This window comes from Roseibium sp. RKSG952 (assembly GCF_009711355.1).
Window position 1 is genome coordinate 1 of record NZ_SMMF01000930.1, and the last position, 52,821, is coordinate 52,821.

Here is a 52,821-nt window from a genome sequence, read left to right on the forward strand (position 1 = left end):
CCGAAGCCGAAGCCGAAATGGCCGTGGAGCAGACTCGGGAAGAACCGATTGTTCAGTCGCAAGAAAAGCGCGGCGGGTTTGTTCCTGCCCTGATTGGCGGCGCGGTTGCTGCGGCTATCGGGTTTGCAGCGGGTAGTGCGGGAATATTCGGGTCGGGCCAATCTGATGCGATCACGGCCCTGGAATCGAAGATCAATGATCAATCCAGCCAGATAGAGGCTCTGACGAAATCTGTGTCCGATACTACAGAGATGGACACGAAGATCGCCGCGCTGACAGACCAGATTTCGCCAATTACTTCGGAACTGGATGCTGTAAAATCTGGTTTAGACAGTCTGACGAGCAAAGTTGATCCACTGACAACCCGTCTCAATGATCTGGAAAGCGGTGCGCTGACCCAAAGCGTGTCACCAGAAGCTTCTGCTGCTTTTGAGGCTGAGTTGAAAAAGCTTCAGGATTCTCTCGCTGCACAGCGCGCCGAGGTAGAAAAAATGGTCTCGGATGCGCAGGCGCTGGAGGCTAAAGCGGCCGCAGACGCCAAGGCTGCGACGAACACAGCCACACTGTCTCGTCTACAGGGACAGCTGGACGCCGGCTTGCGCTATGACGATCTGATTACCGAATTGCAGGCTGGCGGTGTAACCGTACCAGACGCTTTATCCGGTCCGGCAGACAAGGGTGTGGCCACGATTGCTGAGCTGAACGCATCATTTGCGCCTGCAGCCCGTGCTGCCCTGGCCGATGCGCGTGATGCAGACAAAAGCACCGGGTTTGTCGCGTTCCTTCAACGCCAGACAGGCGCGCGCTCAGTAACACCGCAGGAAGGTGACGATCCGGATGCAATCCTGTCGCGCGCTCAGGCTGCGTTGGCTGCCGGGGATTTGTCCAAGGCGCTGACCGAACTCAAATCGTTGCCAGAATCTGCGCAATCGGCGATGGCGGATTGGGAACAGGTGGCCCAAACCCGGCTGTCAGCGGTGGATGCCGCAAATGCGCTTGCCTCAAGCGTAAACTCGAACTGAAGGACCTGCCATGCTGTGGTCATTGTTTAAGATCCTTGTTTTTGTTGCGATTATCGGCCTGCTGGCCATGGGCGCAGGTTACCTTATGGAGACAAGCGGTGGTGTTCAGATCACTGTTGCAGGTACGGAATACACGCTTGGCCCCTTGCAGTCGGTCATCGCGCTGGGCGTTCTGGTGTTTGCAGTGTGGCTGTTCTTCAAATTGCTCGGCCTGTTGATTGCGACGCTCAAGTTCCTCAATGGGGATGAGACTGCATTGTCGCGCTATTTCGATCGCAGCCGTGAGCAGCGTGGGTACCAGGCTTTGTCCGATGGTTTGATGGCGCTTGCGTCGGGCGAAGGGCGTGTAGCCCTGACCAAGGCGAGCAAGGCTGAAAAGTTGCTCAACAAACCCGAACTGACCAACCTGCTGGTGGCACAGGCTGCGGAAATGACCGGCGATACCAAGAAAGCGTCAGACACCTACAAGAAGCTGGTCACAAATAACGCTACCCGTTTTGTCGGCGTGCGCGGCATCATGAAGCAAAAACTGGCTGAAGGTGATGATGAAACGGCCCGAAAGCTGGCTGAAAAGGCGCTGGAGCTGAAGCCCCGCCATCAAGAAACGCAGGATGTGCTGCTGAACCTGCAGACCAAGGCTCAGGATTGGGCCGGGGCTCGTTCGACACTGACCGCCAAGCTGAAATCGGGTCATCTGCCACGGGACGTCTATAAGCGTCGTGATGCGGTGCTGGCCTTGTCCGAAGCCAAGGACATTCTGGACGACACCGCAAGTGTCGAACAGCAGGAATATGCGATCGAGGCAAACCGGCTGTCACCTGATCTGGTACCAGCGGCAGCAATGGCTGCGCGGGCCTATATCGAAAAGGGCAAGCCACGGGCCGCGACCAAAATCCTGAAAAAAGCGTGGGAGGTGCAGCCGCATCCCGATCTGGCGCATGTCTTTGCCGAAATAGCGCCGGATGAAACGCCAGAAGAACGGATCAAACGCTTTACGGCGCTTACACGGATCCATCCCGAAAACATGGAAACGCGCCTTATTCTGGCCGAACTGAACATCGTCGCCGAAGACTTCCCCGAGGCGCGCCGTGCGCTGGGCGATGTGGTTGAAAAGCAGGCTGATGCCCGCGCCTATACGCTGATGGCCGCAATCGAGCGTGGTGAAGGCGCCAGCGATGCGATTGTTCAGGGATGGTTGGCCAAGGCACTGAATGCACCACGCGGGCCACAGTGGGTGTGCGACAATTGTCATGACATCCAGCCTGAATGGGCTCCGGTTTGCCAGAACTGCCATAGCTTTGACACGCTGAGCTGGCAAACACCTCAAACGCCTGAGATCGCGACGGCGACTGGCGTGCATATGCTGCCGCTGATTGTCGGAGCGCTCGAGGACAAGCCCGAGACTGTTGAAGTTGAGGAACTTGAAGAACCGCAGGCTGATGAGGTGATCGAAATGGATGCGGAACCGGTTCAGGCCGAGGCAGAGAAACCAGCCTGACAGGGTATCTTGAGTTTGAATGTATCACCCGGAGCAGGAAGTTTCAGTGTTCCGGGTTGAACATGCAAACAATCGGGCATTGATCCCTCGGTCTCAGGTAAGACCATCGCTTTCCATAAGCGCTTCCAGCCCGACACGATAGTTCGGGTACAGCAGCCTGACCCCGAGTTCGTTTTTGATCTTGTCGTTCCGGACGCGTTTGTTTTCATTGTAAAAGCTGCGCGCCATTGGCGTCAGTTCTGCCTCTTCAAAGGGAACCGCAGGTGGCAGTGGCAGGCCTTGCAGTTCGGCTGCATACCCAATCACGTCTTGTGGCGGTACGGGTTCATCATCGCAAACGTTGTAGATCGTACCGGGTTTGGGATGCAGCATGGACGCTTCCAGCACCTGGGCGATGTCGTCTACATGAATGCGGGAAAACACCTGACCCTGCTTGATGATCCGGCGCAGCCCACCGCGTTTCAATTTTGAGAACGGACCCCGCCCCGGGCCATAGATTCCGGCAAGTCGAAAGATGTGCAGTGGCAGGCTAGGAATGGCAGCCCATTCTTCCTCGGCTCGTAACCGCCAGCGACCGCGTTCGGCGGTGGGCGCGGGCGGGGTGCTTTCATCCACCCAAGCGCCTTCATGATCGCCGTAAATTGCGGTCGTGGACAAATATCCCACCCAGCTAAACTGATCAGCCCGCGCCGTGATTTCTTTGCGCAATTCGGCAAGCACCGGATCACCTGCGGCAGTCGGTGCGGTTGAAACCAGCAGATGCGTCACACCATCCAGCGATGGTCTCTCTCCCGGCCAAACTATTGGATTGGCCCCGGATTCACGAATAGAGTCGGCCTGATCGGCGTTGCGCGTGGTTCCGATGATCTGCCAGCCTTTTGGGGCCAGTCGACGGGACAAGACCCGGGCAGAGTACCCATGTCCGAATGAGAGAAGTGTATTGGTCATACTTCCCTTGATGATAGGGCGCGGTCCGGGATGCAAGCGCTGGATGGACGCACTTGATTCGAATCCCCTGTTGCGCCTTCATTGGGGTATGAGCAACAAGACACCCGACCTGCACGCGGCTTATGCGCTGAAAACATCCGAAGACAGCAAACGTCTCTATGCTGAATGGGCTGGCGACTATGATGAGGGGTTCGCCGCGCTTGAGGATTATCAACTGCATATCCATACCGCGCGGGCATTTGTCAGCGCCGGGGGACAAGGACCTGTTCTGGACGTAGGTGCCGGCACCGGGCTTTGCGGTGCGGTTCTGGCAGGACTTGGGGTTGGGCCAATTGATGCCACCGATATCAGTGCCGAGATGCTGGATGAAGCGATGCGCAAGGATATCTATCGTGACGCGATCGAAGCTGATCTGAACCACGGCATCCCGGTGCCACGAGACAGCTATTCGGGCATCGTGTCATCGGGGACTTTCACGCATGGCCATCTTGGTCCCGAAGCGCTGCCCGCCCTGCTTCGCATTGCGCGGCCGGGGGCACAGTTTGCCCTGTCGATCAATGCCCGACACTATGAAGCGCTGGGTTTTGCAGATGCGTTGCAGCAACTGCAAAAAGATCAGATTGAAAACCTGGTCCTGCCCACGGTGCGCATTTACGGGGATCTGGCCGCTGGCCCGAACAAGGACGACCTTGCGCTGATCGCCCTATTCGAGAAATCCTGATTAACGCCCTTTCCAAACCGGATCGCGCTTTTCCGCAAAGGCGCGGGCGCCTTCCAGATTGTCCTCTGATCCGTAGAGGACGTCGACCGTCTGCAATTGTCGTTTGGTGATCCGGTTCATCGAGTCCTGAAACTTTGAATCTTCTGCGTCGCGCACGATCTCCTTGATTGCGGCATAGACCAGCGGTGGGCCGCTCGCCAACAGGCGCGCCAGTTCCCATGCCCGGTCGAGCAGTTGATCTGCTGGAACGATTTCGTTGACCAAACCCCAGCGATGCGCCTCGTCTGCATCAAACCAGCGCCCGGTCAGCAACAGCTCCATCGCAATGTGATAGGGGATGCGCTTGGGCAGTTTCACGCTGGCTGCATCAGCCACAGTACCGGAACGTATTTCGGGTAGGGCAAAGCTGGCGTGGTCCGCGGCAACGATCATATCGGCGCTCAGCGCCAGCTCGAGGCCGCCGCCACAGGCAATCCCATTGACGGCTGCAATCACCGGTTTGTTCATGTCTCGCAGTTCCTGCAGGCCGCCGAAGCCGCCAACACCGTAATCTCCGTCAACTGCATCCCCGTCTGCAGCAGCCTTCAGATCCCAGCCGGGGCAAAAGAACTTTTCTCCGCCACCGGTCAGGATCGCCACCCGCAGATCGGGATCGTCGCGAAAGTCGCGAAAGACATCACCCATGATACGACTGGTCGCCAGATCGATGGCATTTGCCTTTGGCCGGTCCAGAGTCACTTCCAGTATGGCGCCGTCACGGCGGGTTTTGATCGGGTTCATGAGTTTGCCTTTCGGATCAGGGCATCAACCGCTACCGCCCCGTCGGCAGAGCAGATCAACGGATTCACTTCAACTTCGTCGACAGTTGCCGCATTGGCAATGACATAGCTTTGCACAGCCTCGACAGCATCCAGCGTTGCCTCGAAATTGGCGGCGGATTTGCCCCTGTACCCTGCCAACAGCGGTGCACAGGCCAATTGGCCCAGCGCTGTGCTGACCGCTTCGCGGGATGCCGGAATCAGCAACGATACCGTATCCCGCAATATCTCTGTCAGGATGCCCCCTGCACCCAATGTCAGAACATATCCATGTGCCGGATCGCGTGTTACACCAACCAGCAGCTCAGCCACGCCACCCGTGGCCATTTCCTCGATCAGAATCTCAGGCGTTCCGATATCCAGAGCGGTCGCATCGATTTCCTCTGCCTCGATACCAAGTCGTACGGCACCGTGCTCGGATTTATGCGCAAGGCCGACGCCCTTAACCGCAAACGGACCATTCAGACCATGCACAGCCTGGCCAGCATCTTGCGGGCAGGCGACAACACGTTTTGGCACTGGCATCCCAAACTCGGCCAAAGCATCCTTTGCTTCGGCCTCGGTCAGGATTTGATCGGCGTTGGCATCAGAGGGCAGCAGGACAGGGTCTGCGACCTCATGAGATCTGGGTGCTGCGGCCTCGGATGCGGCAAGCGCTTCGTGCAATCCTGCGAATGGCACGACACCACCATCACGGAGGCGTCGCGCAACATCTTCGGGCATCAATTCCGGTAGGGTAGCCGTTACAGCAAAGGGTCGCCCGGTTTCTGCGACGCAGTTGAGCGCTGCCTGCGTTGCACATTCCCAATCTGTTGCGTCTGTGTGCGGATAGTCGACCACCGCCATGGTCATGGCGATATCCGGCCCGACCAGGCATTTCCACGCGCGGGTCATCGCATCCGTGTCGCGCCAGATGTAGGTGTGATAGTCGAGCGGGTTCGCAAGCGCTACCATCGGCCCCAGTGCGTCACGCAGATTAGTGCGCTGAGTATCCGTCAGTGCGGGGAACCGCAGATCCCTGTCTTCGGCCATATCAGCGGCAAGACTTGCTTCACCGCCCGAGCAGCTGATCATGCCCAACCCGTTTCCATCCAGTTCACCGGTGATGTGCAGCAATTTCAGCGTTTCCAGAAAGCTGGGGATATCATTCAAACGGGCAATCCCCAATCGATCCAGGAAGGCCTGCGCCCCTGCATCGCCACCTGCCAAAGACGCGGTGTGGGAAATTGTTGCGGCCTGCGCATGTGAGGACCGCCCCATCTTTAACGCGATGATGCGAATCCCCCGATCGCGCGCTTTGGCTGCCAGTGCCTCCCACTTTCGCAAGTCACCAAAGCCCTCGATATGAACTCCGATTGCGGTGATCCGGTCATCATCCAGCAGGGCTGCGGCGATATCCGCCTGATGGGTCTGCGCCTGATTTCCGCAGGTCAGCATGAACGCCAACGGCAATGCACGACGCTGCATGGTCATGTTGATGGCAATGTTCGAGCTTTGGGTAAGGATCGCCACGCCACGCTCAACCGGTCGCATTCCATGCTGGTCCGGCCAGATAGCCACGTTATCCAGCGCATTGACAAAGCCATAGCAGTTCGGGCCGAAGATCGGCATATCGCCTGCTGCGGCCACCAGTTGTGCCTGCAGATCAGCCCCCTGATCATCTTCGGCCCGGGCCTCGGTAAAGCCCGATGCAAAGCAAACAGCCCCCCCGGCACCCAGTGTCGAGAGGACCTTTACGGTTTCGATCGTCGCGTGCCGATTGATACCGATGAATGCAACATCCGGAGCCTGAGGCAGATCCTCGATGGATTTGTAGACCGCCTCGCCTGCAACTTGGTCAGCCTTGGGATGGACGGGCCAGATTTGGCCTGAATATCCAAGTTTTCTAGCCTGACGAATAACTTCCGCACACCACGCGCCACCGCCGATAACGGCCAGCGACGCAGGTGTCAGCACACGTTTGAGTGCCTTCATCAGGTGTCCCTCATCAGCGTCGCCATTACGCACCCAATGCACGCAGCAGATCGCGGCTGATGATGTGGCGTTGGATTTCGCTGGTCCCGTCCCAGATGCGCTCAACCCGCGCGTCTCGCCAGAACCGCTCGAGTGGGTAGTCATCCATCAGGCCCATACCACCGTGGATCTGAATGGCGGCATCGGTGACGCGCGCCAGCATCTCAGAGGCATAGAGCTTGGCCGAAGCGATTTCGCGGTTGGCGGGCAGGCCTTTGTCCAGCCGGTCTGCTGCGGCCAGCGTCAAAAGGTCGGCCGCGTCGATTTCGGTGATCATGTCCGCAATCTGGAAAGACACGCCCTGAAATTTGCCGATTTTCTGGCCGAATTGCTCGCGCGTGGCAGAGTAATCCAGCGCATAGTCGAACGCGCGACGTGCGCGACCCACGGACATGGCAGCGACAGTGATGCGGGTTGCGTAGAGCCAGGTGTTCATGACGTCGAAGCCACCATCGACCTCACCCAGCACCTGACTGTCCGGCAGGCGGCAGTCGTCAAAATCCAACACCATGTTCTTGTAGCCGCGATGGCTGACAGACTTGTACCCGTCGCGGATGGTGAAACCCGGAGTTCCCCGATCAACCAGAAACGCCGTGATCCGCTTTTTCGGGCCTTTCGGTGTCTGGTCCTCTCCGGTTGCGATGAAGACGATGATGAAATCCGCATGCTCTGCGCCCGAGATGAAGTGCTTGGTGCCATTGACCACCCAGTCACCTCCGTCCCGGACGGCCGCACATTTCATGCCACGCACATCCGACCCGGCGCCGGGTTCAGTCATTGCCAGCGCGTCCATCTTTTCGCCCCGCACAGCCGGCATGAGGTAACGATCGACCTGCTCGCCCTCACAGGCCATCAGAATGTTCTGCGGGCGTCCGAAGAAATGGTTCAACGCCATGGACCCGCGGCCCAACTCGCGTTCAACCAAAGCGAACTCCAGATGGTTCAGCCCGGCACAGCCTACGCTTTCGGGGAAGTTACAAGCATAGAATCCCAACTCGATCGTCTTGCGTTTGATCTCGTCCGCGATTTCCTGAGGCACTTCACCAGTGCGTTCGACCAGTTCCTCATGCGGGTAGATTTCGTTTTCGACAAAGCTGCGAACGGTTGAGACGATCATCTCCTGTTCGTCGGACAATCCATATTGCATCGGGCGTCTCCAAATTCGGTGTTGCGCGTATCCTGACGTGGCTTGAAATTTGAAACATGCGAAAATAGACGTTAATCATGCAAAATTGGACTAAATCACCTTCTGCACCGCAGCAAATCGGAGTCCTCCTGTTCGACGGTTTCTCGAACCATTGCCTGGCCAATTCGGTCGAGCCTTTGCGGGCTGCAAACACATTGGCGGGGCGCAAATTGTATGATTGGCAGTTCCTCGCGTTGGATACCGGGCCGGTGACCTCGTCATCTGGGCTGCAGGTTGCGCCGCATGGGACCTTGCAGACCGCAAGCGGCGACATGCTGATGGTGATGCCATCCTATGGGTTTCGTGCGCATGGGGGTTGGCGTACCCTGTCGGGCCTGCGATCTGCTGACCAGCGTTTCAGGGTTCTGGCGGGCCTCGATACCGGTAGCTGGCTGCTGGCCCTGGCCGGGTTATTGGATGGACATCGCGCCACGATCCACTGGGAGGAGCTGACTGGGTTCACCGAAAGGTTCCCCGAGGTCGATGCGCGGCGCGAACGCTATGTCATCGACCGAAACCGCATCACTTGTTCCGGCGCGATGGCGGCCTTTGATTTGGTTCTGCATTTGATTGGGCGGGATCAGGGGCAGGCGCTTGCCCTGGAGGTCTCGCAACTGTTCATGACGCGCGATTCAGCGCGTTCTCATACCGGAGGCGCAGGCGCGACCAGCGGTTACGTCAACAAGGCGCTGGCCCTGATGCAGGAGAATCTTGAGACGCCTTTGCCCATTTCTGAAGTCGCCCATCGGGTAGGTCGTTCGCAAAAGGCCCTGTCGGTCCGGATGCAATCCGAATTGGGCGCGGGGCCAGCGCAGGTCTATCGCCGATTGCGCCTGAATCTGGCGCGCAAGCTGGTGGCCGAGACCGACTTGAGCATCGGAGAAATTGCCTTGCGCGCCGGGTACGAGGATCCCAGCGCGCTGACCCGGGCCTTCAGGACCGAGTTCGGAGTGACGCCGCGCGCCCTTCGCACAACCCGGTCCTGAATGCAGATATTCAGCCAAACATCCGCTTTTTCCGAGCGCGTGTTTCAGCCGTGGCTTCGGGTGATCCGTCATGGAAGGTGCCGAACCACCGGTCCCATGGCATCTCCTGATTGCCGTAGTTGCACTCGTAATACCGGTGATGCAGTTGGTGATAGAATGTACCCAGCGCTAACCGCTTTTTGTCCTTGATCAGCAAGTCTTCGTAGCCGGTATGGGTCATCGCTGCACCCGGTCCCTGAAAGACGATGTGGAAGTACAGGTGGATCGGATGGGACGGCACGATCCAGTGAATGCACAGCGACGAGAGATAAAAGAAATGCTCGACCGGGTGCATCGAGAATCCTGACCAAGGGCCGATATTGACGTTTCGGTGATGCAGGCTGTGGACCTTTTTATAGAGGAACGGCTGATGCAGCAGACGGTGCACCCAGTAAAAATGAAAGGCCGACCACATTGGCAGCAGGATCAGCCAAAGGATGAACCAGACCGGATTTTCAGCAAAGGTGATGGTCGGCGCATATCCGTTGGCCATCAACCACATGGTCACGGCCTGAAACCCGGTCAACTGCAGAACGCCCGACCCCAGAGACCAGAACATGTTGTCCAGCACCTGATCGCTGAAATCCCAAAGCTTGTTGTTCTTACCCTGTTCGCGGCGTTCGAACTTCAGCTTTTTACCCTGCGATTTGCGCATGTAGAAATACCAATGCAGACCGCCTGCGACGAGGAATATCATCGCGAAATTCACCACCCAGATCTGGAATATCCATCCAAATGCAAAGGTCTTTGCGGTCTCCAGCGAGGGATAGAAAAACGCCCACAGCGCGATTGCTGCCAGCACCATCAGGACGCGCTCACTCAGCGTTAGCCAGTTTTTGGCAAGCCATTTGCCCAGAAAAGCCGGTTCGGGGGGCCATCGGAAGATCGACGGATTCTCCAGCGGCAGTTCAGGGTGGTAGTTCCACTCACGACTCATGTCTTCCATCTGACGCGTGTCAGTCATGGCAGTGTCTTCCTTCTGCGAAGTGTTGTCTGAATTTTGGGGCGATATACCCGGTCAGGTGTACATCTGTTTCTTGAACGCCCGGGTTCGCACCGTCGCTTCGGCTGAGCCGTCGTGATAGGTGCCAAACCACTTGTCGAATGGGATTTCGGAGGTGCCGTAGTTGCACTCGAAATACCGGTGGTGAAGCTGGTGAAAGAAGTCTCCGGCGCGTGCAGCTTCGGTATCGCCTGCCTTCAGTTTTTCAAAACCGGAATGAGACAGGATCGGGCTAATCTGCTGAAAATAAGCGTGAAACAGCAGGTGCAGCGGGTTGGAAGCCACGATCAGATGTATGAAGTAGGTCGTGAAGTACAGCATGTTTTCAAACCAGTGGTTGGAAATACCGGACCATGGACCTGTATTGACGTTACGGTGGTGTACGGCGTGGACGTGCTTGTACAGCTTTGGATGATGTTCAAGACGGTGCACCCAATAGAAATGCAGGCCTGACCACATTGGAATGAAGAACATCCAGATCACAAACCACACCGGCGCCTCGGTCCAGGTGATCACAGGTGCCCAGCCATTGGCCATCGCCCAATAGATCACCCACTGATACACGGTTGCGACAGTCATCGCGCTGCCAAGGGTCCACCAGATGTTGTCCCAGACCTGATTGCGGAAGGTGAAGGTACCGTTTCCACGGGTCAGGTCACGCCGGTCGAACTTTTTGTACATGCCTTGCCCCTTGCGCATGTACAGCCACCAATGCAGGCCTCCGGCCACCAATATCTGGGGGACCATGTTCAGCAGCCAGACCCGAAACATCCAACCGGGGGCAAAACTCTGCATCGTTTCCAGTGGCGGCAGGAAGAAGACATAGGCTGCGATTGCAAGGGCCATGCACAGGGTCAGCGATGTCAGCTGCAGCCATGCGCCGCTGTACCATTGCAGTACCGCGGCAGGGCGCAGCGGCCAGCTGAACACAGGGTTCAAAGCTACCGGGCCATCAGGGCGATAGTTCCAGCGGGCGACTTCGGGGTCCTGAGCGGTGTCCGACATGGCGGGTACCCTTCAATACTGAAAAACACCGGATCTGGGGTCAGCTTGCGTAGTCTGACCCTTCGGCATCCAGAACGGCCTTAATCTCACGCAGGTGTGCTTCGGCTTGTCCGGGATAATCATCCAGCTCCTGCGCGGTTTTTTCCGCGATTTCGTCCGACAAAACACGCATCGGCTGTCCGGTCTGAAGCGCACGGATATAGGTTTCGGCTGCGCGTTCGAAATAGTAGAGCCTGTTAAAGGCATCTCCAACGTCGCTGCCGATGACCAGAACGCCATGGTTGCCCATGATCATGACCTTTTTCTTGGGATCGGACAGCATTGATGCACAACGCTCACCCTCGCTTTCAAAGGCCAGACCACCAAACTCTTCGTCCACGACGTAACGGTTGTAGAACGTGGCGGTGTTCTGATCGATCGGAGGCAGATTGCTGTCGGCCAGCGAGGCCAGAACGGTCGCAAAGATCGAATGCACATGCATGACACAACGCGCATGCGGGCAATGGCGGTGGATTGAGCCGTGCAGTCCCCAGGCCGTGGGATCGGGCGCGCCGGGCTGCTTCATGACATCGGGATCCTTCGCATCTAGAAACAGCAGATCAGAGGCCCGTATACGCGAAAAGTACATCTGATTGGGGTTCATCAGGAATTGCGTGCCATCGTCGTTCACAGCAAGGCTGAAGTGATTTGCAACGCCTTCGTGCATATTCAGCCGCTCAGTCCAGCGGAATGCGGCGGCCATATCTACACGCTCGGACCAGTGGTCGATATTCGGACGCAGGTTGGTGACGCTCATCTGGCAACTCCTGTGGCAGCGGGCTTGAGTTTCATGCTTTGTAGATCGTGCATCCGGCATCGAAATTTGACCAACGAAAAAAACGCAGCTATTCCATTAGCTGAACTAATGGCAAAGTTATGCGCATGCAGAAACCGCTTCCTCCACTGGGTTGGTTACGTACCTTTGAAGCGGCCGCGCGCCATCTGTCTTTCACGGGTGCGGCCCGTGATCTGAACATGACTCAGAGCGCGGTAAGCCAGCAGATCAAATCGCTTGAGGGATACCTTGGTCAGCCCTTGTTTTTAAGGCGCCCCCGCGCGTTGGAACTGACCGAGGCAGGTATCACTTATCTGCCTGTTGTACGCGACGCTTTCAGAACCCTGGTACGGGGTACACAGGCGGTAACCGGCGCTCGGCAAAATGCGGTTCAGGTGCAAAGTAACATCACCTTTGCCGTCAACTGGCTGGCACCGCGTTTGCCCGGTTTTCGGGCCCAGCACCCAGATGTACATCTCAATATTTTTACCGAGCTTTGGGAGCCGCAGGAGATGGCAGAAGGGGCGGCTGTCGAAATACGCTATTCCCTGCGCCCCTCAGACACCGTGCGTACGGAGTTATTGCGAACGGATCACTATTATCCCGTTTGTGCGCCAGACTACCCCGTTACACTGGAGAATCTGCATCAGCAGCCGTTGTTTGATTGCTCGAATCTGCTGTCGAATTGGGGAAATTGGGCGGAAGAGCAGGGGTTGGACTGGCCGAACCCGCAAATCACCTATTCCACCACATATATGGTCAGCCTGTCCGTTGCGATGGTTGGAGGTGGGTTGTGCCTGGCGCATGACACGATCGTTCGCGGTTTGATAAACGAAGGTCGACTGATCGCCCCGTTCGAGCATCGTGCTGTGATGCCCGAGGCCTACTACCTTTTGCTTTCGCCACAGGCCGAAGAGACACCGGGTGCGGTGACCTTTGCCAACTGGATCCGAAGCGAGATCGAAGCAGATTCTCTGATCTAACCAGTGAGTCCTTCCACCCATCGTCTTTGCCCTTTCGGGCGTTTCCTTTGGTTGGGCGTGGCAGCGCTGACGCGCTGTGTCAGGTCGGCCTTATTCGGTATCTTTCGGGCGGCTAGGCACCCAAGCATATCCGTTTTCGCAAAGGATATATGCCTCTCGCAGACCATGCGGTTTGTCTGTGGGGGGCTGTAGTACCGTGGCGCCAGCAAGATCTGCGCGGGTAACGGCATCGTCCGGATCTGTATCGTACAGGCGGATTTCGATACCTGCTCCGCGCGGCGGTGTTTCCGGCAGCAAGCTCAACAACGGATTGGAATGATAGGTTCCGTCAGAATGCAGTTGAAAGACCTGACCGGAATAGGTGACGATCGCAAAATCAGCCGTCACCTGATGGCTTTTCATTCCAAAAACAGTCTCTAAAAAGGTGCATTCTGCCTTCACGTCCCTGACCAGCAGGTTTAGCCCGATCCTGTTCAGGCCACGCCCGAAACTATCCGCATCTATCGTTTCATAGTCCATGTGAGCAGATTGAGCAGCAAGTACACCGCAAAGCAAGCTATTCAGGCACGTGATTTCCCTTGTCATCAATCAGGGTCGTTCCGTCCTCTTTAAGCCATGGTGCCTTTGGCCATGTGTCGAGTAGGTCAAGAACAGCGCCTGATGGTCTGCATAGCCGGACCCCATTTCGGCATGCCACGATTGGTCGATTGACCAGAACCGGATGTTCCAGCATGGCATCCAGCAATTGATCGTCTGTCACCTCATCATCCAGCAGACCCAGTTCCTCAGCAGGTGACTTAGTGGTCCGAAGCGCCTGACGGGGCGTGAGTCCGGCGGCGGCGAACAACGCCAGGAGTTGTGGCCGGGTCCAGCCGGTTTCCAAATATTCGATGACCACCGGATCGTATCCGGCGTCACGTATGATCTGCAGCACGTTACGGGACGTGCCACAGGCGGGGTTGTGGTGAATGACGATATCCATATGACCCTCTTATGCTGCCTTTCGTGACGGTTTCATGATACGCAAAGAGCAGGGGTTGAACCTTCCTGCGCATTAGGGAAAGTTGGGCCATGGAATACACACCTTTCCCAAGCTGGCCCGATGTCGCCCCTCGTTTGATTGCCGTTGCCGCCGGGCGCGAACCTGCGGACATGATTATTCGCGATGGTATCTGGGTCAATGTTCACAGCCGTGAGACCTTGCCCGGCCATTCTGTTGCCATTGCCGAAGGGCGTGTGGCCTTTGTCGGGCCTGATGCCTCGCACTGCGTTGGTCCTGAAACCCAAATCATCGAAGCGCGCGGGCGCTATCTAATCCCGGGCTTGTGTGACGCACACATGCATATCGAATCCGGAATGCTGACGCCCGCTGAATTTGCACGCGCGGTGATCCCGCATGGGACGACCTCGATGTTCACCGATCCCCATGAGATTGCCAATGTGCTGGGCCTGGATGGCGTACGCATGATGCATGATGAGGCGCTGTTGCAGCCGGTGAATATCTTCACTCAGATGCCGTCTTGTGCGCCTTCGGCCCCGGGGTTAGAGACGACGGGCTATGAAATCACGCCTGAAGATGTATCAGAGGCGATGAACTGGCCAGGAATTATCGGATTGGGGGAGATGATGAATTTCCCCGGCGTGATAAATGGCGATCCAAAGATGCTGGCCGAGATCGCAGCCACGCAGCGCGCAGGAAAAACGGTAGGCGGACATTACGCTTCCCCTGATTTAGGGTCTGATTTTGCAGCATATGTGGCTGGCGGTCCCGCTGATGATCATGAGGGTACGTGTGAGGCCGATGCCATTGCGCGTGTACGTCAGGGCATGCGTTCGATGATGCGGCTGGGTTCGGCCTGGTATGACGTGGAAAGCCAGATCACCGCCGTCACTGAAAAAGGTCTGGATCCGCGGAACTTTATCCTGTGCACGGATGATTGCCACTCGGGCACGTTGGTGAACGAAGGGCATATGAACCGCGTCGTGCGGCATGCCATCGCCTGTGGTTGCGATCCTTTGATTGCGCTGCAGATGGCCACGATCAACACGGCCTCTCATTTCGGGCTGGAGCGTGAAATCGGCTCGATCACACCCGGGCGCAGGGCAGACATCATCATCACGTCTGACCTGACCGATCTGCCGATTGAGACGGTTGTGGCACGAGGCCAGATTGTCGCTGAAAATGGCGCGATTACAGTCGACTGCCCCCATTACGACTGGCCTGACCGGGCGCGAAACACTGTACATCTGGGACACCAGCTCAGCGCTGGAGACTTTGAGATCGAAGCACCGGCCGGAGCGAATAGGGTTCAGGCCAACGTAATCGGTGTGGTGGAAAATCAGGCCCCGACCAAAGCGCTGAAAGCCGAACTGCCCATCATTGGTGGGCTGGTAGAAGGTGAAGGTGATGTCTGTCAGATTGCGCTGGTCGAACGGCATCGGGGTACCGGGGGTGTAACGAACGCTTTCGTTTCGGGCTTTGGCTATCAGGGCCGCATGGCGATGGCGTCAACCGTAGCCCATGACAGCCACCACATGATTGTCGTAGGTACTGACCGCGAGCAAATGGCGCTGGCCGCAAATCGGCTGGCCGAAGTGGGTGGTGGCATCACCATCTTCCGAGATGGCGAAGAACTGGCATTGGTCGAATTGCCGATTGCCGGTCTGATGTCCGACAATCCGGCGGCCGAGGTTGCCGCAAACGCAGAAAAGATGGTCGAGGCGATGGAGGCCTGCGGCTGTCAGCTTAACAACGCTTATATGCAGCACTCCCTGCTTGCTCTGGTCGTGATCCCGGAATTGAGGATTTCCGACCTGGGCCTCGTGGATGTGCGCACCTTTGAAAAGATAGACCTTCTGGAACCACTTGCATGACAACAATAATAGAACCAAAAGCACCCAAACCAGAACAATTCACCGATGCGTCGGCCGCTGTTGCCCGGCTTGAAGAACTGTACGAGCAGGCAACGACATTTTTATGCGACAAGTTCTCTGACTCTATGTCGGGTGATACGCCGACCGAGCGATTCAGAGCCTATTACCCGGAAATTCGCATCAGAACCGCGTCTTATGCCCATGTAGACAGTCGCCTGAGCTTTGGTCACGTTTCGGAGCCGGGGACACACGCGACTACGGTGACGCGGCCGGATTTGTTCCGTTCCTATCTGACACAACAGATCGCTTTGCTGATTAAGAACCACAATCAGCCGGTCACAATCGGCCTTTCGGATACGCCGATTCCGGTACATTTCGCAGTCGCAAACAATCCGGATCTGGTTGTACCGCATCAGGGTGCAGCGGGGTTCACGTTGCGGGATGTTTTCGACGTTCCGGATCTGACGACCACCAATGATGATATCGTCAACGGCGTCTATGAGCTGGAGAACGATGTCGGCCCTCTGGCGCTGTTTACCGCTCAGCGGATCGACTATTCGCTGGCGCGCCTCGCGCATTATACGGCCACGGATCCAAGCCATTTCCAGAACCATGTGTTGTTCACCAACTACCAGTTCTACGTCTCGGAATTCGAAAACTATGCGCGTGAACAGCTGGCCGATCCGGATAGCGGCTACACCAGCTTCGTGTCCACCGGAAATGTCGAGATCAGCGATCCGAAGGCTGCAATCGAACAACCGCTGAAACTGCCGCAGATGCCGACCTATCACTTGAAGCGCGAGGATGGGTCCGGCATCACGCTCGTCAATATTGGTGTTGGTCCATCAAACGCCAAAACGGCAACGGACCATATTGCGGTTCTGCGTCCGCACGCCTGGCTGATGGTTGGCCACTGCGCTGGGCTTCGAAATACGCAGGCTTTGGGCGATTTTGTACTGGCCCATGCCTATCTGCGCGAAGACAAGGTGCTGGACGATGATCTGCCGGTCTGGGTTCCGATCCCGCCACTGGCCGAAGTGCAGGTTGCACTTGAACAGGCCGTGGCCGAAGTGACCGAGCTTGAAGGTTATGAGCTCAAGCGGATCATGCGAACTGGCACTGTGGCCTCTGTCGATAACCGAAACTGGGAGCTTCGGGATCAGTCGGGACCCGTGCAACGGCTTAGCCAATCGCGCGCAATCGCGTTGGATATGGAAAGCGCCACCATCGCCGCAAATGGGTATCGTTTCAGGGTGCCTTACGGCACATTGTTGTGCGTGTCAGACAAGCCTTTGCATGGTGAACTAAAGCTTCCCGGAATGGCTTCGTCGTTCTATACCACGCAGGTCAGCCGCCATTTGGCGATCGGAATACGGGCCATGGAACACCTCCGCGGGATGCCTCTGGAGCGTCTGCACAGCCGGAAATTGCGTTCTTTCGACGAAACGGCCTTCCTCTGAAGCAAAAAAGCAACGAAATCCCCATATTTTTGGGGGTTTTGGCGCTACTATTCGTTGTGTTCACATACAATATCCCGTTACAGTTACGCGGTGAGGCCCAAGAGATCGGGCACGTTAAGGAGACCAAGAAATGGCAAAGCCTATGACTAAAACTCAGCTGGTTGCTGCTCTCGCTGAGGAAATGGGAACCGACAAGAAATCCGCAAACGCGGCACTTGAGGCCGTAACCGGCCTGATCACCCGCGAAGTTTCCGCCGGTGGTGCAGTGACCCTGCCCGGCGTCGGCAAAATCTACTGCCGTGAGCGCCCCGAGCGTCAGGTCCGCAACCCGGCCACTGGTGAAACCTTCACCAAAGAAGCCGACAAGGTTGTGAAAATGACCATCGCAAAAGCACTGAAGGACAGCGTGAACGGCTAATCCCAGCCTTCACAACTTCAATAGAAGGGTCGCGATTTCGCGGCCCTTTTTCTTTGACGAAACTCATCTACCCGGACTCAAGGCGCCGGTGGGCCGCTTAGAGATGGGTATGAACAACCTTAAGTGCGTGATTCAGCATCGCCCGATTGATCTCTTCGTCTGCCGGGGGCTTCGGATTCTGAGATGGTGAAAGCGAGGCTTTTCGCTCAGCCTCACCAACCGGTAAAACCCGCCCTTCCATAACTGTGCCCCAGACATTGATGTCGCGGATAGATGTCGGGTCTACGCTCAGGGGGTTTTCATCCAGAATAGTCAGGTTGGCCCGTTTGCCCGGTTCGATGCTCCCGATCTCATCACTCATCCTGAGGGCCTGAGCCGCCTCAATCGTAACCCCGCGAAGCGCCATCTCGGCCGGTACTCTCTGATCCGCGCCAGCGGTGCGACCGGAAGAAGTTATCCGATTGACCGCACACCACATCAGAAACAGGGGATCAGCAGGTGCCATTGGCATATCTGAATGCAGTGACCAGGGGATACCAGCGAGCGACAAGTCACCCAAGCGAACCATCGAATCCGCGCGTTGCGGGCCAAGACCAACTTTCGAGTACTGATCTGCTAGAGCCGTCACATAGTAGGGATTTCCGCTGACGATAGCGCCAAGCGCGCGAATCCGCTCGACCTGATCCGGGGCGCTGACCGCAAAATGCACCAGAACGGTGCGGTGATCATATCGAGGGTTGCGGCGCAGATTGGCCTCGAGCGTATCAAGAACCCGATCAAGCCCGGCGTCGCCATTGACGTGAATATGGATTTGATATCCTGCATCCCAGTAAACGCGGAATGCACGCTCAAACAAATCGCGGTCCATCATCCATTCACCGTCATGGCCATCAAGATAAGGATCACGTACCTGCATCAGCAGCGAATAAATTGCGCCATCAGCAAAAAGCTTTGCCTGCTTTGGCGCAAGACTTGTCATGCCACCATACCAAGAGGCCAGCTTTTCGGTTTCAGCAATGACTTGCGCATCATCCGAATAGGTCGCGACCATCGACTTTGCATCCACGATAAATGACCAGCGAAATGGCATATCCGGGTTCGAGAAAACTTCGTTAACGCCGTCCTGAACCGGTTTAGACAGAATCCCGCCTGGCTCATTGCCGAAGGTAATGCCTTTGGCGTGCATATAGTCGCGCGTGATTTCCAGACCGGAACGCAGGCGTTCGGGGGTTGCGACCATATTCGCGATGTTAGGCAAAACTCCGAATAGGCCCTGTTCCCAAAACCGCGCCTCTTCAAAATTGCTTTGCTCTTTTGCCGACGGGCTGAACGTTTCGAACTGGTCCTGGGTGACACCGCCGCGCTCCATTGCCGCCGAGTTCAGTACCATCTCGTGACATGAGCGCGCCCAAACAAGAATTGGACGTGTTTTGCTGATTGTGTCGAGATCGGCACGTGTTAATGGGCCATAGAAGGCGGGGTGATAACCCCAGCTGAGCAGAGGTTCATCCGGATCTGACTTCTCGGCTTCGGCCTTGGCCAGGCGTGTCATGAAGTCTTGCTTGTCTTTAACGCGAGGAACAGTTCCGCTCGGCAGGACCCAATCCTCGATTGCCAGGATTTCAGATGACATCGTAAGCGCGGCAAGTACCGGATGGTCATGCTGGGCGATAAAGCCGGGTACGATCACGTGATCGGTAAAGGTCGTATCGATTTCGTAGGGCTGGTCGCCCAAAACACGCTGCACATCTTCCAGCGTTCCGGCCCAGAGGATTCTGTCGCCAACCACTGCAACCGCCTCGGCGGTTGGCCGTGCATCATTGAGTGTGATGATTTCGCGGGCAGTGTAGATCGTCGCCTGAGGTGCCGAGACAATTGATCCACCAATATCCTGCAGTGACCCAGTTTCTGCCAAAGCATGTCTCAATGGTGTCAGCGCTGCAGCAGAAGCTAATCCAGTTCTCACAAATCGCCGGCGACCGATATCTTTCATAATCGAGTTTCCTCAGACAGTTGGGTGGCAATGGTATTCGATTTCAAAAGAGTAATTCCCATCACAATATCTGAATTTTGCACGGTGTCTTGCCCAAGGCATAAAAAACCCCGCAGAAAGTGCTGCGGGGTTTGATTTGTCCAAGGCAGAAGTTGCCTGTGGTGTTTTGGTCTCCGGCTTAGTGAACCGTTTCAACCTTGTGGAAATCCAGATCGCGCCCTTCGGGCATGGAGTCGATGCTCAGCACCTCTATGCGCTTGGAAATCAGGATGTAGACAACGCAGGCCAGATACAGGCCAACCACAACCGCGCCGATCCACTGAATTTGCAGCCACTGGCTCTGGAACAACAGGGTCAGGACAAACAGCAGGACAACGTTTCCTGCGACATATGCCGCCTTGCCGAACCGTTCGACTGTCATGTTCAGGTTGTCGGTGTACAGGCGGATAAGCGAGTCCAGCGAGTTGATCACAAAAGTCACGCCCACGATCACCATCGCGATGTTGGTGATACCTGCAGTGCTGATGCCGTTCAGGTGATAGTAGTAGAGAACGGTGAACCAGATCGCCAGCGGGATCGATGGGAAGATCAACAACGCGGCCAGCAGTTGCCATGTTTTCAGGCCACCGACAAAACGCGAGGTGAACTGGCCGATCATGATCGACCATGCAAACCACCAGAACAGATAGAAGGCATGATAGTCGGTCAGCGGCAGGACAAACTTATGCAGGTTTGCGAAGTACGCACCGATGTTGCTGCTGGTTTCTGCAAATCCGGTCAGACCCATACCAGCTGCAGCCCACATGCCCAGAATCAGAGCAAGGAACAGGAAGGTAGAACCCACCGACAGGATGCGCACGTATTTCAGATCTGTCGACGAATAGGCCGCCGCCAGAATGACCACGAACACGATGATGTAGAATGTGGTGACAACGGATTCACCGTCTCCGACCTCGGGCAGGTAGCCAGGCAGGTAGATCAGGAACAGGCTGGCGGTAAAGGCACAGGTGCCGATGATCACTACGTTGTTGATCAGCTTGACCAGCGGGATCTCAAAGAACTTCACACGTGGTTCGATGACGCAGAAGTAGAACGCGGTCAGGAAGTAGAACGCCCAGATCAAAAAGCCCCAGAAACCGAACTCGATCGCCAAGGGGTTGGCGAATGCGTAAGCCGGTTCTTCGGCATAGCCGCCAAACTCGGTTAGCGGGAACATGATCAGGCCAACGTCCAAGCCGGATGTGAACAGGATCGCAATGAATGTGAACAGATGGACAGGCGTTACACCAACGCAGCGTAGATTCCACCATTTCACGACGAAGAAAGCGACCAGGCCCAATGCCAACAGGACGCCAAAAGACAGGATGTATTCCAGAAGCACCGACAAACCTCCCTTGATGTGTCAGATCGGGCAGCGGATATCTTTAATTGGCCAGTCAATCAATAAAAACGCATGTAATGACTTTCTTGTATGGCGCATGTGTCTTTTTTGACGAAGTGATGACCTCGCGCTTGAAGCTTTTTGTAAAATCAGAAACAGTCCTGCCGATTTGAAAAGGGGATCGTGATGGACCTGCGCGCCATAGCCATGGGGCTGATATTTGCCTTCATCTGGTCATCCGCTTTTACATCGGCACGGATCATAGTTTCCGATGCCTCGCCTCTGTTTTCGTTGGCACTTCGATTTCTGATTTCCGGTGTGATCGGCGTCACGATTGCCAGGGCAATGGGGCAGAGCTGGAGGCTCACCAGATCTCAGTGGTACGCCACCTTCCTATTCGGAATTTGCCAGAATGCCCTTTATTTGGGTCTGAATTTTTATGCGATGCAAACGGTCGAGGCATCGGTCGCCGCCATTATAGCGTCGACTATGCCATTGCTGGTCGCTTTGGCAGGATGGCTGTTGTTTGGCGAAAAACTCCGTCCCTTGGGCGTCATCGGCCTGCTCGCCGGCTTTGCCGGTGTCGCCCTGATCATGAGCAGCCGGATCAGCGCTGGCATTGATATGTTCGGTGTCATGCTCTGCGGTTTGGGTGCTTTGGCGCTCACGCTGGCAACGCTGGCGGTTCGGGGTGCCACCTCAGGGGGCAACTTCATGATGGTTGTCGGACTGCAGATGCTTGTGGGTTCAGCTATTCTCTTCGTCGCTGCACCGCTGTTTGAAACCATCTATATTCATCTGACCGTGCCCTTTGCGCTGGCTTTCACCTATACAACCCTGTTCCCCGGCCTGCTGGCGACATTGATCTGGTTCTTGCTTTTGAACCGCATCGGTGCCACCCGGGCCGCGACATTCCATTTTCTAAATCCTGTGTTTGGCGTCGCCATTGCCGCCATCTTGTTGGGTGAAAGGCTTGGTGCGCTTGATGTGATCGGTGTGCTTGTGACGACAATTGGCATTCTGGCCGTGCAGTTGTCGCGCCAACCCGAGGTTAAAACTGCCTGATCCAACGCACGAGCGCGCGAGGCAACTGAAATATGGCTTTGATTTCCTCTATGATGTGCCCAAATAGTGCATCACGAAAGACAACACCGGAGGAGCCATGACTCGTTACACCAAAGACCCCGAGGCCATCGCCGCCCTCTCTCCCGAAGAGTTTCACGTGACCCAGCGCAGCGGTACCGAACGGCCGGGTACTGGAAAACACCTGAACAACAAAGAGCCGGGTATCTATGTCGATATCGTCTCGGGTGAGCCGCTGTTTGCCTCGACCCACAAGTACGAATCCGGCTGTGGCTGGCCCAGCTTTACCAAGCCAATCATCCACGCGCATGTCGAAGAACTCGAAGATCGCACCCTGGGCATGATCCGTACCGAGGTACGTTCGAAACACGGCGATAGCCATCTGGGCCATGTTTTTCCGGACGGTCCGCGCGAACATGGCGGGCTGCGCTATTGCATAAACTCTGCTGCGCTTCGGTTTATCCATCGTGACGATATGGAAACCGAAGGTTACGGCGAATTCCTGATCCATGTGGAGGAAATCCAATGACCGAACAACGCGCTGTTCTTGCCGGGGGCTGTTTCTGGGGCATGCAGGATCTGATCCGCAAGTTGCCCGGCGTTTCCCGCACTCGTGTCGGATACACTGGCGGAGACGTACCAAACGCAACCTATCGCAACCATGGTACCCACGCAGAAGGGATTGAGATCTGGTTTGATCCTACCAGGATCACCTATCGCGAGTTGCTGGAGTTCTTCTTTCAGATTCACGACCCGACCACAGTGAACCGCCAAGGCAACGACGTCGGGATGAGCTATCGCTCTGCCATCTACTACGTCGATGAGGCGCAGAAACAAGTCGCAGTGGACACAATCGCCGATGTGGATGCCAGCGGAATTTGGCCGGGTAAGGTCGTGACCGAGGTGGAACCTGTTGGTGACTTCTGGGAAGCCGAGCCCGAGCATCAGGACTACCTGGAGCGTATCCCAAACGGGTATACCTGCCACTTCCCGCGTCAGGACTGGGTGCTGCCAAAGCGCACCGACGCCGCAGAATAGTAAACCCGCCTCCTCCGTTCGCGGAGGAGGCTAGCCCACGGCAACCCTAGGTCGGCCGCTGGCCTCGACGGTCACAAGCGCCTCGACAAACACGTCCCCGCCTTCGACCTGCGCAGTGCGAATATCTCGATCTATAATCACCCGGATATCTTCTGCTCCGGCCTCGCGTACTGATTTCTCGGTTTCATCTCGTAGAATCGATTCCAACAGGCCCAGCGCCGCATCCGGTTCTGAGAAATCCTGTGGCCCATCCTCCAGATGAACGCGAAAGAGCCCTTCGGAAGGTGACGTTACCGTACCGGCACGCCGCAATGTAAGGCGACCAACCACTGCACCAATGGCATTGGCGACGCCAGCATGTTCTGGCAGGACCATCGCGCAATGCAGTCGCTCACCAACTGAAGGATAATAGCTGGGGGCCGAAGCGCCCAGCCCGACTACATCCACATTCAGCGCTGCATCCAGCGCCATCAGACCCCGGTGCCGAGACAATCCCCGCTGCGTCAGAACATGCCGCGCCAGATCCTGCGCAGGTAGGCCCAATCCATCGGTTTCTTCTGCGAAAGCAGTCTCTAACAAGGTCAAAGCTGTTTGTTCCGTCAGTTGATCAATGATCATCTGGGCTAGCGCTTCGGGGGATTTTGCCAACAGGTCACCTGACCCGACCCGCCTGCGCGCGATCAGCTCCAACGCTTTACAGGCAGCCTCGCCGTCCCAATCCGTAAGCCTGCCAAGTACATGGCTGGCATCTGATGGAGTAATGCCAGATACCTGCACAACGCCGCGGTCCACCAGACGGTTCAGCGCACCGTTTTCCATCCGGGTTCGCAGTAGTGAAGACAGGGGCAATACCGTGTCGCCAAGCCGATCCAGCAGAACCTCTTCGCGTTCACCAACACCATCCGCGCGGATACCCGGTACGCGGCGGGCAAAACGTGTGTCATGCTCTCCGACCGTCGTGGCCCGTAGTTGTTCATCCAGAACCGCATGGACGATTTCTGGCGCTTCTGCTGCGATCAGTGAAACTGGCAAGACACGTCTTGGTCCAAGAAACACACCGCCGCCCAGGCCTTCGGTCACGACATGCACCTGACTGTCCCCACCCAGACCATGGGTTCGCATTGCAACGGCCTCGACCATGGTTCGGAATCCACCAACTTGCGCACCGGCTGGATCGATCGCTGGCTTGCCATCTCGGATCAACGCCACATCCGTAGTCGTGCCGCCGATATCAGAAACCAAAGCGTTTTCGGCCCCGGTCAACCAGCGTGCACCCACGATCGAGGCAGCAGGTCCGCTGAGGATTGTTTCGATCGGTCGTTCGCGGGCCTGCTCTGCGCTCATCAAGGCACCATCACCACGCACGACCATCATCGGAGCGTGAATGTTCAGTTCGCGCAATCGGTCTTGAGCACGCCCGATCAACCGGTCAATCATTCCGATCAAACGGGCGTTCAGCACTGCTGTTACTGCCCGTTTCGGACCGTTCAGCTTGGCTGACAGCTGATGTGAGCAGGTGACTGGGGCGCCCGTCCTTTCGGTAATGATCTGCGCAGCCTTCAACTCATGTGCCGGGTTACGCGTGGCGAATTGTGCTGCGACCGCAAAGCCCGAAATGCCTTGGTGAGAGTCTAGAAATGCTTCAAGCGCTTGGATGTCCAGCGGTGCAACCTCGCCTCCGGCATGGCTGTGGCCGCCCGAAATCACCAGCGCAGGATCACCCTTCAGGGCATCCTTCAACCCATGCTTTTCCAGATCGCTTTCCCGAAAGCCGATATAGATCAAAGCGACACGGCCGCCTTGCCCTTCAACCAGCGCGTTGGTGGCAAGCGTTGTCGACAACGAGGCAAGAGAGATTTGATCCGGTGACACCTGCGCCTCGTCCAGAACGGCCGAGATTGCCTTGCCCACACCAATCGCCAGATCTGCGCGAGTGGTCAGGGATTTGGCCGAGGCGATGACCTCTTTCTCATCCCGGATCAACACCGCATCAGTATAGGTTCCGCCCGTATCGACACCCAAAGCCAAGGCCATCGGGTCCTCCTTATTGTTCGCTGGTGACGGGTGTAGCGAATTGAAACGACGCGTCCAGCCTGTTTGCGGCACTTATGACAATCGTTTCACCGCCCATCGCGCCGCATCGGCGACGGTGGCATCCGGATCATGAATCAATGCCTGTGCTGCAGACCGCAGCGATGCTGCGCCAGAGTTTCCGATGGCATAGAGGACATTGCGCACAAAGCGATCTCGACCAATCCGTTTAATCGGTGAGCCAGAGAATTTCTGACGGAAACCCGCATCGTCCAACGCAACAAGTTCAGCAAGCTTTGGTGCCTTGAGGTCCTCGCGCGCCGCATAGCGTATGTCGCTTGCTGCCACTGCAAACTTGTTCCAGGGGCAGGCTGCCAGGCAATCATCGCAGCCGTAGATGCGGTTGCCCAGTTTCTGCCGCAGCTCCTCGTCTACAGGCCCTTTGTGCTCAATCGTCAGGTACGAAATGCAGCGACGTGCATCCAGTTGATAGGGGGCGGGAAACGCATCGGTCGGACAGCTGTCCAGACAGGCTCGGCAGGATCCGCAATGGTCCACTTCGGATGGGTCAGCCGGTAGTTCAATGGTGGTAAAAACAGACCCTATGAAGGACCAATTACCCCAATCCCGACTGACCAGATTGGTGTGCTTGCCTTGCCATCCAAGCCCGGCTGCATGGCCCAGCGCCTTTTCGGGAACCGGCGCTGTATCGACAAATACCTTCACCTCTCCGCCGGCCTCGGCAATCAGCCAGCGTGCAAGGCGTTTCAGCCGTTTCTTGACGAGATCGTGGTAGTCCTTGTTCTGCGCGTAAACCGAGATTGCACCCCGGTCCGGGTGGTTCAGAACTTCGGTCGGATCATGATCGGGCGTGTAGCTTTCGGCCAGCATGATGACCGAGCGTGCCTCGGGCCACAAAGCGGACGGATCGCCCCGCCAATGGGTACGTTCTGCCATCCATCCCATCTGACCGTGATATCCGGCTTGCAGAAAGGCATCCAGCCGAGCCGGAACTTCGGGAATGTCCCACGGTCGGCAGACGCGACAGGATACAAACCCTTCGGAAAGAGCTTGCGATATCAACCGCTCTTTGAGTGTTTGAGTCATCGTTATTGAGCCGAGCCGTTCCCTGTGCCTTTGGGGTGCGATGCGTCCCACCCCTTGTTCTGGATATCAGAAATCCAGATCGGCGTAATGGGCTGGTGGCCGGAAACCCGGGACCTGATCCGCAAGGATCGAGCGGAAGGCCGGTCTGGATTTGATCTTTGCGTACCAATCCTTGACCACCTGACTGCGGTTCCAGTCCACGTCCGAGATGTAGTCCAAAGCTGACAAATGCGCAGCAGCGGCAAAATCAGCCAATGTCATCTGATCCCCCGCCAGCCAGCGGCGGTGATCCAGCAACCAGGTCATGTAGTCCAGGTGATACTTGATCGCCCGCGCACCTTCCTTGACGTTTTTACTGTCCGGATACCCCTGACCTGTCACCTTCTTGTTCACGCGCTCATAAAGAAGTTTCGAAGTCACTTCGTGGTGAAACTTGTCATCGAACCAGCCAACAATTCGCCGGACTTCGTAACGGGCCTCGGGCTTTTTGGGCATCAGAGGCGGTTCAGGGCGGGTTTCTTCGATGTATTCACAGATCGCAGCGCTTTCGGCCAACACCAATCCATCCAGCCGCAGCACTGGCACCTTGCCCGCTGGATTACGCCGAAGAAAATCCGGATCCTGCTCCCAATATCGTTCTTCGACCAGTTCGACTTCGATCTTCTTTTCCGCCAGCGACAGGCGGACCTTGCGACAGTAGGGGGACAGGGGAACGTGAAACAAACGCGCCATGGACTTCCAATCGAACCAGTGAATACTTCCAAGCTTTAGCCTTGGCAGGGTAGTGGTTTCAATCCTCGAAACAATCTGCGCGACCATCTGCGCGGATGGTAGCCGCCCCATCAAGGATCGAAGCCGCCCGGCGACGTGTCCGAACCGAAGGGTCTGTAACCGACCTGTTGCGGGGAGAGGGCAGGATTGCCGCCAGTCGGGCAGCCTGTACCGGCGACAGCTTGGCGGCGCTGACACCGTAGTAACGTTGTGCCGCCGCTTCGACCCCAAAGACCCCTTGTCCGGTCTCAGCGACGTTCAGGTAGACCTCAAGAATCCTCTGCTTGCTCCAGAAGATCTCGACAACAGGTGTCATCGACGTTTCCAGCGCCTTGCGGACCCAGCTGCGGCCCTGCCAAAGGAAGACGTTTTTGACCACCTGCTGGGTGATGGTTGATGCGCCACGTGATCCGCCATCCTCAAGCGCATCGCGGATCGCTTCGACATCAAATCCCCAATGAAGGCAGAAATTCGCGTCTTCTGCAGCCACGGCTGAGCGCGCCATAATGGGCGAAATCTCTTCAATCGGAACCCATTCCCGGTCAACACGTCCCAACCGGCGCCATTCAGACCAGATTGTGTGGGTGACCGGTGGGTTCACAACCGAATAAATCAGAACAAGGGCTACAAAGAACGCAGCCAACCCCAAGGCACCCCGTATCGCCCATCGCCTGATCCGGGCGAAGAGTGAGGGCTGATTTTTGGCTTTGGTTGCCTTGTTTTTCTTACCGCCTGATTTGCGGACTGCTTGCTTTGCCATACCTCGCTATACGCTGCGCAACCGTTATTTGAAACGGTCTATATCGCGATGAGCCGACCATCGCGCGGGCGAACCACCGGGCGCACGGTCTTCTGAGCATGCAGCTCGCGGCTGGTAAGCTCAGGAAACAATGCCAGAATTTCAGCCTGTGTCTCGCGTTCGGATTGCGAGACTGCATGTCCGGGATAGTAGCTTTCGCTTTTTGCACCGTTTGCTGTCACAATTTCATGCTGACCGAACAAAAGGTGGATGTAATCTATTTCTCCACCTTCGACCCGCGTTACGGTATCGCCGTTAACCAGAGAATGTGCTGCGATCAGAACCTCTGTATGTCCAAACAGATATGGTGCCCGCCAGTCAGCAATCAGCATCCGATGTTGGGGTGACACCAGGGTCTCGCGATCCAACTCCAAAACACCGGCCTCAAATCGGATCGGCGCAGTGTCCCCGGTGGCGGCCACCGTGGTACGACCAACCCAGAGCAAGGGTTGTGGACCATTGTCCATAGTATTTACCAGATCACCCGGCTTCAGATCTTCAACTGCGCGTGGTCCATCAGGCGTTTCGATCATGGTGCCCGGTGTAAAACATGGTGGACCAAGCTGGCCGGGTACATTCAACGGTCCTTGCGTATTTACGAATGTAGTTGAAACAAGCGTCCCTTCTTCAAGGACCTTGCCGTCGGTTGGGGTAAATACCCGAGTCCCGTCAGCCAGGTAGAACGTGATGCCGGTATATGTCACCGGGCCAGTTCCGGGGACGTTTATAACAACTGTATCGCCGGGCCACGAAGAGGTTACATCCTGACCGTTTACTGTGTCGCCGCCAGGAGCCTCAATCTCACCATCGTCGTTTTGATCGACAAGATTGTAGTTCTCAACGGTCAGCAAAGTTCCTGCGGGGGGCGGGTTCGCCGGGTCCATTGCAAAGAACTGATCAAAGTAAGTTGTTGGCATCGAACTGCTCCACTACGCGTACCAAACCAAGCCTCAGTATTGTGTCAATTCCTGAAGAAACTTTGACCAATGCTAGGCGTTTTTTCTGCAAATACGCAATGAATCAGGTGAAATTGTTGCCAAACAGCAAAACCCCGCATGTCGCAAGCGACACGCGGGGCTCTGATTTTCAACTGTTCGTAAACCTATTCTGCCGGAACCGCCGTCGCCTCCAGGCTAAGTGGGTGAGCCAGCTTGTTCAGCATCTCTTTGGGGCAAACCTGCAGGAAGTTGGTCTTTTCGACCTCCCAATGCTGCAGAATATCAATGGCCTTGCGGCTGTTGGTTTCTGCGACATGACGCTCGATCAAAGATTTCAGCTGATCTTCCCAGTGATCAACGGTGACCGGGCAGGTGACCAGTGTCTCCAGGTTCATCAGCAGCTCTGCCTTGCCTTCCGGGTCGTAAAGGTAGGCCATGCCCCCCGTCATACCCGCACCAAAGTTCGCGCCGATATCACCAAGGATCACCGCAACGCCACCAGTCATGTATTCACACCCGTTCGAGCCACAGCCTTCGATCACCACCTTGGCGCCCGAGTTTCTGACGGCGAAACGTTCACCCGCACGGCCAGCGGCGAACAAGTGACCATCGGTGGCACCATACAGCACCGTATTGCCGATGATGGTGTTGTCATCCGCCTTGAGCGGGCTGACTTGCGGCGGTCGCACCACAATGGTGCCACCGGAGAGGCCCTTGCCGACGTAGTCATTGGCATCGCCCGACACCTCCAGCTTCAGGCCCGGAGCTGCAAAGGCCCCAAGCGACTGACCGGCCGAACCCTGCAGTTTCACGTGCAGATGATCGTCCTGGAAGGTGTTCCGCATACCAAAATTCTGCACGATGTGGCTGGAAACGCGAGTACCCACGGTGCGATGCGTGTTTTGGATCGCATAGGACAGCTGCATCTTTTCGCCGTCTTTCAGGAACCGTGCCGCGTCGCGAACAATCTCGGCATCCAGAGTATCCGGTACTGCATTCCGATCCTTGTCGCGGTTGTAGACGATGTTATGCGCACCATCGACCGTGATCAGCAGAGGGTTGAGGTCCAGATCGTCCAGATGCGCCGAACCACGGCTGACCTGCGCAAGCAGATCCGCGCGACCGATGATCTCGTCCACCGAACGCGCACCGAGGCTGGCCAGAACCTCCCGCACTTCCTGTGCGTAGAAGGTGATCAGGTTTACAACCTTGTCTGCGTTGCCGGTGAATTTGGCACGCAGGGATTCATCCTGCGTACACACGCCAACCGGACAGGTGTTGGACTGGCACTGACGCACCATGATGCAGCCCATGGCGATCAGAGCGGCGGTTCCGATGCCGTATTCCTCGGCTCCCATCATCGCAGCCATGACGATGTCTCGACCTGTGCGAAGCCCACCATCGGTCCGCAGCGTGATGCGGTCCCGCAGGTTGTTCATTGCCAGAACTTGATGCGCTTCGGTCAGGCCCATTTCCCACGGCAGGCCAGCGTACTTGATGCTGGTTGCGGGCGATGCACCAGTGCCGCCGTTGTGGCCCGAGATCAGGATCACGTCCGCCTTGGCTTTTGCCACACCGGCAGCAATCGTGCCAACACCCGAAGACGCCACCAGTTTGACCGTCACCTTGCAGCGCGGGTTGATCTGCTTCAGGTCGTAGATCAGCTGCGCCAGGTCTTCGATCGAGTAGATGTCGTGGTGCGGCGGCGGCGAAATCAGCGTCACGCCCTTGGTCGAATGCCGCAGACGCGCGATCAGGTCGGTCACCTTCATGCCCGGCAGCTGACCACCCTCACCAGGCTTCGCGCCTTGGGCGACCTTGATCTCAAGCTCTTCACACTGGTTCAGATACTCGGCGGTCACACCGAACCGGCCCGAGGCCACTTGTTTGATCTTGGCCGACGGGTTGTCGCCATTGGGCTCCGGTACGAAATGCGCCGGATCTTCGCCACCCTCGCCCGAGTCGGACTTGGCCCCAATCCGGTTCATCGCCACGTTCAGCGTCTTGTGCGCCTCAGGCGACAGCGCGCCCAAGCTCATGCCCGGCGTCACGAACCGTTTGCGGATTGAGGTGATCGATTCGACCTCTTCAATCGGAACCGGCTTACCCAGAGGTTTGAAGTCCATCAGGTCGCGCAGGTGGATCGGCGGGTTCGACTGCATCTTGGCCGAATATTGTTTCCACAGCTCGTATGAGGCGCGGTTACAGGCCATTTGCATCATGTGCATCGAGGTTGCTTCCCACGCGTGGGTCTCACCCGATTTACGCGCTTTGTAGAAACCACCGATGGGCAGAACATCCAGACCACTGTCCCACGCTTTGGCATGGATTTCTTCGACTTTGGTCTGAATGCCCGTGACACCGATGCCGGAAATCCGGCTGGTCATACCCGGGAAGTACTCGGCCACCATCGCGCGGCTGAGACCAACGGCTTCGAAATTCAGACCTCCGCGATAAGATGAGATCACCGAAATACCCATCTTGGCCATGATCTTCAGCAGGCCCTGGTCGATGGCTTCGCGATAGCGCGCAACGTTTTCAGTCAGGGTGCCGTCCAGCAGACCACGATCAATGCGGTCGGCCAGCGAATCTTCGGCCAAATAGGCGTTCACAACAGTCGCGCCACAGCCGATCAGAACCGCAAAGTAATGCGGATCGACACATTCAGCCGAGCGAACGTTCAGCGAGCAGAAAGTCCGCAGGCCCTGACGGGTCAGATGCGAGTGCACTGCACTGGTGGCAAGGATCATCGGCATCGCCACACGACCTTCACCAGAGTTCATGTCGGATAGAACCAGGTGCCCGGCGCCCGAACGAACCGCTTCCTCAGCTTCGGCTCTAACACGGGCCAAAGCAGCGCTCAGCGCACCCTGACCGGGCTCAAAGCTACAATCAATCTCAGCCAGCGGAGCATTGAGGTGCCCAACCAGTTCATCCCATTGCGCGTTGCCGACAAAGGGGCTTTCCAGAACAATGATCTCGGTCTGGCTGCTGTCCTCGTCCAATACGTTCTTCAGGTTCCCGAACCGTGTCTTCAGCGACATGACGCGGTATTCGCGCAAACTGTCGATCGGTGGGTTGGTGACCTGGCTAAAGTTCTGGCGGAAGAAATGACTGAGCGGGCGGTACTGCTTGGACAGAACTGCCGAGGGCGTATCGTCGCCCATGGATGCCAGCGCCTCTTTACCGTCTTCGGCCATGGGCGCCAGAATTTGCTCCAGCTCCTCGACCGAATAGCCTGCTGCGATCTGGCGCTTGCGCAGGTCTTCACCCGAGAACATCGGCTTTTCGGTCACACCTGCCAACGCTTCGTCCAAATCGTTGATCTTTCCGACCCACTCGCCAAACGGCAGTGCAGCGGCCAGCTTGTTCTTGATCTGCGTGTCGCGGAACAGTTTGCCCTTCTTCATGTCGACGGCCAGCATCTGGCCCGGGCCAAGCGCACCCTTTTCAGTCACGGTTGCCTCGTCAATCGGCACCATGCCGGCCTCAGATCCCGCAATCACAAGACCGTCGCCTGTCACCACATAACGCATGGGGCGCAGACCATTACGGTCCAGACCGGCACAAACCCAGCGACCGTCAGTCATTGCCAGTGCAGCCGGACCGTCCCACGGTTCCATCACCGAGTTGCAGTAGGAATACATGTCGCGCCACGCTTGCGGCAGTTCCACGGCCTGCTTGGACCAGCTTTCCGGAACCAGCATGGTTTTCGCCATGGGCGCTGAGCGGCCGGCGCGCACAAGAACTTCGAAAACCGAGTCTAATGCGGCTGAATCCGACGATCCACCGGCGATGATCGGTTTGATATCTTCGGCATAGTCGCCAAAGGTGGCTGATGCCATGCGGATCTCATGGCTTTTCATCCAGTTGACGTTGCCCTTCAGCGTGTTGATCTCGCCGTTATGGGCCAGCATGCGGAAAGGTTGTGCCAGCCACCATTGGGGGAAGGTGTTGGTCGAGTAGCGCTGGTGATAGATGGCAAACGCTGATTCAAAGCGTTCGTCCATCAGATCGGGGTAGAAGACCGCGACCTGCTCGGCCAGCATCATGCCCTTATAGATGATTGATCGGCAGCTGAGCGAGGCCAGGTACAAGCCCGAGATACCCGCAGCCATTGCCGCCTTTTCGATGCGACGACGGATCACATAAAGCTCACGCTCAAACGTATCCTCGTCCACACCTTTCGAGTTCGAGATCAGAATTTGCTCGATCTCTGGTCGGGTGGCGTTAGCTTTTTCACCCAGACAGGTCACATCAACCGGCACATGACGCCAGCCATAGATGTAATAGCCCATACGCAGAACTTCGGTTTCCACGATGGTTCGGCAGCTTTCCTGCGCACCAAAATCAGTGCGGGGCAGGAAGACCTGACCAACAGCAATCAGTTCGTCCAGTTTCGGTTCATGGCCGGTACGACGGATCTGATCATAGAAGAACGGAACCGGAATCTGCACGTGGATGCCAGCGCCATCGCCGGTCTTGCCATCCGCGTCCACCGCGCCACGGTGCCAGATCGCCTTGAGGGCATCGATGCCCGCATCCACGACCTTGCGGCTTTTCTTTCCGTCAATGGAAACAACAAGACCAACACCACAGGAAGAATGCTCTTCTTCCTCGGAATAGAGACCATTTTCGGCCATCCATTTGCGCTTGGTTTCTTCGTTTTTGACCCAGTTTTCGTCATATACGCTCATGGTCAGGCTCCTTCCGTGGTCGGCCCGTACAGCGCAAATACTTGCGCTTCGGTCAGCAGTTCATGTTCACCCTGAAAGGCGAACGCATCCGGTTTGCGGTCGATAAAGATCTCGCGCGTCATCTTGAATCCTTCAGCATCGTCAAAAATGCCGATCGGTATCTCGTAATTACCATTGAGAGGGCCATCAGCGGTCACCCGGTACCAAAGCCCCGTGCCGCATTTGCTGCACCAGGCCCGTTCCGCCCAGCCCGAGCTTTGCAGAGTCGCGATGTTGTCCTCACCCTGCCAGCTCAGGTTTTTTTCGGCGATGGTAACCCCCAGAAACGCTGACCCAAGCCACCGCTGGCACATCTTGCAGTGGCAGGTGCCGAATTCCTGAGGCACGTTCTGTGCCGTGAACCGGACCTCACCGCACATGCATTGACCTGCGCGCGCGCTCATGCGTTGCTCTCCGCTTCAGGGGCATAGGCAGCGATCACTTCGGCTTCGGTCATCTGACGGCGTTCACCTTCAAAAGTGTAACCTTCCGGCTTCTTGTCTATGTAAAGCTCCAGCTTGATCTCGCTGTCCGCGGCATTGTCGAACAGCCCGGCAGCCATCTGGGTTTGCCCATGCATTTCGCCCGGCAGGGTTATGCGGTACCAGAGCGCGGATCCGCATTCTTCGCAAAAGGCACGTTCCGCCCAGTCCGACGATGTGTATGTCCGAACCGGTCCCAGCGCGGCATAGCCCGGCTCGGCCGGAAAGCTGACGAATGCGCTGCTGCTCCAGCGACGGCACATGTCGCAATGGCATGCACCCAGCGCATCGCGCGCAGGGGTGGCGGTTACGGTAACCGCGCCGCACATACACTGGCCTTGCAATTCGGGCATGACATCCCTCCTGTCGCTGGGCTCATGGCTGTGTCGCCATGCTGGGTTGAAGATTATTCAGCTGCTACGGCAGCCTTGCTGTTGAACCGGTCGATGATTGCATCTGCGCAATCGCGCCCGTCACGGATCGCCCACACCACCAGAGAGGCACCGCGTACGATGTCACCGATTGCATAGACGCCGTCCATCTCGGTCTCACCGGTTTGGAACGCGGCTTTGACGGTGCCCCAGCGAGTGACAGGCAGGTCGGGCTGACCGAACAACGCAGGCAGGTCTTCGGGTTCGAAACCCAGTGCCTTGATCACCAGATCGGCCTCTTCGACATAATCCGCACCTTCGATCACTTCGGGTGCCTGGCGACCCGACGCGTCGGGCTGACCGAGGCGCATCTTCTGCACCATCACACCGGACACTTTGTCATCACCGGTAAAGCCCTTGGGTGCGCTGAGCCACTCAAACACAACGCCTTCTTCCTCGGCATTCTGAGTTTCACGCTGCGATCCAGGCATGTTGGCCTTGTCACGGCGGTACAGACATTTGACCGAGGTAGCACCCTGACGGATCGAGGTCCGTACACAGTCCATCGCAGTGTCGCCACCACCGATGACAACCACCTTTTTGCCTTCGGCATTCAGGCGGCCATTGTCGAAATCCTCAACCGCGTCACCAAAGCTTTTGCGGTTCGAAGCGGTCAGGAAGTCGATGGCTTTTTCGATTCCGGCCAGACCGCTGCCTGGCATGGTCAGATCGCGGGATTTGTATACGCCGGTTGCGATGATAACCGCGTCGTGCTTGGCGCGGATTTCCTCGAACTTCGCAGCATCCACATCGCAGTTCAACACGAACTCAACTCCGCCGTCAGCGAGCAAATCGTTCCGGCGCTGCACGATGTCTTTCTCAAGCTTGAAACCGGGGATGCCATACATCAGCAGACCGCCCGCGCGGTCATAGCGGTCATAGACCGTTACCTGAATTCCTGCACGGCGCAGCATGTCAGCTGCCGCCAGACCGCCGGGTCCTCCACCAATGATGCCGACGCTTTCAGATCGCTCGCTATTGGGAGCTGCGGGTTGAACCCAGCCCTTATCCCACGCGGTATCGGTAATGTACTTCTCGATCGTTCCGATGGTGACCGTGCCATGGCCTGACTGTTCGATCACGCAATTGCCTTCACACAAGCGGTCCTGCGGGCAGATGCGGCCGCAGATTTCGGGGAAGGTATTGGTGGCCTGGCTTGTCTGATAGGCCTCTTCCAAACGCCCGGTTGCTGTCAGATTCAGCCAATCCGGGATGTTGTTGTGCAGCGGGCAGTGCGACTGACAGTATGGCACACCACACTGGCTGCACCGGCTGGCCTGCTCAGCAGCTTTTTCAGCTGCGAACTCTGCATAGATCTCGTCAAAGTCTTCTTTGCGGTCATTAGCGGCACGCTTTTCCGGCATGACGCGGTCGATCTGCACAAATTTCAGCATCGGTTGCTTGGCCACGGGTCAGACTCCATGAATTGGCTTGGTCGGAACTCTTTACGGGATGGTATTTCAGATGAAAAGTCAATTGTGCTGACCTATTTTGGAAAAAAATGAACTCAAAACCCAAATCCGCGAAATTTATTGCAATTTTTAGTTCCGATACGGACCTATTTGTTCACTTTCTTTTCCAACACCACAGTAATACCCATTGAACGCAAACAACGCGTGATGGCAGCACGGGCAGAGCAGATGAGTCTTCTTCAGTTGATTCTAGTGGCGGTAATTCAGGGTATCACCGAATTCCTGCCGATATCATCTTCCGGGCATCTGATCCTGCTGCCCAGTCTGACAGGTATGGATGATCAGGGGTTGGCGATCGATGTGGCCGTGCATGTCGGAACGTTGGGAGCAGTGATCCTGTATTTCTGGGCTGACGTGAAGCAGGCCTTGGCGGGTCTGCCGCGTGCCCTGACCGGGCATATTGATACACCGCAGTCTCGTCTGGCTTTTGGGTTGATCATTGCCACCATCCCAACCGTCATCGTGGGGGCGATTCTGCATCTGACAGGCCTCAGCAGCGCAATGCGTTCTGTGGCTGTGATCGGTTGGACAATGTTGGGTTTTGGTCTGTTGCTGTACTGGATGGACCAAAAAGGTGCTCAAACCAAACTTGCCGCCGACTGGGGTGTCAGAGACGCATTGATCATGGGGTTATGGCAGGTGCTGGCCTTGATCCCGGGTACATCCCGTTCAGGCATCACGATAACCGGTGCAAGACAGCTGGGGTATTCAAGAGAAGACGGTGCACGGATCGCGATGCTGATGTCGATCCCGACAATCATCGCATCCGGGGTCCTGTTGTCGGTGGATGTAATCCAGCAGGCTGATGCTCAGCTTGCCAGAGATGGTGCAATCGCAGCTGTGTTCGCCTTTTTCTCGGCATTGCTGGCGCTTAGCCTGATGATGCGCCTGCTGCGCAGCATCAGCTTTACGCCATACGTGATCTACCGCGTCATTTTGGGTGTAGTGCTGTTGTTCGTCGCCTACAGCTGATCAGTCCGCAGGTTCTTAGCCGAGTTCTGAATGTCATCATACTGACCCGAGGGGCGGAATTTCCACAGGTATTCGGGCAGGATCGATTCCAGGGCCGCGGGTTCAATGCCCAAATCCGCAAAGGTCTTGGCACTATCTGACACAACATTGTCCCGGCGCAGGTTTTTAACCTGATCACGGGTCAGGATATGGTTCGGAAACAGCTGGAAGCTTACGAATTTGATGATGTCCAGAACGCCCGCCATGATCCGCGCTGCCAAGAAGGGCATACCGATAATGATCCGGCGTCGATGAATGACCTCAAGCATCTGCTGCATCAAAGCGCGGAAGCTTTTGACCTCGGGGCCGCCAAGCTCGTAAACGCCGGGTTGCGCATGACACAGAACGCCCCGAACGGCAGCCTGCGCAACATCGTCGACATAAACCGGCTGAAAGCGCGTATCGGCACCAACCAAAGGCAGGAATGGCGACATACGTGTCATCCCGGCGAACCGGTTGAAGAACTGATCTTCGGTACCAAAAATGACCGAGGGGCGCAGAATGACGGCATCCGGCATATGCGCCAGAACGCCCGCTTCGCCATGAGCTTTGGTCCGGGAATATTGGCTGTCTGATTCTGAATCTGCCCCGATGGCAGAGATATGAACCATACGTGTGATTCCCTGCTCGGCTGCAAGGCGCGCGATCCGTTCGGCGCCCTCGGCCTGCACTGCGCTGAATTCATTTTTGCCAAGCTCATTGAGGACACCAACGCAGTTGACCACCGCATCTGCGCCATGCATCGCCATGGCAACCGAAGCATCGTTGCGGATGTTGCATAGGATCGGCTCGACCTGGCCTACGACACCGTAGGTTTTGACAAACATCGCCTCATTGGGACGCCGTACGGCAACCCGAACACGCCAGCCTTCGCTTGCCAGTCGCCGAGTGATGTAGCGACCGACAAAACCCGATCCACCGTAAATCGTAACCATTTTGGTCATGGGCTGGCTCCTGAAACATGGCTGCGAAAGTATCTAGCGCTCGAAGGCACCTCAAACAAGGCGCAATAACGCCGCGATGTTATGAAAAACGGGGGCTTAGCAATGCTGTTTCAGGCAGTGTCGAAGACGCTGTAAAAAATCTTTCAAAAAACTATCCGAATCCTGTTGACGCTCCCGGCGACTAGGCTTAAACGCCCCCTCACGACACCTGCCCAGGTGGCGGAATTGGTAGACGCGCTAGCTTCAGGTGCTAGTGTCCGTATGGACGTGGAGGTTCGAGTCCTCTCCTGGGCACCAATTCTTCTGGGAAAATTGGTTGTGAACTCGCAGGCATAAAGCTTGGTGAATCATGCCTGACGCGTGAAGGCGCATTCCAACAAGTCTGAAAGAAGAGGGACCGGAAACGATCCCTCGTCCCAAGGCTCAGTCCAGCGCCATACCTTCTGGCCAGCTAAGCTCAAGATTCAGTTTGATAATCTCGGTCTGGCCGGGTTCCATCCGAGTTTCCCAGGCCAAGATGCCCCGCTCGTCGCCGACGTTTTCCTCATTCGGGTCTGGTTCCGCAGTCCATACGATCTGCAGATCGTCCTGTTCTGAGTAAGGCATCCGGTCGATGATCCGTATAGGCCAGGTTTGATCTGTCCGGTTGGCAATGCGAATTTCTGCCGTTTCAACCCGCTGGTTCGAGCGTGAAATTATACCGGCATCACCGCTGCTGCGGTCCAGAACAATGCTGGAAACGGATAGACCAAAGATAGGCCCAAATCCCATTTCGATTTCTTCCCGCGGCCCGATCTTAGTGGAATCGCCGACTGCGACCAGAATGTCATCGACGAACCATTTTGCCAGTTCGGAGGGCAAGAGGTTTTGATCAAGAGGATTTGTAAAGCGCACCGTGCGGAACGCGACGTCGTCTTTCAATGGCACTGCCAGTGCAAAGACCTCAGCGGGCTGACTAAATTGATCGATTGAGACCTCGGTATAATCCGATCCGGCAGAGACCGAAATAGGCGTCGGAACCGTATAGGTGACCCCTGTTCCCTCGACTGACGCGGTTTGGAGCGTATAGGCACCCATAGTTTCTTCAACGACAACAGGTGCTTCCACCGCGGGTTCTTCAAGACTGTTGTAGGTGTCGGTTATCTCGCTGATGGTTCTGAGCCTCGGATATAGCCGAGATGCGGAATTCTGACTTGTCGGTGCAAGGGTCGATACATTCATCGTTATGTCATGCCAGCTTTCACCGGTGTGTTGAGAAACCAGAACGCTGCGGCCGATTTGAACCTGCGGATCGGCTCCGGTTTTTAGGTGAAACTCATAACTGGGAATCCATTCTGCTGCGTATGCATCGAGGTATGAAACTGTCAGATTGCCTGCTGTCGCGACTTCAGCGCTCACATCCACAGCGACGAACAGGTGGCCTTCGATATCAGGTATCAACGCATCACGTTTGTCTTTCGCGATTTCGAGTTCCTTGTGAAGTTGATCTAGCTTTGCTTCGATCTTGCGGGCTTCCAGTTCCGAACTGTGGGCAGTTTGTTGAGCTCGCAGGGTTTCATCGCCGATCATGCGGGCAAGATCGCGCAATTCGTCAGGTCCTGAACCTGCCAATCCTTCGTTGTGGCCAAGACTGCCTAAGAAGCCGATTGTTTGCTGCGCAGCCTCGGCAATCAGCCGGGCGGACCGTGCCTCATTTTCAACAGCTGCAATTTGTTCTTCGACAGCTTTTACTTTGTCTTCGGCTTGTCGAAATGCTTCATTTTCATGATCATACCTGGATACGTCGTCGACCCGGCGTTCAAGGGACGACTGGCTTAGCCCATCTGCCATTACCTGTAATGTAGTGAACTGTGTACCGGGATCACCTGCGGGTATTCCCGGCAGGATCAGGCGATGATTTCCGGCAGGAACATTGAATGTACCGGACCGGATAATCTCTGCACCTGCGGTATATATCGTTGCTTCGGTTACCTTGGTTTCGATCGTGAAAGTTTCAGCAAAGGCCAAAGCTGGCGTAAAAGCCAGAAAGGAGATCAGAGCTTTCATAATGTCTCGCTTGAATGCGGTTTTGAGATGGCCTGAACGTTGCAGGTCACCGCCGCGATAGCAAGACGGCTCAAAAGCAAAGGGCCGCTTCCTTCGAAACGGCCCTTGTCGATTTCTGTCGCTTGAAAAGCTTAGCCCTTCTTCAGAACCTCACGGCCCAGCAGTTCGGCAATCTGCACAGCGTTCAGAGCAGCACCTTTGCGCAGGTTGTCCGAAACGCACCACAGGTTGATGCCATTCTCAACTGTCGAATCCTGACGGATGCGGCTGATGAACGTGGCGAAATCACCTGCGCATTCGATTGGTGAGACGTATCCACCCGGTTCACGCTTGTCGATTACCATGATGCCCGGTGCTTCGCGCAGGATGTCGCGGGCCTCGTCTTCGTCGAGGAACTCTTCGAACTCGATGTTCACGGCCTCGGAGTGGCCGACGAATACCGGAACGCGAACGCAGGTTGCGGTGACCTTGATCGACGGATCGACGATCTTTTTGGTCTCGACAACCATCTTCCACTCTTCCTTGGTCGAGCCGTCTTCCATGAAGACGTCGATCTGCGGAATCACGTTGAAAGCGATCTGCTTCTGGAACTTCTTCGGCTCAACCTCGGTCGTCGGGTTGTAGATGGCCTTGGTCTGATCCCAAAGCTCATCCATGCCTTCCTTGCCGGCTCCCGACACCGATTGATAGGTCGAGACAACCACGCGCTTAATGCGTGCACGATCATGCAGCGGCTTCAGCGCGACGACCATCTGCGCCGTCGAGCAGTTGGGGTTGGCGATGATGTTCTTGTTTTTATAGTCGTGAATCGCCTCGGGGTTACATTCTGGCACGATCAGCGGAATGTCCGGGTCATAGCGATACAGCGACGAGTTATCGATCACCACGCAGCCAGCCGCCGCCGCCTTGGGGGCGTATACCTTGGTTGCCTCGGAACCCACGGCAAACAGCGCCATGTCCCAGCCGGTGAAATCGAAAGTATCCAGGTCCTTGGTCGTGAGTGTCGTGTCGCCAAAGCTAACCTCGGTGCCCAGCGAACGACGGCTTGCCAGTGCAGCAAGTTCATCGACGGGGAACTGGCGTTCAGCCAGAATGTTCAGCATTTCGCGGCCCACATTTCCTGTGGCGCCGACGACTACGACGCGATAGCCCATTTTTAGTCTCCTGAATAAAGGACGCGCGTTCATAGCCGCGTTGCAGAAAAGAAAAAAGAGCTTTCGAAGATGAATTGACCGAATGACGTCGAATTGAGGCGGTTCAGTCGTTCAGAAGACGCTCATACAGTGCCACCAGCGTCTTTGCCTCGCTGTTGATGTCGAAATTCTGTTCGACATGGGCGCGGGCCGCGAGGCCTGACTGGGACAGGGAATCACGGTCTTCCAGCATCTCAGCCGCCGCATCCGCAAGGGCAGGGATATCATCCGGTGCAACGACGCGGCCAAGTGACGGATCGGTGACGATTTCGGAAAACGCACCCACATCGGTTGCAACAACCGGAATGCCGCAGGCCATCGCCTCAAGCGGGGTGAGGCCGAAGCCTTCCCAGCGTTGCGGCGCAATGAACAGGTCCAGCACCTGATACCATTCGGCGATCTGGTCAACAGTCACTTCGGGCATGAACAGGATGCGGTCAGATAAGCCAGCGGCGGCGACTTTTGCTTTCAGATCGCTCAGGAAACCGGTGTGATGCTCTGTGGCCCGCCCCATGACGATGCCAGAAACATCATCGAAACGACCACACAGCTCAATCATCGCATCGACAAATGCATCGGTGCCTTTCTGGTGGCGGATACGGCCATAGCAGCCCAGCAACAGACCGTCTGGCAGGCCAAGTTTTTGTCGCAGCGCCGCCTTGTCATCGGGTGGGGTGAAGTCCTGCAGGTTGATGCCATGCATGATCACCTGAGATTCACGTTCCAGATATCCGGCTGTTTTGCGCGACGTCGAAACAACCGCATCCATTTTGCCGATCAGCCACTTGGTATAGCCGGTATGGGCACGTTGGGAGGCGCTCGTGAACAACAGTTTGAGTTTCAGACGAAAGAGACCACGCAGGATCAGGCCCAACAACATCTCTGTATTCCGCCGCGCGTGCCAGATGCGCAATCTGCGGCGTGAGAGAAATGGCAGGCGGCCCAAGGGAATATGCGGAATATCCTCGGGCAATCCGGGACCGGTGGCGGCGATGTCGATCCATTGTACCTGCAACGGGACCAACCGTGCGATGGTTGCCGTAACACCAGACAGCCTGCGTTTCAGATTTGGGGCAATGACGACAGGGTCTTTCACTTGGATCTCCCGACGGGTCATGTCTCAGTCCATACTGTCCCGGCTGAACAGGTAGATGACGCAGCCGATGGCAACAGTGATGGCAAAAAAGCCGAATATCGCTGTGTAGGGTGCCGTTGGTCCCATGTCCACAGTTGCAGCATGGATGCGACCGGTTGCGAACTGCGCCAGTCCAACACCACCGACACCGAACAGATTCAGCAAGGTTACGCCCCGGCCAACCAGATGTGGTGGGATGAATGCGCGCCCATGCGCCATGATGACCGGGAATGCCGCACCCGAGAATCCGATTAACGCCATCAAGAGGACCGAGAGCCAGACGGAATCGTCTATCCACAGACACAGCAACAAAAGGAACAGGCTGCTTATCAGGTTACCACCCAAAATCACCCATTTTCGTGTTCCCAGCAGGCGATCCAGCGGGCCATAGGCGAAGGTGCCTGCGATCATCGCGGCCCCCATGATCAGGGTTGCCTGACCCACCTGCGTGATACTCAGACCAAATATATCCAGCAGATAGGGCCCCGCCCACAGTCCGCGCAACGCTCCGGATGGGGCATAAGCCACCAACATCAGCGGCAGGATTGTCCACAGTGCCGGTTCCTTGAGCAGATCAATCAGGGAGCCTTTGTGCTCGGTCTCTACACGCTTGGGATCATTCACAGTGAACCAGATCCCGGCGGCAACACCGGCCGAGATGATTGCCAATCCTGCCAGCGTCGCGCGCCACCCGACCCATTCGACCGCCAGCGCGGTTGGATAAGAGGCCACGAGGTTCCCAACCGAACCAACACCCAGCATGACAGCTGCAAGGGTCGCAAATTTAGCCGGGGGAAACTCTCGGGCAAAGATGAAATATGACGCCATCAGCACCGGCGAACACCCGATTCCGATCAACGCCATGGCAAGGGCCACGTGAAGCGGTGTGGTGGCCACCGCGAACAATGCCGCGCCGCCAGCTCCGCCGATCATCAGCAGGATCGCTGCGGTGCGCCGCGGTCCGACCTGGTCCAGTGCCCAGCCCACGGGGATCTGCATAGCGGCAAAGATCAGGAACCAAAGGCCCGAGGCAAAGGCCAGATCTTCGGGTGTAGCGCCGATATCGCGCCCCAGATCAGCGGTCAGAACCGCGAGAAAAGCGCGAAAAAACTGACTGAGGACATAGGCCAGACACAAGATCACCAAGCCTGCCTGCATGTTCGTTATCCTCGCCTCAAAACCTTGAGCGGATGCTTGGCATGTCTCTGTCCCGTGCACAAGCGCGTGTGCTATGTTGCAGAGGGCGGACAACGATCACGATTGAGCTATTTTCGCCTGAAAGCAAAGATTTGGGAGGGATGATGACAACCGCTGGCGCTGCGTTTTATGACACCGTCCCGATCTCGCATGAGTTTTTGAATCTGACAGAACCCTCCCGGTTCACCCCGGTGCCTGACAACTGGATCGTTGGTGTGGCGGATATTGTGGATTCTACCGGTGAGATTGCGCGAGGGCGCTACAAGACGGTGAACATGGTCGGGGCTGCGGTGATTTCGGCCATGATCAATGCGCTGGGCGGGCAGGTCTTTCCATATGTATTCGGTGGTGATGGCGCGGCTTTTGCCATATCCGGGGCAGATGCCAATAAAGCCCGTTCAGCTCTTTCTGCCTTGCGCAGTTGGGCCGCATCCGAGTTTTCCATCGCTCTGCGCGCTGCATTGGTTCCGGTTTCTGACATTCGCGCCTCAAATCGTGACCTTCGCGTCGCACGCTATGCCCCGTCCAGCGGAGTGGACTATGCCATGTTCACTGGCGGTGGCCTTGCCTGGGCTGAGGCACAGATGAAGGCCGGAGAGTATCTGGTGCAGCCAGCGGACCCCGATGCGCAGCCTGATCTGACGGGGCTTTCGTGTCGTTGGTCTAACAGCCCCGCGCGACATGGTCAGATTGTCTCTCTGGTTATCCAGCCAACAACAAATGCCACCGAACAGGACTTTGCCGATCTGGCCCAATCGGTCCTCTCAGCGTCCGAAGCGTTGGACCGCGCTGGTCATCCGGTTCCGGTAAACGGCCCCCCTATTAACTGGCCACCCCCGGGCCTGACACTGGATGCGCATGTATCCCGCGAGGGACGGAATTTGACTCTACAAAAGGCCAAATTGCTGATTCAGAATCTGCTGATCTGGCTTTTGTTCAAATCGGGCAAACGGCTGGGAAACTTTGAACCTGAGCACTACAAGCATATGGTCAGCCGCAATGCGGATTACCGTAAGTTTGATGACGGATTGAAAATGACGCTGGATTGCGATCAGACGACCCTGTCCCACATCACACAAACGCTGAACGACGCCCAATCACGTGGAAAGGTCCGATTTGGATTGCACACTCAGCAAGAGGCGATGATGACCTGTTTTGTCCCCTCGGCTACACGCGACGATCATGTGCATTTCGTAGACGGGGCCTCGGGTGGGTATGCCCGCGCTGCTGCGGCAATGCGGGCATAAGGGTTTACTTCGCCTTCCACTCCTCGGCTAATGTGCGTGCACTTTGGGCCAGCAACATTACGTCGATGCCAACGGCCAGGAATTGCGCGCCCATATCCAGATAGGCCTGCGTGGCCTCTTCCTTGGTGCCCAGAATGCCGGGCGCTTTGCCGGCAGCCCTGATCCGGGCCAAAGCGTCTGAGATCACCTCGCGCACTTCAGGTGCAGTGCTGTTGCCCTGGTATCCCATATCGGTAGATAAGTCCGCGGGGCCAATGAACACACCATCAATCCCCTCGACCTGCAGGATTTCATCCAATGCAGCCATACCAGCGCGGTTTTCGACCTGAACCAGCAGGCAAATCTCCTGATCCGCAGTTTGGATATAGTCGCTGGCTGTTCCATACATCGTGGCACGTGATGCGGTTGCGCCAACCCCGCGAACGCCTTCGGGCGGATAACGGCAGGCCCGCACCAGTTCCCGTGCCTGCTCGGCACTTTCGACGATAGGCACCAGTACGGTCTGAGCGCCCGCATCCAGAACCATCTTGATCATCCAAGTTTCGCCAACGGGCACCCGGACAACCGGATGCGACGGGCTATTCGACAAAGCCAGTAACTGGTCCCGGATCGAGCGGATGTCATTCGGGGCGTGTTCACCATCGATCACCAGCCAGTCGAAGCCGGCCGTTCCCATGATCTCGGCAGTGACAGATTCCGCAAAGCTCATCCAGCAGCCAATCTGCCTTTCGCCGTTGATTAGAGCCTGTTTGAAAGCGTTCTTTGGAGCAGGCATTCGGTCACCTCTCTGGGTCAGGGGGTCAGTTCACGGGCGATTTCAGTGATTACGTCAAACGCCATTTTGACGTCGTCCTCGGTGGTTTCAAATTGTCCGGCCTGAAAACGTATGACCAGATCGCCGTCCACGCGCGTCTGTGTCAGATAGATGCGGCCGTCATCATTGATGGTATTCACCAGTCGCAAATTCAGATCGTCGAGGTCAGAAGCTTCGGTCGGAACATACCGAAATGTCCACAAAGACCACATCGGCGGCGTAACGATTTCAAAGTCAGGCTCAGCCGCCAGACGATCGTGCAGGTCAACCGACCAATTGACGTGATTGCGCAGTCGCTCCCTGAGCCCTTCCAAACCATAGGCGCGGATGACGAACCACAATTTCAGCGCCCGGAACCTGCGGCCTAGTGGGACTGACCATTCCGAATAGTTGATGATGCCGTCTTTACCGTGGGTCTTCAGGTATTCAGGGCTGATCGCCAGAGTCTGCACCAGATCGTCAGGATTTTTGAGGAAATGCGCGCAGCAGTCGAACTGAACACCTAGCCACTTGTGCGGGTTGAACACGATACTGTCGGCCTGATCGATTCCGAGCCAGTAGTGACGATAATCCGGACAGATCATCGCGGACCCTGCCCAGGCGGCATCGACATGGGTGTAGAGCCCGTATTTCTGCGCAATCTCCAGACAGCGATCGACCGGATCCGTCGCACCGGTTCCGGTGCCACCTACACAAAGGATGACACCTGCGGGTTGTAAACCGGCCTCCAAATCAGCCTGAATCGCATCTTCCAGAGCCTCTGGATCCATACCCCGCCAGTCGCCTTTGATCGGTATTCGCACCAAATTGTCCTGGCCGATACCGGCAACCCAGATTGCACGGTCGATCGACGTATGAACCTCGGACGAACAATAAATGCGCAGTGGTTTCTGTCCGAACAGTCCCTGTTGGTTGCCCTGCCAGTTCAAGGCCTTTTCCCGCATCGTCAGAACAGCCGCCAACGTTGCCGAAGAGGCAGAGTCCTGAATCACTCCGGCGAAGCCGTCTGGCAGGTCCAGTGCCTGACGCAGCCAGTCCATCATCCGGGTTTCCATCTCGGTCGCTGCCGGAGAGGTTTGCCACAGCATGCATTGCGGTGCGATCGCGCTGGCCAAGAACTCTGCCAGAACCGATGGCGCCGAGGCATTCGAGTTGAAATAGGCGAAGAACCTTGGGTGCTGCCAGTGTGTGATGCCGGGCATCACGATCTGCTCGAAGTCCTGAAAGATGTCTTCCATCATCTCAGGATCTTCGGGCGGCGAAACGGGTAGGGCGTTCAGAATGTCACCGGGTTCTGTCCGCGCACGAACAGGCTTGTCCCCGACGGTCTGATGATAAGCCTGCGTCCAGTCCGAGACTTTTTTGCCCCAATCTGAAAATTCATCCCAGTTCATCTTAGCCCCCATTTTGTCCGGCAGCTTGCCGAACGCGCGTTGTCATAATCTGTGTGTCAGTGATGGTCATTGGATTACAATGGTCAACGCCATTTGGCAATTAATTAACACGTTAATTTATTTATTACAGTAAAGATCACACAAATATGCCGCGGATAAGAGTCTAACAAGGGAAGATTTCGGAGACTTCAAATCACGTAGAACTTTTGACCTGTTGCGACAACGCAGGAATTCGGCAAAGATTTCACATGACTGATGACATTCCGCTGACATCCCGTTCGCTTCCGATTGCATTGCTAAGGGCACGTGAGAAACTTATGGGACCAATCCGCCAGATTCTGGCGGATGCAGGCGTAACCGAGCAGCAATGGCGCGTGCTACGTGTTCTTGACGAAGAAGGACCTCAGGAACCGACCCGGATTGCCAATCGGGCCTGTTTGCTGCTGCCAAGCCTCACACGTATTTTGCAGAAGCTTGAGGAAAAAAGTCTGATTGCTCGACGCCCCGATCCGCGGGATGGGCGAAGACAGATTGTCGAGATTACGCGGGAGGGGCTGCAGATAATCAAAGACAACCTACCCGCTAGCCTTGAAGCCACCGAGAGCATTCGCTCGCGTTTTGGTGCGGACAAACACGAAAAGCTGTTGGATTTGCTGAACGAATTGCACGAACTGGACGATTGAAGCACGCGCCTGCTGGTGGATACCCGTCCAAAAACGGTGACCCCGCCGGAGAAAAAGGGGGGTATCTCCGACGGGGATGGCCAGACCCGGACTGATTTATGTGCCTGGCCTGCGACCGGTTGCGCCATGTGTTATCCGACGATCCGGCCCAAGCTTCGGAGTGTTGGTTGGACTGAAAATACAATCCTGCCTGACCAAACCGTCCAGGGGGGCGGATTGTCTGGCCGGGATCTCCGAAACGTTAACTGTCAGTTGCCGACTGTCCCAACAGCCCGCAAGAGGTGCCCTCGAGTCACTATGGTGATTTATTGGTTGCCGCACTTTCTGCTCTGGCGAGGCGTGGGTGGTGACTAACGAATGATTACTTTTCACTCTCGTCCGAACAGCATTGATGCTGATCCGGTGCATTGCACTTTCAGGTTGATAACTAGGACGATCACCAAATTTTCCAAGTTGCGATTTCGTGAGGGTGCAGAAATCGTTCTCACAGCCGAAAACTGCAGGAAATTTCGATAATCCGACCATGAAAGGCGCCCTCTCAGGAGATTGGATAAGATTTTCAGCCGTGAGTCGTTCGCCATAAAGGCGGATCAGACACGCACTTGGAATGACTCAGTGAGCAGCCGAGATAATTGAGCAGGTTCGTGCCGAAACAATTTTCAGTTGTTGGCAGAAAACAGCGTGTATGAATGGCAAAAGTAACGGCTTGCCCACCGAGCCTACCCTCCTAAGATGCGCCGGAACGCAATACCTGAGGACTTGTCATGTCGGATAACCTGTTTTCTCTTCCTGAACCTATTGGAATCCCTGTTCAGGGTGAGACGGGAACCTATCCGGTTGGTCGTATATTCTGTGTTGGTCGCAACTATGCGGCGCATGCCGCGGAAATGGGAAATGAAGTCGACCGCGAGGCACCGTTCTACTTTACCAAAACACCCGAAAATGCAGTTTTGACGGGTGCGAGCGTTCCGTATCCGCCAGGAACCGAAAACTATCATCACGAGATGGAACTGGCTCTTGTGATCGGAAAACCTGTATTTCGGGCCACGTCGGCCGAAGCGTGGGATGCGGTTTACGCCTATGGATGCGCATTGGATATGACCCGTCGCGACTTGCAGATACGTGAGCGCAACAAGCAGAGACCATGGGAATTGGGTAAGGATGTCGAGAATGGAGCGGTATTTGCACCGTTGACCAAGGCAATGGACTGGGCACCTGATAGTCACAAGCGCATTCACCTGAGTGTAAACGGGGAAATCAGACAAGATGCGACGCTTGACGAGCTAATCTGGAAAATCGATGAGATTATCAGCCACCTGTCCGGGTTCTATCACCTACGCCCCGGAGATTTGATCCTGACCGGAACACCCGCGGGCGTTGGTCCGGTCGTCGCCGGGGACAAGATTACCGGCGGTATCGATGGGCTGGCGTCGATTGAGCTGGAGCTGACAGCAGCAGAATAGACACTAAACAAGGGAATTCTTATTGAATTTCAGGGGCCAGGCGACGCCATTTTTGCCATGCGCAAACAGCGTTGCCCGGTTTCATCGGCTGTTGTAAATTGTGCACTATTTCGCACGAACAACCAGATGGCATGACCGACTCTCAAAGAATACCCGAAGGGGATGCATCAACGGAAAAGGCCGCGCTTGACGGCTCATCACAGGATCTGAGCCGCCTTGTTGGTGCCCGTGTACGCAAGGCCCGCCAGATTCGAGGCATCTCAAGGCGAATTCTATCCGAAATGTCAGGTGTTTCGCCCAGATACCTTGCCCAGCTTGAGGCAGGTGAAGGAAATATCTCGATCGGTTTGCTGCAAAGGGTTGCCAATGCGCTGGATCACCGGATTGAGTGGCTGATCAGCGATGACGATCCGTGGGAGTCAGATACGCTGCGTGTAGCAGATATGTTCCGTTCGGCCAGTGATGAGGTCAAGGAATCTGTCCTGCGTGTACTTCGCCCTTATCCAGTCACCGGACCGCGCGCTGCGCGTATCTGCATGGTTGGTCTCAGAGGGGCAGGTAAATCCACACTGGGTTCTTTGCTGGGAAAGGAACTTGGGCTGCCTTTTGTAGAATTGACGCGCATGATCGAAGACAAGGCGGGAATGCCTCTATCCGAAATCATGGCGTTCTATGGTCAGGAAGGCTATCGCCAACTGGAAGCACAGGCTTTGGATCGTGTGATCGCCAGCCATGACCGGTTGGTTCTGGCTGTTGCAGGTGGCATTGTCGCCGAGCCTACGACCTATGACACGCTTCTCAACCGGTTTCACACAGTGTGGCTAAGGGCATCCCCGCAAGAGCATATGGACCGCGTTCGCGCGCAGGGGGACGAACGTCCAATGGCCGGAAATCCGGAGGCGATGGAGCAGCTCAAGTGCATCCTAGCCAGCCGCGAAGCCCTTTATGGGCGTGCCATGGCTGAACTCGATACCTCGGGGCAAACAGAAGAAACGTCTCTTCAGCAGTTGCGCGAACTGGTAGAAACACAAGGATTCCTGGCGGAAAACTAGACCCTATTTTGGGTCTTTCAGCCAATCCCGGGCGAATACGACCCGATCCAGTTCGGTAAATCTGCGGACGCGGTCAAGTTCAGCTTCCAATCTGCGCGTGCGCGCGTCGGACCATTTAACCGATCGCTCGGGCCAGAGCGCTTTGATACGCAGCTCATTGCAATCACGATGTGCCTTCATATCGATCCGGCCCACCAACCGGTCGCCTTCCAGCAGTGGAAACACATAGTATCCATAGGTCCGCTTTGGTTCCGGAACAAACACCTCAATCCGATAATAGAATCCGAACAGCCGCTCTGCCCGTTGCCGATCACGCAGCATGGGATCAAACGGGCTCAGCACTCTCATCCGACCCGGTGCGGTTGGCACGGTATCGGCTTGTTCCAATAGACCCGGCCGCGCCAGAACTTTGCGCAGGCGCCCATCAGCGCATTCGACGCATATTTCTTCCAATTCACCCTTTGTTAGAGCCTGATTGCACCAGTCCTTAGCTTCCGCTGCGCTGACCGTGTCCCAGAACGCTGCCAGTTCACCCGACGTGGCAAACCCCAGCCGGTCAAGCGCCGCATTACACAACCAATCCACGGTTTCACTGGCGTCGCAGGGTGTATTGCCGGGACACAAATGGGTTTCAATAACGCGTTCGGTCAGATCATAGCGTTTCTGAAAGCCTTCGCGCCCAATCACGGTCAACGCACCGGACCTCCATAGATATTCCAATGCGGTTTTTGAGGGGTGCCAGTCCCACCAACCGCCTGATCCCTTCTTTTCGTCTTTACCAACGTCTGAAGAGCCAACAGGACCATGATCCCGGATATGTTGCAGTACGGTTTCGAATTGTTGCTCAAATCCATCCCTGCGCCAGTTTTTCCAACGAGATTTCAGCAAGTCCGCATCGCGCTGAAAGCGCAAATGCCAGTGCTGATAGAAATCCATCGGAATAACGGCTGCGTCGTGAGTCCAATGTTCGAACAAGGCCTGATCCCGCTCATACAGCCGCTTGAGATTGCGTGAACGATAGGTCGGCCTGCGCGAAAACAGGATCATGTCATGCGCGCGGGCAACGGTATTGATGCTGTCCAGTTGAACGAAGCCGAGCCTGCGGATTAGGTCAAGAAGGTCGGCGCCTTTGGCATTACCGGCAGGCGGTTCAGCCAAAGCGTGGCGATCCATGAAGATGGCGCGCGCCAATCTGTTGTCCAGTTGTGGAAGGCTCACAAACTCAGCGCCGTTTCAGCGTATCGCCATAGCTGATCTTGGGGGTCAGCGTGACACGCGTTTCGATCTCTTCCGCGGGATTCTGCAGCTGCTCCGCGATGATTTCGGCCGCCTTACGGCCGATCTCAAGACGGCAGGCATCCATCGTGGCCAGCTTACGCGGCAATCCTTGCAGCAGTTCCACGTTGTTAAAGCCAGCAAGGCCGATCTGACCGGGCACGTCGATGCCCTGATCCAGCAAGTACAACAGCCCGCCCGCGCCGATCATGTCGTTGGAGTAATACAGGAAATCCAAATCGGGAGAGCGATCCAACATCGCTTTGGTCATTTCCCGCCCTTTGGCCAGGGCCGAACCACCAGAATAAAACTCCCGGTCTTCAATTTCGATGCCTTGCTTGCCCAGCACTTCGGTGAAGCCTTCGAACCGTTTCCGGGCGCGATGGTCCAGCGGCATCTTTGTACCCATGAAACCAATATGCTGATATCCGGCTTTCAGGATCGCCTGCGCCATCTCGCGCCCGGCGCGGCGGTGCGAGATGCCGACCATCGCATCCACCGGCTTACCATCGGTATCCATGATCTCGACCACCGGGATGCCGGCCGAATCCAGCATGGCTCGGGCGGCGTCGGTATGTTCGAGCCCCGCGATGATCACGCCAGACGGACGCCACGAGAGCATCTCGTACAGCACCTTTTCCTCTTTCTCGGGAAGATAGTCCGTAACACCGACCACAGGCTGCAATTCGGTATCTTCAAGCACCTGATTGATGCCGGTCAGCACTTCGGGAAAGACCATGTTCGACAGCGAAGGGATGATCACTGCCACAAGATTCACCCGGCTCGAGGCCAATGCGCCTGCGATCTTGTTGGGCACATATCCCAGCTCTTTGGCGGCAGCCAGAACGCGGGTGCGGGTGGCGTCAGAGACGTCGCCACGATTGCGCAAAACCCGGCTGACCGTCATTTCGGATACCCCTGACGCTTCCGAGACATCACGAAGGGTTAGCGGGCGTTTTGTTTCTGTGGTCACCGGGGATACCTGCGTCGTTGTTTTGTCCGATGGTAGCGTGAACAGGGCAAACTGTTCAACTGTTGTGCAAAGGCGATGACAAGGTCAAAAAAGCCGGATACAGAAGGCGAAGCGCGGCTCCGTGGCTCAACTGGATAGAGCAGCCCCCTCCTAAGGGGCAGGTTGCAGGTTCGAATCCTGCCGGGGTCGCCATTTTCTTGCCCAAGGATTCGCTTGCACTTCGCTACATGAAGCAGCCCGCGTATCATTGGCCCGAAACTGCGATCTGAGAGATACTCGGCCGTTCAAGTGCCGTTAGCGCAAAGTGGCAAGTTGATTATTCCGGCAATGCCCTCGTTTTTTTT

Annotated in this window: 45 protein-coding genes and 2 tRNA genes; 18 read left to right on the forward strand and 29 right to left on the reverse strand. The window is 56.4% G+C overall.

What is annotated here, in order from left to right:
- Positions 1-1,022: COG4223 family protein (locus E1297_RS49225; RefSeq protein ID WP_196223399.1), on the forward strand; the 1,022-nt coding region annotated here is incomplete at its 5' end.
- A 10-nt stretch (positions 1,023-1,032) separates the two neighbouring features.
- A complete protein-coding gene (locus E1297_RS24190; RefSeq protein WP_155143068.1) occupies positions 1,033-2,520 on the forward strand; it encodes a heme biosynthesis protein HemY in 1,488 nt (495 codons plus the stop codon).
- A gap of 93 nt (positions 2,521-2,613) precedes the next feature.
- On the opposite strand, the gene E1297_RS24195 is transcribed toward E1297_RS24190, so the two are convergent.
- The gene (locus tag E1297_RS24195) at positions 2,614-3,468 is read right to left on the reverse strand and encodes an SDR family oxidoreductase (protein ID WP_155143069.1); all 855 of its coding nucleotides are present in this window, start codon (positions 3,466-3,468) and stop codon (positions 2,614-2,616) included.
- Positions 3,469-3,511: 43 nt separating this feature from the next.
- On the opposite strand from E1297_RS24195, the gene E1297_RS24200 reads away from it, so the two are divergent.
- On the forward strand, positions 3,512-4,189 hold the full coding sequence (locus tag E1297_RS24200; protein ID WP_209015966.1) for a class I SAM-dependent methyltransferase: 678 nt from the start codon (positions 3,512-3,514) through the stop codon (positions 4,187-4,189).
- On the opposite strand, the gene E1297_RS24205 is transcribed toward E1297_RS24200, so the two are convergent.
- Genes E1297_RS24205 through E1297_RS24215 form a run of 3 tightly spaced genes read right to left on the reverse strand, consistent with a single transcriptional unit; the run spans position 4,190 to position 8,167 of the window.
- A complete protein-coding gene (locus tag E1297_RS24205; RefSeq protein ID WP_155143070.1) occupies positions 4,190-4,969 on the reverse strand; it encodes a carnitinyl-CoA dehydratase in 780 nt (259 codons plus the stop codon).
- Entirely contained in the window at positions 4,966-6,981 is a 2,016-nt protein-coding gene (locus tag E1297_RS24210; RefSeq protein WP_155143071.1) for an acetate--CoA ligase family protein, read from the reverse strand. The genes E1297_RS24205 and E1297_RS24210 overlap by 4 nt, the downstream gene beginning before the upstream one ends.
- A gap of 25 nt (positions 6,982-7,006) precedes the next feature.
- Positions 7,007-8,167, reverse strand: coding sequence for an acyl-CoA dehydrogenase family protein (locus tag E1297_RS24215; RefSeq protein ID WP_155143072.1), 1,161 nt, complete (start codon positions 8,165-8,167; stop codon positions 7,007-7,009).
- 77 nt (positions 8,168-8,244) lie between these two features.
- On the opposite strand from E1297_RS24215, the gene E1297_RS24220 reads away from it, so the two are divergent.
- Positions 8,245-9,192, forward strand: coding sequence for a GlxA family transcriptional regulator (locus E1297_RS24220; RefSeq protein ID WP_155143073.1), 948 nt, complete (start codon positions 8,245-8,247; stop codon positions 9,190-9,192).
- A 10-nt stretch (positions 9,193-9,202) separates the two neighbouring features.
- On the opposite strand, the gene E1297_RS24225 is transcribed toward E1297_RS24220, so the two are convergent.
- From E1297_RS24225 to E1297_RS24235, 3 genes are read right to left on the reverse strand one after another with little or no spacing between them, the layout of a single operon-like run.
- Positions 9,203-10,195: a sterol desaturase family protein gene (locus E1297_RS24225; protein WP_155143074.1), complete on the reverse strand. Its 993-nt coding sequence runs from the start codon at positions 10,193-10,195 to the stop codon at positions 9,203-9,205.
- 54 nt (positions 10,196-10,249) lie between these two features.
- A complete protein-coding gene (locus tag E1297_RS24230) occupies positions 10,250-11,239 on the reverse strand; it encodes a sterol desaturase family protein (protein WP_155143075.1) in 990 nt (329 codons plus the stop codon).
- Between the two features lie 40 nt (positions 11,240-11,279).
- Entirely contained in the window at positions 11,280-12,035 is a 756-nt protein-coding gene (locus E1297_RS24235) for a class II aldolase and adducin N-terminal domain-containing protein (protein WP_155143076.1), read from the reverse strand.
- A gap of 125 nt (positions 12,036-12,160) precedes the next feature.
- On the opposite strand from E1297_RS24235, the gene E1297_RS24240 reads away from it, so the two are divergent.
- Positions 12,161-13,036 carry a LysR family transcriptional regulator gene (locus tag E1297_RS24240; protein WP_155143077.1) on the forward strand — a complete coding sequence of 292 codons (876 nt, stop codon included), beginning with the start codon at positions 12,161-12,163 and terminating at the stop codon, positions 13,034-13,036.
- A 90-nt stretch (positions 13,037-13,126) separates the two neighbouring features.
- On the opposite strand, the gene E1297_RS24245 is transcribed toward E1297_RS24240, so the two are convergent.
- Both E1297_RS24245 and arsC read right to left on the reverse strand, forming a co-directional pair.
- Positions 13,127-13,555 (reverse strand): glyoxalase/bleomycin resistance/extradiol dioxygenase family protein, encoded by a 429-nt coding sequence (locus E1297_RS24245; RefSeq protein WP_155143078.1) that lies wholly within the window; start codon positions 13,553-13,555, stop codon positions 13,127-13,129.
- 37 nt (positions 13,556-13,592) lie between these two features.
- A complete protein-coding gene (arsC, locus tag E1297_RS24250) occupies positions 13,593-14,018 on the reverse strand; it encodes an arsenate reductase (glutaredoxin) (RefSeq protein WP_155143079.1) in 426 nt (141 codons plus the stop codon).
- An 89-nt stretch (positions 14,019-14,107) separates the two neighbouring features.
- Here arsC and ade point away from each other — a divergent pair, with 89 nt between their 5' ends.
- The 3 genes from ade (at position 14,108) to E1297_RS24265 (ending at position 17,788) form a co-directional block, all read left to right on the forward strand.
- Entirely contained in the window at positions 14,108-15,910 is a 1,803-nt protein-coding gene (ade, locus tag E1297_RS24255) for an adenine deaminase (protein WP_155143080.1), read from the forward strand.
- Positions 15,907-17,370, forward strand: a complete 1,464-nt coding sequence (locus tag E1297_RS24260; RefSeq protein ID WP_155143081.1) for an AMP nucleosidase — start codon at positions 15,907-15,909, stop codon at positions 17,368-17,370. The genes ade and E1297_RS24260 overlap by 4 nt, the downstream gene beginning before the upstream one ends.
- Positions 17,371-17,500: 130 nt before the next feature.
- Positions 17,501-17,788, forward strand: coding sequence for an HU family DNA-binding protein (locus E1297_RS24265; protein ID WP_050605937.1), 288 nt, complete (start codon positions 17,501-17,503; stop codon positions 17,786-17,788).
- 97 nt (positions 17,789-17,885) lie between these two features.
- Here the strand turns inward: E1297_RS24265 and E1297_RS24270 are convergent, their stop codons facing one another.
- Together E1297_RS24270 and E1297_RS24275 are read right to left on the reverse strand one after the other, a co-directional pair.
- On the reverse strand, positions 17,886-19,781 hold the full coding sequence (locus tag E1297_RS24270; protein ID WP_155143082.1) for an amidohydrolase: 1,896 nt from the start codon (positions 19,779-19,781) through the stop codon (positions 17,886-17,888).
- Positions 19,782-19,959: 178 nt separating this feature from the next.
- A complete protein-coding gene (locus E1297_RS24275; protein ID WP_368669665.1) occupies positions 19,960-21,162 on the reverse strand; it encodes a BCCT family transporter in 1,203 nt (400 codons plus the stop codon).
- 186 nt (positions 21,163-21,348) lie between these two features.
- Between E1297_RS24275 and E1297_RS24280 the strand changes: the two genes are divergently transcribed.
- From E1297_RS24280 to msrA, 3 genes are all read left to right on the forward strand, one after another.
- On the forward strand, positions 21,349-22,227 hold the full coding sequence (locus E1297_RS24280; protein WP_155143083.1) for a DMT family transporter: 879 nt from the start codon (positions 21,349-21,351) through the stop codon (positions 22,225-22,227).
- A 97-nt stretch (positions 22,228-22,324) separates the two neighbouring features.
- The gene (gene msrB / locus E1297_RS24285) at positions 22,325-22,774 is read left to right on the forward strand and encodes a peptide-methionine (R)-S-oxide reductase MsrB (protein ID WP_155143084.1); all 450 of its coding nucleotides are present in this window, start codon (positions 22,325-22,327) and stop codon (positions 22,772-22,774) included.
- The gene (gene msrA / locus E1297_RS24290) at positions 22,771-23,283 is read left to right on the forward strand and encodes a peptide-methionine (S)-S-oxide reductase MsrA (RefSeq protein ID WP_155143085.1); all 513 of its coding nucleotides are present in this window, start codon (positions 22,771-22,773) and stop codon (positions 23,281-23,283) included. The genes msrB and msrA overlap by 4 nt, the downstream gene beginning before the upstream one ends.
- Before the next feature lie 30 nt (positions 23,284-23,313).
- On the opposite strand, the gene E1297_RS24295 is transcribed toward msrA, so the two are convergent.
- From E1297_RS24295 to E1297_RS24335, 9 genes are all read right to left on the reverse strand, one after another.
- On the reverse strand, positions 23,314-25,317 hold the full coding sequence (locus E1297_RS24295; protein WP_155143086.1) for a hydantoinase/oxoprolinase family protein: 2,004 nt from the start codon (positions 25,315-25,317) through the stop codon (positions 23,314-23,316).
- A gap of 72 nt (positions 25,318-25,389) precedes the next feature.
- Positions 25,390-26,421, reverse strand: a complete 1,032-nt coding sequence (queG, locus tag E1297_RS24300; RefSeq protein WP_155143087.1) for a tRNA epoxyqueuosine(34) reductase QueG — start codon at positions 26,419-26,421, stop codon at positions 25,390-25,392.
- 66 nt (positions 26,422-26,487) lie between these two features.
- Entirely contained in the window at positions 26,488-27,153 is a 666-nt protein-coding gene (locus tag E1297_RS24305) for a glutathione S-transferase family protein (RefSeq protein ID WP_155143088.1), read from the reverse strand.
- A gap of 58 nt (positions 27,154-27,211) precedes the next feature.
- Positions 27,212-27,952, reverse strand: a complete 741-nt coding sequence (mtgA, locus tag E1297_RS24310; protein ID WP_155143089.1) for a monofunctional biosynthetic peptidoglycan transglycosylase — start codon at positions 27,950-27,952, stop codon at positions 27,212-27,214.
- Between the two features lie 38 nt (positions 27,953-27,990).
- Complete coding sequence (locus tag E1297_RS24315; RefSeq protein ID WP_155143090.1) at positions 27,991-28,908, reverse strand: Hint domain-containing protein; 918 nt, start codon at positions 28,906-28,908, stop codon at positions 27,991-27,993.
- Positions 28,909-29,093: 185 nt separating this feature from the next.
- Positions 29,094-33,626 carry a glutamate synthase large subunit gene (gene gltB / locus E1297_RS24320; protein ID WP_155143091.1) on the reverse strand — a complete coding sequence of 1,511 codons (4,533 nt, stop codon included), beginning with the start codon at positions 33,624-33,626 and terminating at the stop codon, positions 29,094-29,096.
- Between the two features lie 2 nt (positions 33,627-33,628).
- On the reverse strand, positions 33,629-34,069 hold the full coding sequence (locus E1297_RS24325; protein ID WP_209015967.1) for a GFA family protein: 441 nt from the start codon (positions 34,067-34,069) through the stop codon (positions 33,629-33,631).
- Complete coding sequence (locus E1297_RS24330; RefSeq protein WP_155143092.1) at positions 34,066-34,500, reverse strand: GFA family protein; 435 nt, start codon at positions 34,498-34,500, stop codon at positions 34,066-34,068. The genes E1297_RS24325 and E1297_RS24330 overlap by 4 nt, the downstream gene beginning before the upstream one ends.
- Before the next feature lie 53 nt (positions 34,501-34,553).
- On the reverse strand, positions 34,554-35,987 hold the full coding sequence (locus tag E1297_RS24335) for an NAD(P)-dependent oxidoreductase (RefSeq protein ID WP_368669666.1): 1,434 nt from the start codon (positions 35,985-35,987) through the stop codon (positions 34,554-34,556).
- A gap of 231 nt (positions 35,988-36,218) precedes the next feature.
- On the opposite strand from E1297_RS24335, the gene E1297_RS24340 reads away from it, so the two are divergent.
- Positions 36,219-37,022 carry an undecaprenyl-diphosphate phosphatase gene (locus E1297_RS24340; protein WP_155143093.1) on the forward strand — a complete coding sequence of 268 codons (804 nt, stop codon included), beginning with the start codon at positions 36,219-36,221 and terminating at the stop codon, positions 37,020-37,022.
- On the opposite strand, the gene E1297_RS24345 is transcribed toward E1297_RS24340, so the two are convergent.
- Positions 37,013-38,005 carry a complex I NDUFA9 subunit family protein gene (locus E1297_RS24345; protein WP_155143094.1) on the reverse strand — a complete coding sequence of 331 codons (993 nt, stop codon included), beginning with the start codon at positions 38,003-38,005 and terminating at the stop codon, positions 37,013-37,015. The genes E1297_RS24340 and E1297_RS24345 overlap by 10 nt on opposite strands.
- A gap of 210 nt (positions 38,006-38,215) precedes the next feature.
- Between E1297_RS24345 and E1297_RS24350 the strand changes: the two genes are divergently transcribed.
- Positions 38,216-38,302 (forward strand) — tRNA-Leu (locus E1297_RS24350).
- A gap of 126 nt (positions 38,303-38,428) precedes the next feature.
- On the opposite strand, the gene E1297_RS24355 is transcribed toward E1297_RS24350, so the two are convergent.
- The 4 genes from E1297_RS24355 to E1297_RS24370 all read right to left on the reverse strand — a co-directional run bounded on the left by E1297_RS24355 (position 38,429) and on the right by E1297_RS24370 (position 43,537).
- Positions 38,429-40,051, reverse strand: a complete 1,623-nt coding sequence (locus E1297_RS24355) for a DUF4139 domain-containing protein (RefSeq protein WP_155143095.1) — start codon at positions 40,049-40,051, stop codon at positions 38,429-38,431.
- A gap of 131 nt (positions 40,052-40,182) precedes the next feature.
- Complete coding sequence (locus tag E1297_RS24360; protein WP_155143096.1) at positions 40,183-41,205, reverse strand: aspartate-semialdehyde dehydrogenase; 1,023 nt, start codon at positions 41,203-41,205, stop codon at positions 40,183-40,185.
- A gap of 103 nt (positions 41,206-41,308) precedes the next feature.
- Entirely contained in the window at positions 41,309-42,361 is a 1,053-nt protein-coding gene (locus tag E1297_RS24365; RefSeq protein WP_155143097.1) for a glycosyltransferase family 4 protein, read from the reverse strand.
- A 3-nt stretch (positions 42,362-42,364) separates the two neighbouring features.
- The gene (locus E1297_RS24370; RefSeq protein WP_155143098.1) at positions 42,365-43,537 is read right to left on the reverse strand and encodes an MFS transporter; all 1,173 of its coding nucleotides are present in this window, start codon (positions 43,535-43,537) and stop codon (positions 42,365-42,367) included.
- A gap of 143 nt (positions 43,538-43,680) precedes the next feature.
- Between E1297_RS24370 and E1297_RS24375 the strand changes: the two genes are divergently transcribed.
- On the forward strand, positions 43,681-44,823 hold the full coding sequence (locus E1297_RS24375; RefSeq protein ID WP_155143123.1) for a DUF3095 domain-containing protein: 1,143 nt from the start codon (positions 43,681-43,683) through the stop codon (positions 44,821-44,823).
- A gap of 4 nt (positions 44,824-44,827) precedes the next feature.
- Here the strand turns inward: E1297_RS24375 and E1297_RS24380 are convergent, their stop codons facing one another.
- The gene (locus E1297_RS24380; RefSeq protein WP_155143099.1) at positions 44,828-45,598 is read right to left on the reverse strand and encodes an HpcH/HpaI aldolase/citrate lyase family protein; all 771 of its coding nucleotides are present in this window, start codon (positions 45,596-45,598) and stop codon (positions 44,828-44,830) included.
- Between the two features lie 17 nt (positions 45,599-45,615).
- Positions 45,616-47,031 carry a pyridoxal-dependent decarboxylase gene (locus tag E1297_RS24385; RefSeq protein ID WP_155143100.1) on the reverse strand — a complete coding sequence of 472 codons (1,416 nt, stop codon included), beginning with the start codon at positions 47,029-47,031 and terminating at the stop codon, positions 45,616-45,618.
- Positions 47,032-47,279: 248 nt separating this feature from the next.
- On the opposite strand from E1297_RS24385, the gene hpaR reads away from it, so the two are divergent.
- The 3 genes from hpaR to E1297_RS24400 all read left to right on the forward strand — a co-directional run bounded on the left by hpaR (position 47,280) and on the right by E1297_RS24400 (position 50,229).
- A complete protein-coding gene (gene hpaR, locus E1297_RS24390) occupies positions 47,280-47,714 on the forward strand; it encodes a homoprotocatechuate degradation operon regulator HpaR (protein WP_155143101.1) in 435 nt (144 codons plus the stop codon).
- A gap of 764 nt (positions 47,715-48,478) precedes the next feature.
- Positions 48,479-49,177 carry a fumarylacetoacetate hydrolase family protein gene (locus tag E1297_RS24395; protein ID WP_155143102.1) on the forward strand — a complete coding sequence of 233 codons (699 nt, stop codon included), beginning with the start codon at positions 48,479-48,481 and terminating at the stop codon, positions 49,175-49,177.
- Between the two features lie 131 nt (positions 49,178-49,308).
- Positions 49,309-50,229: a helix-turn-helix transcriptional regulator gene (locus E1297_RS24400; protein WP_155143103.1), complete on the forward strand. Its 921-nt coding sequence runs from the start codon at positions 49,309-49,311 to the stop codon at positions 50,227-50,229.
- A 3-nt stretch (positions 50,230-50,232) separates the two neighbouring features.
- On the opposite strand, the gene E1297_RS24405 is transcribed toward E1297_RS24400, so the two are convergent.
- Both E1297_RS24405 and E1297_RS24410 read right to left on the reverse strand, forming a co-directional pair.
- Positions 50,233-51,420: a winged helix-turn-helix domain-containing protein gene (locus E1297_RS24405; protein WP_368669667.1), complete on the reverse strand. Its 1,188-nt coding sequence runs from the start codon at positions 51,418-51,420 to the stop codon at positions 50,233-50,235.
- A 31-nt stretch (positions 51,421-51,451) separates the two neighbouring features.
- Positions 51,452-52,477 (reverse strand): LacI family DNA-binding transcriptional regulator, encoded by a 1,026-nt coding sequence (locus E1297_RS24410; RefSeq protein WP_209015968.1) that lies wholly within the window; start codon positions 52,475-52,477, stop codon positions 51,452-51,454.
- Positions 52,478-52,592: 115 nt separating this feature from the next.
- Between E1297_RS24410 and E1297_RS24415 the strand changes: the two genes are divergently transcribed.
- Positions 52,593-52,669 (forward strand) — tRNA-Arg (locus tag E1297_RS24415).
- Positions 52,670-52,821: the final 152 nt, after the last annotated feature.

Coding starts and splice junctions, on each gene's coding strand:
- ade (WP_155143080.1), top strand. CDS start 14,108: ATGGAATACACACCTTTCCCAAGCTGGCCCGATGTCGCCCCTCGTTTG.
- E1297_RS24380 (WP_155143099.1), bottom strand. CDS start 45,598: ATGCCTGCTCCAAAGAACGCTTTCAAACAGGCTCTAATCAACGGCGAA.
- gltB (WP_155143091.1), bottom strand. CDS start 33,626: ATGAGCGTATATGACGAAAACTGGGTCAAAAACGAAGAAACCAAGCGC.
- E1297_RS24195 (WP_155143069.1), bottom strand. CDS start 3,468: ATGACCAATACACTTCTCTCATTCGGACATGGGTACTCTGCCCGGGTC.
- E1297_RS24305 (WP_155143088.1), bottom strand. CDS start 27,153: ATGGCGCGTTTGTTTCACGTTCCCCTGTCCCCCTACTGTCGCAAGGTC.
- E1297_RS24235 (WP_155143076.1), bottom strand. CDS start 12,035: ATGAGCGTCACCAACCTGCGTCCGAATATCGACCACTGGTCCGAGCGT.
- E1297_RS24395 (WP_155143102.1), top strand. CDS start 48,479: ATGTCGGATAACCTGTTTTCTCTTCCTGAACCTATTGGAATCCCTGTT.
- E1297_RS24230 (WP_155143075.1), bottom strand. CDS start 11,239: ATGTCGGACACCGCTCAGGACCCCGAAGTCGCCCGCTGGAACTATCGC.
- E1297_RS24200 (WP_209015966.1), top strand. CDS start 3,512: ATGGACGCACTTGATTCGAATCCCCTGTTGCGCCTTCATTGGGGTATG.
- E1297_RS24240 (WP_155143077.1), top strand. CDS start 12,161: ATGCAGAAACCGCTTCCTCCACTGGGTTGGTTACGTACCTTTGAAGCG.
- E1297_RS24400 (WP_155143103.1), top strand. CDS start 49,309: ATGACCGACTCTCAAAGAATACCCGAAGGGGATGCATCAACGGAAAAG.
- E1297_RS24345 (WP_155143094.1), bottom strand. CDS start 38,005: ATGACCAAAATGGTTACGATTTACGGTGGATCGGGTTTTGTCGGTCGC.
- E1297_RS24205 (WP_155143070.1), bottom strand. CDS start 4,969: ATGAACCCGATCAAAACCCGCCGTGACGGCGCCATACTGGAAGTGACT.
- E1297_RS24365 (WP_155143097.1), bottom strand. CDS start 42,361: ATGACCCGTCGGGAGATCCAAGTGAAAGACCCTGTCGTCATTGCCCCA.
- E1297_RS24340 (WP_155143093.1), top strand. CDS start 36,219: ATGAGTCTTCTTCAGTTGATTCTAGTGGCGGTAATTCAGGGTATCACC.
- E1297_RS24330 (WP_155143092.1), bottom strand. CDS start 34,500: ATGCCCGAATTGCAAGGCCAGTGTATGTGCGGCGCGGTTACCGTAACC.
- E1297_RS24220 (WP_155143073.1), top strand. CDS start 8,245: ATGCAAAATTGGACTAAATCACCTTCTGCACCGCAGCAAATCGGAGTC.
- E1297_RS24325 (WP_209015967.1), bottom strand. CDS start 34,069: ATGAGCGCGCGCGCAGGTCAATGCATGTGCGGTGAGGTCCGGTTCACG.
- E1297_RS24355 (WP_155143095.1), bottom strand. CDS start 40,051: ATGAAAGCTCTGATCTCCTTTCTGGCTTTTACGCCAGCTTTGGCCTTT.
- E1297_RS24245 (WP_155143078.1), bottom strand. CDS start 13,555: ATGGACTATGAAACGATAGATGCGGATAGTTTCGGGCGTGGCCTGAAC.
- E1297_RS24225 (WP_155143074.1), bottom strand. CDS start 10,195: ATGACTGACACGCGTCAGATGGAAGACATGAGTCGTGAGTGGAACTAC.
- E1297_RS24260 (WP_155143081.1), top strand. CDS start 15,907: ATGACAACAATAATAGAACCAAAAGCACCCAAACCAGAACAATTCACC.
- msrB (WP_155143084.1), top strand. CDS start 22,325: ATGACTCGTTACACCAAAGACCCCGAGGCCATCGCCGCCCTCTCTCCC.
- msrA (WP_155143085.1), top strand. CDS start 22,771: ATGACCGAACAACGCGCTGTTCTTGCCGGGGGCTGTTTCTGGGGCATG.
- mtgA (WP_155143089.1), bottom strand. CDS start 27,952: ATGGCAAAGCAAGCAGTCCGCAAATCAGGCGGTAAGAAAAACAAGGCA.
- E1297_RS24370 (WP_155143098.1), bottom strand. CDS start 43,537: ATGCAGGCAGGCTTGGTGATCTTGTGTCTGGCCTATGTCCTCAGTCAG.
- queG (WP_155143087.1), bottom strand. CDS start 26,421: ATGACTCAAACACTCAAAGAGCGGTTGATATCGCAAGCTCTTTCCGAA.
- arsC (WP_155143079.1), bottom strand. CDS start 14,018: ATGGATATCGTCATTCACCACAACCCCGCCTGTGGCACGTCCCGTAAC.
- hpaR (WP_155143101.1), top strand. CDS start 47,280: ATGACTGATGACATTCCGCTGACATCCCGTTCGCTTCCGATTGCATTG.
- E1297_RS24265 (WP_050605937.1), top strand. CDS start 17,501: ATGGCAAAGCCTATGACTAAAACTCAGCTGGTTGCTGCTCTCGCTGAG.
- E1297_RS24375 (WP_155143123.1), top strand. CDS start 43,681: ATGACAACCGCTGGCGCTGCGTTTTATGACACCGTCCCGATCTCGCAT.
- E1297_RS24315 (WP_155143090.1), bottom strand. CDS start 28,908: ATGCCAACAACTTACTTTGATCAGTTCTTTGCAATGGACCCGGCGAAC.
- E1297_RS24270 (WP_155143082.1), bottom strand. CDS start 19,781: ATGAAAGATATCGGTCGCCGGCGATTTGTGAGAACTGGATTAGCTTCT.
- E1297_RS24360 (WP_155143096.1), bottom strand. CDS start 41,205: ATGGGCTATCGCGTCGTAGTCGTCGGCGCCACAGGAAATGTGGGCCGC.
- E1297_RS24280 (WP_155143083.1), top strand. CDS start 21,349: ATGGACCTGCGCGCCATAGCCATGGGGCTGATATTTGCCTTCATCTGG.
- E1297_RS24190 (WP_155143068.1), top strand. CDS start 1,033: ATGCTGTGGTCATTGTTTAAGATCCTTGTTTTTGTTGCGATTATCGGC.
- E1297_RS24210 (WP_155143071.1), bottom strand. CDS start 6,981: ATGAAGGCACTCAAACGTGTGCTGACACCTGCGTCGCTGGCCGTTATC.
- E1297_RS24295 (WP_155143086.1), bottom strand. CDS start 25,317: ATGGCCTTGGCTTTGGGTGTCGATACGGGCGGAACCTATACTGATGCG.
- E1297_RS24385 (WP_155143100.1), bottom strand. CDS start 47,031: ATGAACTGGGATGAATTTTCAGATTGGGGCAAAAAAGTCTCGGACTGG.
- E1297_RS24215 (WP_155143072.1), bottom strand. CDS start 8,167: ATGCAATATGGATTGTCCGACGAACAGGAGATGATCGTCTCAACCGTT.